Consider the following 57,671-nt stretch of genomic DNA (forward strand, 5'->3'; position numbering starts at 1 on the left):
TATGGAGACAACATAAAAAATAGAGAAATCCGAATTTGAATTCATTCAAATTCGGATTTCTCACTAATTGAAGCTAGTTATGTCCCAGCCTCTTTCTTTATTCTTTAAAAGAACCCATTGCGCATTTCGAAGATGTTGTAAAACAATCTAGCATCTCTAGCCATTTTACTATTAGCGTTCATTTGTGGTCGCAAACAGTTTTGGAACATTTCATCGCAATATCTTGATCTACCATATCGAGCATAACATTCGTCGTGTAATTTGCAGCATGAATCTACAGCGTTGATAGGTCTACCTGGTCCTGAACATCCTGGACCACAGTATTTATATCCAGGGTAGCAAAAACCAAATTTGCGTTGTCTGTACATCGTCTATTCTCCTTTTTTAAAAGAAATAATGGTTACTATAAAATATGAAATTTTTGCTTTTGGAAAGGGATTAAAAACTAATGTAAGAGAAAAAAGGCATTAACTTATGAGAAAAATCTATAAAATGTAAGGTTCCTGTAAGCTTATAAAAAAACTGCTGTAAGGATGGAAAGCTAAAATAGCTATAGTGCAGTAAAGTTTGAAAGATAAGGAGTTTTAAAGAATGAATTCATCCGTACCTCAAAAAGAAAGAATCGTTTCCTTAGACATTATTCGTGGGTTAGCGTTATTTGGCATTTTGTTTATTAATGTAGCGGCCTACCAGATAATAGTAGAGGGAGGTCCGATGCCTGACTATAGTGGAATTAATGGTATTATTAGTACGCTTATTGGTATTTTTATTGAGAAGAAATTCTTTTCGATTTTTTCATTCCTCTTTGGTGTAGGTTTTTATATTTTTGCTTCGCGTGCAGAAGCTCGTGGCGATAAGCCAAGATGGCGTTTTGCAAGACGTTTACTAGCTTTATTGTTAATTGGCATTGTTCATATTTTTGTTTTCTGGGGATCAATCCTTGCTATTTATGCAGTAATAGGTTTCTTACTGATACCTTTTTATCATGCAAAGATTTCAACAATTAGTAAATGGTTATTTGCGATTATTACTGTTCATATCCTGTGTATTCTTGGACAAATATTAATGCCAAATCAAGAAGCCTTTTCAACTGTTTTTGGTTTATTAGGAAATGATGCAATTACTATTTTTATCATGTTTTTAACTGGTTTTTTAGTAGCAAAAGCTGATTGGATTAGTCATGTAAGTGAATACTCAAAACAAATAAAGTGGCTACAATTTGTGACGTTCCCACTTTTTGTTGGCATTTCAATATGGATTTGGTTTGCAGCTCAAGATGGATACGAAAATCTAAATTCCGTTATTAGTTTAGGGGTAATTCCGACAACGTATTTTTACTTAGCTTGTCTATTTGTTTTGTTAGAAAATAAGAAAATTGCGAAGCTGCTTAAGCCAATTGGACGAGTTGGGCAAATGGCATTTACAAACTATTTAGCTCAAAGCTTTATTGGCCTAGCTCTTATGTCGTTAATGGGGCTTGAAGTTGTTTCACCTTCTGATGCGGTGATTATTGCAATCTTAATTTTTATCATTCAAATTATCTTTAGTGTCATCTGGTTCAAATTCTTTAAAATGGGGCCATTTGAAAAGCTATGGCGCTTTATGACATATGGAAGAAAAGCAGTACCGACTAAATAAATATTTTTGCGCGAAACTCCCTGGAGATGAATGATTCCAATCCACCAGGGGGTTTTTAGTGCTATGATAATATGTATGAATTTGTAAAAAATGAAACCTAAAGTAGGGGATATTCGTAAATTAGGTATCGACATAAAGGAGAAATACGAAATGGCAAAACAAATGAAAAAATATATAGCAGTCACAACAGCATCATTTATGGCTATGCAATTAGCCGCGTGTGGGAATACAGAAAGTCAAAATGTCGGGGAGTCCTCTGCCTCTTCAGCTGATACAAATAATGTAACGGAAGAAAACAATACGGCAACAGCTAGTGGTGATTTACAAAGTGTGTATGACAGCGACATGGCAAATGCATGTGATGAATGGGAAGAAAGTGATGATGGTTCGTTCGAGTGTTTAGATGAAAATTCGCCTCATTATGCACATCATTTCTTTAATGGACTTATGTATGCAACTGCCGGAGCAATGCTAGGAAGTGCCATTTATAAAAGCCGCAATCTAAAGGATGGTACAGATAGAGAGGATAGAGGTGGCGGTTCAGCAGTGCCACGTACGAATCATAGTAATGCTAGCGAAAGTAAAAATACAAATGGAATTACTACGAACGGCTCTCAAAATTCGTCTGGTACAACATCTAATAGTTCAAATAACTCAACAACAAATAGCTCTAATTCAAATACAAGCGGTTCCAACTCTTATTCGAGTGGCAAGCGTTCATTCTCAAATAGTTCAGATTCATCTTCGAATAGTTCTTATTCAAATCACTCATCGTCCAGCACTGGAAAATCAGGCTTTGGCTCAGGTGGTGCCTCTAGAGGCGGCTCTTCATCTTCTTAAAAGGAGAAATCAATATGGACAATTATTTTCAACAGCGCCAAGCGTTTTATTCTCAACTTCCTAATTTCTTTCCAGACTTTGAGGATCTAGAGTACGCCTTATACGATGTACTAGATTTACCCAAAGAGAAAATCGATGAAATTAACTATGCATCTACTATACTTTGGAAAATATTTTTAAAGGTTGGCAAACAATTTAAGCATTTATCGGATGAACAACTTTTAGCACTAGGCATTCGTTCTGAAATGCTGCCATATATCCAATTAGATTATTTACAGCAACAATCGATACTAGCTCGCTTCGATTTTATTTGTACAGAGAACGGAGAAATAAAATGTCTTGAATTAAATGGTGAAACGCCATTTCTTGTCCAAGAAACCTTTGAAATCAATGAAGCGCTTTGTCAGCATTTAGGATTTGATAGTCCGAATGATGTTTCGGCATTACATAAATCCTTGTCTGGTGCACTTTTTGCGGCTATGCATTATTTAAATGATGTGAAAAAACCTAAAATCATCATTACAGGGAAAACGGCTGCGGAAGATTATGAGGAATATTGTCAGGTACAGTTTTTAAAGAAATGTATACCTTTTGATGTGGAATATGTCCCTATACAAGAGCTAATCATTTTTTCAAGTAACACTGCTAATATAGCTCGAGGCCTTTATACGCCTGCTATGGAGAAAATTGATATTTTATATCGTCCTGCACACCCAGTAGAGTTTTTAATAGATGATATGTCTTCCGATGGTGATCGTATAGGTCTACAATTACTGGAACTTGTAAAAGACAGGCAGCTTGCTATTATTAACGCACCTGCTGCATATGTACTGCAATCGAAAATTTTATTATGGCTGATTTGGGAGCGAAAAGATGATCCGCTTCTTTTTAATGCAGAAGAGCGAGCTGCTATTCAGAAATATATGTTGCCAACGTACCTTTCGGCAGAGCCATTTGTTCAGGAAAACTTGCCGTTTGTCAAGAAACCTGTCTATTCGCGGGAAGGGAATACTGTAGAAATTTATGCAGGGGATGGTACGAAAACAAATGCCTCTGCGTATACCCATTATGATGATAATTTGTTTATTTATCAGCAGTACGTGGAAATGCCCTCTATAACGATAAAGCTAAAAGATGGATTACAAACAAAGAAATGGTTAATCGGCTCATTTATCGCTGATAATCGTGCATGTGGCTTATCATGTAGAGTAGGCAATCAAATAACAGAATGGGATTCTCACTGGTTAGCTGTTGGATATAGAGAAGAAAATTAAATAAAAAACGGCGAGACTTTTAACTTCTTTCAGCAAGTGTTTTGGTAGCGAAAACGAAGCGACAGTTACAGAAGTCACCCACCTCTATAGGTGGTGAGTATCCGCTGAAATAGAGGAACTCAGTCTAAGAACGCCACGTCCTGTGGCAATGACTGAATGACCAACTTCGTGCTGTTGCTGTCGCTTCGTTGCACTACGCTTTCGCGCAAAAAACATCTGTTGGCCTAAAGCCTCAGGCGGATGTCACGGAATCGGCTTTGTGCAAGTACAAAACCTCAGGCCGATTCCGTACGCAATTATGCCGAGACATAATTGCGCAGATAATTACGCCATGTTACTCGTTTCAGCCTTCGTCAATCCATACTTGATATGGAATATAGGTTTCTAGTTCAGAAAAAGTAAACTCAATGGAGGAGTGTTACTACCACATGCAGGGAACATTAGTCTCGTAAATCTTTATTTTCGTTTATAGTCTTGTCTAAAGAAAATAAGAGAAAGTATCAGTAAAATTATTGGAAGAAAAAAGAATCCAGAGTCATATTTAATTGAATGCTCCAGTTTTAGTCCAAACAAATAAATGAATAAAGTAAAAGAAACAGATAAAGAGATTGTTCCCGCTATAGTCTTCATTGCCAGCCCTCCAGTATATTTTCTTACACGCGATACTCTGTAATAAAAAGTAAAATATTTATTCTAATTTTTATACCCTCAATTCAAATTTAGTAAGGCTTTTTCTGTTATTAGAATGAAACAACTATATAAGCCTTGAACATTACTAAAGATATGCTTCGCTTTGAAAAACATTGCTTGATAAAATTGAAAATCGGCGAGGCTTTTTTATAAAGTTTCGCCGATTTTTATTTTACTCGTTCCAGCCTTTACAGACGTCAACCCATTCTTGAAAGGGTGTATAAGTTTCTAATTCAGAAATAGTAAGCTCAATAGCAGAGTTGCTACTACCACATGCAGGGAATACCGTTGTGAAGCGTTTAAGTGATTCATCCAAATAAATAGCAACGCCCTCATTCACGCCAAAAGGACAAACACCTCCTACCTCGTGTCCAATCTTTTCAAGTACTTCATCTTTTCCAAGCATTTTTGCCTTTGTACCAAAGGCTGCTTTAAATTTTGCATTGTCGACTTTGGCATCGCCTGCAGCAACAATTAGTATCGCGCCATCGTTCACGAGAAACGATAACGATTTTGCAATGCGCTCAGGCTCGCACCCGAGTGCCTGTGCTGCTAGTTCAACGGTCGCCGAGCTTTCGTTTAGCTCCTGTATTTTGTGTTGCACATTCCATTGTGCTAAATGTTCACGTACTTTTTCAATTGCCATATGTAATACCTCCTTACAATACTACGTTTTATTTTAACATAATTTTCTGAATAAACAGTTGTGTTATCTTCCGGAAATAACCTATTATAAAAATAGTAAGTATAAAATTACTCTTTTGGAGGTGGAGCCGTTGATTATGAAAGTGCTACAGTCTCTTTTTGTACTAATCGGATTATTATTTTTCACAGGAGTAGTTGGGTTGTATTTAATGATTAGTGGCGGGCTACATTTTAGTGGACTACTCTTAACTGTTCCGATATGTTTATTTGTCCTATTCGTTTGTTTAATTTTTGATTGGTTGACAACAACAAAACGGAAAATATGGTTAGCTGGAGTAATGGGCATTGCGTTGTTGATTGCCTCGATTAAGCCTATTCAATATTACTACAAAATGAGTATTCCAACTGTTGATGCAGAAATTGATGTGTCACTCTATCAACCGTTTACAGAGCAAAATAAAGTAGTAAAGTCAGATACAAAGGCTTCATTGCAATTAGTTGAGTCACTACCACGCTTAGATGGGGCGACGGCGATGTATCCACTGTATGCTGCCTTTGTAGAAGCAACCTATCCAAAGGATTACTATCCATATGATAAAAGTAGAGTGATGGTTAGTCGTACACCTGAAGCTTATCAAAATTTGATTTCAGGAGATGTTGACCTGATTTTTGTAGCAGCGCCATCTGAATCACAGAAGAGGCAAGCTGAGATGGAAGGTCTTACATTTGACATGACCCCCATTGGGCGAGAGGCATTTGTCTTTTTCGTCAATCAAAAGAACAGCGTAGAAAATTTATTACTGGGGCAGTTTAAACAAATATACGCTGGGAAAATTACGAATTGGCATGAAGTCGGTGGTGAAAATGCTGCGATTCGTGCCTTTCAACGCCCAGCTGATAGCGGAAGCCAAACAGCACTTGAAAGAATGATGGGAGATACACCAATCATGGAAGCACCTGCTGAAAATGTTGCGACAGGTATGGGTGGTATTATTCATGAGGTATCACAATATCGTAATTATAAAAATGCCATTGGCTACACGTTTAGATTTTACTCAACAGAAATGGTGAATAACAAAGAAATTAAATTATTGTCCATTGATGGGATTGAGCCCACAAAGGAAAATATTCGTAATGGCACATACCCACTCGTATCTGAATTTTATGCTGTAACAGCAGGAACAGATAATCCTAATGTAAAGAAGTTTATCGACTGGATTGTATCAGATGAGGGGCAAGCACTTGTTGAAAAAGTTGGTTATGTACGAGTAGAAAATGACTGAATAGTTTGCTATACTAGTAGTACAATCAAATATGATAGTTTTCTAGGGTTCCGTAGCAATGCTAGTCTGGTCCGAGAGAAAACCACAAATGATTTTGTGACACGGAAGGATAAAAGCCTGGGAGATACTGTTTACAGCAGTGTTTCTTAGGCTTTTTTTATTTGGCTACTATGGGAGGGAAGCTGAAGAAATGATCGGGTAGGTCAGTAATTTGATCGGGTAAGCCGAAGAAGTGATCGGGTAGGTCAGTAATTTGATCGGGTAAGCCGAAGAAGTGATCGGGTAGGTCAGGAAACTGCTCGGGTAAGGAAAAGAAGTGATCGGGTAGGTTAGTAATTTGATCAGGTATGCCGGAAAACCACGCACTTTGCTTAAAGGGAACTGCCCAATAATAGTATACATCCGTGTTTAACAATAAAATGGAGGAATTCGCAATGAACAAACAATGGTTAAGTGTCATAATTGCTGCTTTTTTTGAAGTCGGTTGGGTTATTGGCTTAAAGCATGCAGGGAATGCACTCGAATGGATTGGTACCGCAATTGCAATTTTTGTTAGCTTTTATTTATTGATTAAGGCTGGAGAATGCTTACCTGCTGGCACTGTTTATGCAGTATTCGTAGGTTTAGGGACAGCGGGTACTGTATGTTCTGGTAGCTTACTATTCGGAGAGCCATGGAAATTAGCTAAGATTTTATGTATTGCCGTTTTACTTGCAGGGGTCGTCGGTTTAAAGCTAGTGACAGGTGAGCCTAAAGAAAAAGAGGTGAACGAATAATGGCATGGATTGCATTAGTAGTCGCGGGACTATGTGAGATGATGGGTGTTTATATGATTAGTAAATATAATGATGCTAAAAGTATAAAAAATTTGGTGTTATTGATTTTCGCATTTACCTTGAGCTTTGCTGGCCTTGCATATGCTATGGAAACATTACCAATGGGGACAGCCTATGCAATTTGGACAGGAATTGGAGCGGCCGGTGGCGCTTTACTTGGAATGTTGTTTTTCAATGAATCCAAGGACTGGCGGCGAATTGTATGCATTATTCTTATTTTAGGTGCAGCTATATGTTTGAAACTATTATATTAAAAAACAATATCTTGTAAGATAAAATAAACCAACCAGTTGCTGATTTATAATGACAACTGGTTGGTTTATGATTTCCTGTTTATTCTATACTCTTAAGTGATTCAATCATATCAATTTTCTTTACAGTTTTTCTTAAAAATATGTTACATAAAATAGTAACAATAAAAGTGATGATTACTGGATACAGTAAAGATCCTATATCTAGTGTGATAGGAAACACCATATTATCAAGAGTGAATTTCTTTATAATGAGCATATATAAAGCAATCCCTATTGGAATTCCAATAATTACCCCAAAAATAGTAATAAAAATATTTTCCATAAAAATAAGCTTATTTATTTTATTTCTTTGGTAACCTAGTACCTTTAATGTTGCCAGTTCCCGTATCCTTTCAGTTATATTAATTACAGAAATGTTATATATTGCTGCAAAGGATAATACAATTGCACAAATAATTAATACCACAATCATATTATATAGATTTTGTAGACCGTCTTCAGTAAGCTTCTTTATTTCATTTTTAGACTTAACTTCTTTTAGATTCCCCATACTATTAAAGGTTTTATAAATTTCGTCCAATTTGGTTGGGTCTTTTCCTTGAATTAGAAGTGTGCTTGGTTCATAATAAACGCCCAAATTAGATAAGAGCTTCGGTGTAGCGAATATTTCTTGATTTAAATACTGTTCAGATATATTAGAGATTTTTACTTCTATAGATTTCCCTTTATACTTTGAATCTATTAATTTTAATTGAAGTGAATCCCCAATAGATAACTTATATCTTTCTGCAAATCTTTTAGCGACTATAACACCTTCATCATCTAGAGGTAATATGTTTCCTTCTTTATTAAAATTATTTATTAAATTATTTTCCTTATTTGTAATTAGTAGATTGCTATCTTTTTTATCTTCAATATTAGTAATAACTACACTAGTTTGAGCCAGTGTATTAAAATTAATATCATTATATGGGATATCGCTACTTAAATTTTTAATAGGTGTTTTATACACAACCCTAAGATCATAATTATATACTTCATTAAATTGCTTATCTATTAATAATTGTCTAGAGCCCTTATATCCAAAGGCAAGTATCAATAAGGTGACACAGCAGACAACCCCTAAAGAACTGTAAATAGCTCTTTTTTTGTTAATAAAAATATTTCTTAAAATAAGTTTATTACTGTAAGAAAGCTTTCTCCAAAAAGTTGTATTTCTTTCTATTAATATTTTTTTAACTTTTTTAGGGGGTTTGACTCTTAATGATTCAGTAGTTGTTTCTTTTAAAATTATTTTACAAGACATGAATGATGCTAAAACACCAAATGCAATGGAAAAAATTATAGCGATTAAAATAAAGATATAATATATACGAATTTCAAAGCCAGGAAGTGAAATTATTGCTCTTACTTGGTCCATAAATATTTTTGGAAAGAATATTGACCCTAACAATGATCCAACAAGCCCACCAATAAATCCAATTATTATTGCATAACCAAGATAATGAGTTACTATTTTTGAATTTTTAATACCCAATGCTTTCATGATTCCAATTTGAGTTCTTTGCGAATCCACAAGCCTGGACATTGTTAAAAAGGTAATGATAGCAGCAACTAGAAAGAATATAATAGGCAATATTTTTGCAAGTTCTTCTTGTTGCTTTATTTCACCAGTAAACTGTTTATAACTTAAATTTAAGTCTCTTTTTAATGTATAAAAATAATGTAAATTAGTTGAACTTTTTTCTATTTCATTTTCAACTAAATTTAAATCTAATCCATCCTCTACATCAATAACGACTTCATTATAAATATTTTCCCCTATAATATTACTCATTGTTTGTTCTGAAACGTATGCTATCCCGTATTCTTTATGGTTCGGGGGGAAATCTGAGGTATCCCTAGATTTTATAGTATATTCGGAACTTTCGCCGAATCCGCTTATTTTTAAAGTGATATCTTTATAAGCTGTGCTTAGGTTTATTTCATCACCAACAGAATAATTATGTTCTTTTGCATAATCTGTATCTAATACAATTGAATGAGAGTCTGTTGGTCTATTTCCTTCAATCATTACTATTTGATTAATACGATTATTTTGAGGGAGTGAATGTAGCTTTAAAGTCGTTTTTACATCATCAAACTTTTGATTTGCATCTAAAACATAACGTCCTTCAATATTTTTAATACCATCAATTTCCCCTAATTTTTGGACATCTATAGGAGTTATATTGTCATAGTAAACCCATAAATCAGCTAGGTTCGTCTTTTCGAAATATTCAGAGGAATATTCACTGAGATTTTTTGAGAAAGTTGAAAACCCTGCAAAGAAAAATGCTCCTACAATAATTACTAACGTAATTGCAATAAATTGCCCCTTATATAATTTCAGGTCTCTTATTAATTTTAAAAATAATTTATTCATTACCATTCAATATCCTTTATAGTTTTTTTATTTTCATTTATAGTAATATTCTCAATAATACCACTTTTCACTTTTATTACTTTGTCAGCCATAGGGGCAATAGCTGAATTATGTGTTATTAAGACGACACATTTATGTGTTTCTCTATTTATGTCTTCAAGAAGTTGCAATACTGATTTCCCTGTTTTATAATCTAAAGCTCCAGTTGGTTCATCACAAAGTAAAAGTAATGGATTTTTAGCAATCGCTCTAGCTATTGCAACTCTTTGCTGTTCCCCACCGGAAAGTTGAGAAGGGAAATTATTCATTCTGTCAATTAGACCAACTTGTTTTAGAGTTTCTTCAGGATCTAAATGATTTTTAGAAACTTCAACTGCAAACTCAACATTTTCTAAAGCAGTAAGATTAGGTATTAGATTATAAAATTGAAACACAAAGCCAATTTTTTTTGCTCTGTAGTCCGTTAGTTTTTTTTCATTAAACTCTGTAATATCCTTTTTTTCCACGATTACCTCTCCTAAAGTAGGAGTATCCATGCCACCTAAAATGTTCAAGATTGTACTTTTACCAGCACCACTTGCACCTAGAATGACAACAAACTCTCCCTCCTCAATAATGAAATTTACTCCATTTAACGCTTTTATTGGAACTTCACCTATGAAATATTCCTTGGTAATATTTCTGAATTCAATTAAATTATTAGTCACTAATTTTTTCCTCCTTAAGTAAAATGGAATAAACTACCTATCAATTTTGAGCCCATTGAAAGTGTTTTATCCCTCCCGTACCATGTAAATTAGGTACGTTAGCTTTTATTACATTATTTGTAAAAGCCTTTCTTCTTTAGTCAGTTCATATCAAACTGAAGATAAATTTTCTTAAAAGAGTGGTTTTGTAGAAGGTACCTTAGTTAATTCTTCTGAAGAATGTCTAATAAATAGAATAGATACAATTGGTAACTCAATAAAATTTGTGTGGTTGCATGAAGGATATGAAAAGAGAAGGTTAAAATTGATATATAAAAATTCTAATATTTCACAACAATAGGAATATATCATAATATTTTTTTATAATCAACCTATTTTGTAAAAAAATAGAAATTTTCAAAAACAACAGGATTTTGTTTAATTTGATAAAATTAACATTTTTGTTTGATTAACCAAAAAAGCTGTGATAACATTTTAAAAAATGGCAATAATAGTTATATTTATAGAATTACTGTAATTATTATCTGGGGCAAAAAGATGGTGGTGAGTGATATTTAAAATTTAATGTTTTTAAAAGTTATGCTAAGTGCTTAGAATTTTTTCTTCTTACAAAGTCGTAAAATAAAATTTTCATCTAAAAGGCAAAGGTAAGTTTAGATGACCTATTTTCTATATCGATCTTTAAGGAGGAAAATATATTCTTAGCCTTTTTTATTCTTAATAATAATCAGAATTATTTGAATGTAGAGGAAATCTTTGAAATTTCTGTTAAAAACAAAAATAAGGTATATCAAATTTATTTAAACAGTAAGTGAATTAGTCTTAGATAAAATATCTTAACTGAAGGGAATGTATTTAATGGAAAAAAATTTAAAATATTCAAAACAAAATATTTTAACGTATTTAGTAGATTTGATTGAGGATATATTAGATTTAAATATTTCTCACTCTGATGAGCCTTTTACTGATTTAGGTCTTGCCTCTATAGATATCCCATTATTTATTGAAAAAGTTTCGAAAAGATTTGGTATTAACATTCAAGTTTCCTCGTTATTTGAATATCCGAATATAAATGAATATACGGATTATTTATTTAATGAGTTAAATAAAGAAGAAACAACGGTTAAAAATTTTTTAGACAGTGATTTAAATGCTACTGACAAAGATTCTATAGCTATTGTTGGAGTTAGTTGCCGTTTCCCAGCAGGAGGAAATAGTCCGGAGGAATTTTGGGATATATTAATGAATGGAAAAGATGGTATATCCAATATGCCAGAAGAGAGATGGGATATAGAAAAATTCTATAGTCCGGATAAAGGCGAACCTGGAAAATTATATACAAAAAAAGGCGGTTTCCTAAATATTCCAATAGAACAATTTGACGCGAAATTTTTTAATATATCTCCAAAAGAAGCTTATGCTTTAGATCCTCAACAAAGAATGCTATTAGAGCTAACTTGGGAAGCTTTTGAAAATTCAGGGATAAATATAGGTAATTATTTTGGTAGTAATACTGGTGTATATGTAGGTATTGCGGGAGAAGAATACTCATTTGCACATTATAAATCAGGAGATTTACGTAAAATAGATGCATATTCTCTAACTGGAACAACTTTTAGTACAGCTTGTGGAAGAATATCCTATACTTTTGGCTTTGAGGGGCCTTCAATGGTCCTTGATACAGCATGTTCCTCTTCTTTAACAGCTTTACATGTTGCATGTAAAGCGTTGGAAGCTGGTGAAGTAGACACTGCAGTAGTAGCAGCAGCTAATTTGATGATTTCTCCAGCTGTTCATGTATGTTTTTCTAAATTAGAAGCTATTTCTGTAGATGGACGTAGTAAAAGCTTTGATGCATCTGCTAATGGATATGGCAGAGGAGAAGGTGCTGGCGTTATTATTTTAAAACGATTAAAAGATGCTGAAAAAAATGATGATAATATATTAGGTGTAGTTCGCGGTACCGCAGTAAACCAAGATGGTAAAAGTAATGGATTAACGGCACCAAATGGTTTAGCTCAGGAAAAAGTTATTAAAAAGGCATTAAATGATGCCAGATTAAATGAATCGGATATTGATTACATTGAAATGCATGGAACTGGTACAAAACTGGGAGATCCAATAGAGGTAAAAGCAGTTGTTGAAACATACGGTAAAAATAGAACGAAAGAAAACCCATTGAAAATCGGTTCAGTTAAATCAAATATTGGGCATTTAGAAGCAGCTGCGGGTATGGCTAGTATCATAAAAGTACTTTTATCATTTAAAAACGATGTAATTCCTGGAAACTTGTATTTTGAAAACCCAAATCCATTTATTCAATGGGATAAATCCCCGGTAAAAGTGGTGGAAAGTAACTCTGATTGGAAAAGTGAGGGGAAAATAAGAAGAGTGGGAATAAACGGTTTCGGTTTTGGGGGATCGAATGCTCATATTATTATTGAAGAGCCTCCAAAGATAAAAACAGTAATAAAAAACAGTAGTGACCCAATCTATATTTTAAAGCTATCAGCAAAGAGTGAGAGATCATTACAGGATAATATTCGAAATTATTTGAATTATATGAAGAGTGATAGTGTAAATATAAAAGATGTTGTTTATACAAATAATATATCTAGATTTGATTTTGATTATAGATTCACGGTTTCTGGAAGAACAAAGAAAGAAATAATGAATAGGATGGAAGCTTATTTAATTAACGGAAATAAAATAGGTATTTCTACCAATATAAATGAACCAATAAAATTCAAAAAAGAAACAGAGGTTGTATTTTTATTTACAGGTCAAGGTTCCCAATATGTAGGGATGGGAAAAGAATTATATGATAATAACCCAACATTTAGAGAAGTATTTGACGAATGTGATAAATTATTTAAACCATTTCTTTTAAAATCTTTAGTAGATCTTATTTATAGTGGAAAATGTACAAATGAAGAAGTGGAAAAGACTTTGTATGCACAACCACTAATATTCACAATTGAGTATTCTGTTTGTAAAATGTGGGAGAAAATAGGTGTTAAACCTAGTGTTGTTTTAGGGCATAGTATAGGAGAGTATGCTGCAGCTGTTGTAGCAGGAATAATGAATTTAAATGATGCAGTAAAGTTAGTTGCAATAAGAGGAAGACTAATGGATTCAGCACCTGGAGAAGGAGCTATGTTATCTATCTATGCAAATGAAAATACAGTGAATAAATTAATAGAAAAATATGATGATGCATTATCTCTAGCAATTTATAATGCTGAAAATAATATTGTTGTATCAGGTGAGAAAAATGCTATTGAAGAGCTTGCAAAAGAAGCTGAAAGACAAAAAATAAAGGTAGCTAGATTATATGTATCCCATGCATTCCATTCAAACTTGATGATACCTATCTTAGAGGATTTCAAAGAGATTGCTTCACAGGTGAAATTTAATCAATCAAGTGTGAACTATATTTCTTCTACCTTTGCAAGAGCAATAGGGGAAGAAGAGATTTTAGATGCTAATTATTGGACAAACCATATTAAAGAAAAGGTTGATTTTTATCATTCTATTACTTCAATAAAGGATGCAGAGGATAAAGTATTTTTAGAGGTTGGAGCAAATAAAACTTTATGTGCCTTGTCAAAATTATCTTTAAGGGGAGAAATAAAATTATTAAACTCTTTAGATATGAAGAAAAGTGACTGGGAACAAATCAGTTATAGTTTAGGGGAACTGTATTGTAGTGGTGTAAAGGTACTTTGGGATAAGTTCGAAACAAATATTAATAAAACATATAACCGAGTTCAATTACCTACGTATTCATTTGAACGAAAACCATATTGGATGGAACCGGTGTGTTCTCATGAAAAAAAATTACCAGATCAAATAAGGAATGATTATCATCCAATTATTGGGCAGAGATTTAGTACACCACAATTAAAAAATAGTTTAGTTTATCAGAACTCCTTTACAATGAATTCTCCATACTTTATGAAAGAGCATATTATTTTTGACACGGCAATATCTCCTGCTGCTGCGCATATGTCAATGCTTGTATCAATTATTGAAGATTATTATAAATCATCTGTATGTATTATTGAAAATGTTGAATTCCATTCACCTTTAATAGCAAGTAAGGGTGATGAAAGAACAGTGCAAATATTAATAGAAGATATCCATGAAGAAAGAAAGAAGTTTCAAATAATAAGTAAAGACAGTAAAGCGGAACATGGAGATTGGTCTACACATTGTCAAGGAAGTTTAACTGTAATAAAGGACGAGACCTCTGAGAAAAAGATAAATATAGACGATCTAAAAAATATGTTTCCGGAAGACTTATCAGGTTTCAATATCTATGATGTAATGAGCAAATTTGGCTTTAATTTAGGTGAAGGTTTTAAAAGAATTAAGAGAGTATGGAGGGGAGAAAGTGAAGGGGTCTGCTTAATTGATCCGAAGATAGAAATTCCAAATAAAGAATCATATACATTATATCCAGGCTTAATAGATTCTATATTCCAATCTGTGTTCGCTGTATCTGAACTAAGTAGGAAAATGAATTCTGAAAAGACAACAGATGTGCTTAAAACAACAATTCCCATCTCATTAGGGAAAATTAAGTATTACTATAAAGATGCAGAAAGTTATTGGTGCCATGTAAAGGTTAATAATGATCAAAAAGAAGGGGTTATTGGAGATATTGCTGTTTATAATGAAAAAGGTGAGATCGTATTTGAGATAGAAAACATTATGGCAAAACTCACAGATCGAAAAAGCCTACTAAAGGAACTAAACTATAGTGGCGATCAAATGCTTTATAACGTTGAATGGGTGGAAAAATCATTTGGAAATATTGAATTTGAAAATAATGAAAAATTCATTATTTTTTCAAATAATAACGAAATCTGCAATAAAATATATGACAAGTTGAGTTTACTTGGAATGGATTCTATTAAAGTCCTGTCTGGTAAAAATTTTATGGAACTGGATGATAATACCTATTGCATTTCCGATAACGAAAAAGAAGATTTTTACACACTATTTAAAGACATAGTATATAAATTTGATAATGAAAAGTTTAACATTTTATTTATTTCTGAATCTAATGAAGAAAGCATCAATCAAATAACTTTAGAGACATTGAAAGAAAAAACAGCTTGCAGTCAATTATTGCATCTTGTACAAGCCATAACTGACTTGAATTTAGTTGAAAAAATGAACTTAAAAGTAATAACTAATAACGTGCATGATTTAGACAATAGTCCAATTTCTATTTATCAATCAACTTTATGGGGCTTTTCACAAGTTATTAGACTAGAATTTAATCCATTATGGGGAGGAATCATTGACGTTGATAGTAGCATGATCAATAAGGAAATTGATGATGTAATTATAAAAGAAATAATAACAAACGATGAGAAACAAGTTTGTTTAAGAAACAATAATAAGAGATATGTTTCGAGATTGGTCAAAAATACCTATTCTAAGAAAAAACATAAAAATCTTGATATAGCAATAAAGTCTGAAGCAACGTATCTCATAACTGGGGGAACGGGTAGTATCGGAATGCTCTATTCAGAGTATTTAATAGAAAAAGGGGCACGTAATTTAGTTTTGTTAAGCAGAAATAAGCCCAAGGGGGATATTCTTGACAAGGTAAAGAGTTGGGAAGAAAGAGGTATAAAAGTACTTATATGTCAGGTTGATGTGAGTAAAGAATCAGATATTTCTGCTTTAATATCTGATATTACCATGAATTTCCCGGAGATAAAAGGCGTAGTTCATGCAGCTGGTATTTTAGATGATAGGCTTATAAGAGATCAAACATGGGAAAGTTTTGAGCAAATGTTTATGAGTAAGGTTTTTGGAACATACAATTTACATCATTCATTAAGGAATTGTGAGTTGGACTTTTTCGTTATGATGTCATCCATTGCTTCTGTAATAGGAAATATAGGTCAAGCAAATTATGCAACCGCGAATTATTTTATGAACATCTTTGCTCAATATAGAAGAAAATTAAACTTACCTGCAATATCGATTTGTTGGGGACCATGGTCTGAGATAGGTATGGCATCTAGAAATGAAGAGAATATGAAAAGAATAGAGAAACAAGGAATTTATAGCATTAGTACAGAATTAGGGATGAAAATGATTGATAAATTACTTAATGAAAATCATTCATCTATTCTGGTCGCTGACATGAACTGGGATTTATATAATGAAAACACTAAATTAGAAGAAATGACTACATTTTTATCAAAACTAATAAATTTAGATGATGTTACTAATAGAAAAAAAGACAAGACAAATAGTGAGGCTAATATCTTATCAGTTTTAAGGTCGTTGAAGTTTTCAGAAAGATATGATTATTTACAAGAAAAATTGAAAAATATTGCAGCGACTTTAATGGGGTTTGATGATGCATCCCTTTTAGTATTAGATCAGTCACTAACAGAACAGGGAGCGGACTCATTAATGATTTTCTCTATGAGAAATGAAATAAATAAATTAACAAGCAAAGAACTCGATATTTCTGTATTTTTCAATTATCCATCTTTAAAAGAGTTAAATGATTATCTGCTTATGGAAGTTTTATCTTTCGAAGAAGAGACTAGTGAAAATGACATAAATAATGACGGCTTAAATACTTCTGAAACTATAGATGACCTTTTAGCAGAAATAGAGTCTTTAGTAGACTAAAAAAGGGAGGAATGGTTGTGGAACAAGAAACGAATAAATACAAGGAAGCTTTGAGAAAAGCAGCTAGGAAAATCGAAGAATTATCTAAAAAAAAACAAGATGATGATATAGCTATAGTAGGACACGGTTGCAGATTTCCTGGAGGTGCAAATAATCCAGAGCAGTTTTGGCATATTCTTTCTAATGGGATTGATACTGTAACAAAAATTAAAAAGGATCGCTTTGATTATAAAGAATATTATAGTGATAATGTAGACGAAATTGGAAAGATGTATACGAAATACGGGGCATTTTTAAATGTCCCTGTTGATGAATTTGATAATCGACATTTTGAAATTTCTCCTGTAGAAGCAAGCTCTATAGATCCACAACAAAGATTATTGTTAGAGGTAAGTTGGGAGGCGCTTGAAGATTCTGGGGTAAATATAAAAAAGTTACGTGGGAGTAATACCGGAGTATTTGTAGGAATTAGTTCTAGTGATTATTTTAGGGCTCATATGTTCTCAGGTGATGAAAAAAAAATAACGCCTTATTCTGTTGGCGGTATAACCTATGGTGCTGCCAGTGGTAGATTATCCTATTTCTATGATTTTAAAGGACCTGCGGTAACATTTGACACAGCCTGTTCGTCCTCGTTAGTGGCTTTAAATGCTGCCGTAGAAAGTCTAAAAAAGGGCGAATGCTCATTAGCAATTGTTGGGGGAGCTAATATGTTATTAACTCCTGAGTCATTCATTGGTCTTTCAAAACAGCACGGATTAGCTGCAGACGGCAGATGTAAAACATTTACTGAGAATGCAGATGGTTTTGGTAGAGGTGAGGGATGTGGCGTCATAGTATTAAAAAAGTTATCCGAAGCTAAAGCAGATAACGATACAATTTATGCAATCGTAAAGGGAGTTTCGGTTGGACAAGATGGAAGAACAAATGGGATGACCGCTCCAAATGGAAGTGCACAGAAAAGAGTAATAAAACAAGCTTTAACTCAAGCTAAAATGACTATAAATGATATTGATTATATTGAAACGCATGGGACGGGCACCCCTTTAGGTGATACCATTGAGGTTCAAGCTCTAAATGAAATATTTAAAGATAAGAAAAATGACTTGTTAATAGGAGCAGTGAAAACCAATATTGCTCATCTAGAAGCCGCATCAGGAATGGCTGGTTTAATAAAAATAATCCAATCATTTAAACATAATCAGCTACCGCCTAATATCCATTTCAATAAAAAAAGTTCTAAAATCGATTGGGGAAATTTACAAGTAGTCAATAAACTTGTTGAGTGGAAACCTGGAGAAAAGATTAGGAGAGCGGGGATTAGTGCATTTGGATTCACAGGTACTTTAGCCCATGCAATTATTGAAGAACCACCATTAGTTAAAGTAAATATCGAAGAGAAGGAATTGCCTTATCACTTGTTAACTTTATCTGCTAAAAATGAAGAGGCATTGAAATATTCTATCATAAATATGAAAGAATATTTGTCTAAATCTAATGAGTCAATTGGTAATATATGTTACAGTTCTAATATTTGTAAGAGTCATATGGATTATCGTTTTGCTGCTAATGGATCAAGCAAAGCCGATATATTAAATATGTTTGATAAATTTGATCATTTTAAAAATGATTCTTCCAAGTTTAAAATGAATAATATTACGTTTTTATTTACTGGTCAAGGATCAATTTATAAGAATATAGGAAAAACATTATATGAAAAATCATCGGGTTTTAAAAAAACACTAGATTTATGTAATGAAAAATTTTATAAAATTTTAAATTTCAATATTTTAGATATTATTTATGGAGAAAATGATAATGATTTATTGAATAAAGCTATTTATTCGCAGCCGATTATATTTTCTATTGAATATGCACTAACCAAAATTTGGGAGTCTTTGGGCATTAAGGCAAACTCAGTAATTGGACATAGTATAGGTGAATTCACTGCAGCCTGCTATGCTGGAATTTTAAGTTTAGATGATGCAATTAAAATGATTGCTCATCGTGGTATGTTAATGGATACCCTAGATATTGATGGGAAAATGGTAGGTGTACTAACAAGTGTGGAAGTTGCAAGCGAGTCAATAAAAGAGAGTGGATGTAAAAATGTTTCAATTGCAGCTATAAATGCTTCTGAAAATGTAACAATATCAGGGCTTAGTGAAGAAGTAGATAAAGTTATTGAAATCATCCAAAAAAAACAAAGAGTGTTTATAGAAGAGTTAAATATTACACATCCATTTCATTCGGTTTTAATGAAGGAATTTATCGATAGTTATAAAGAAAAAATAAGTGATGTGAAATATTCGGAAAATAACGTAACTTTTATATCTTCTATAACTGGAAAGCAAGAAAATAAAGACACGTTTGGGAATGCAATCTATTGGTCCAATCATTTATCCAATACAGTTAATTTTTATAAAGCAATGGAAACGGCCAAGGAATTAGAAAGCGATATTTTTATTGAAATAGGTGGCGACGCAACACTTTGTGGATTAGCTAATCAATGTATTAATGGTGAAGCGCTATTTTTACCGTCATTAAGAAAAGGCTTAAATGAATATAAGCAACTATTTGATTCTATATCTCTATTATATTTAAATGGTGTACAGGTTGATTGGAAATCCTTTTACAAAGAATATAAAAAGGAGAAGGTAATACTCCCTAATTATTCTTTTCAAAGGAAAAAGTATTGGATTGATTTAAATAAGAATAAGAAGAACTACAAAGAATTCGTGTTGAATAAAAATTCAGAAAAATCGGGTGAATCGAATAGCTCCATTGGGAATAATACTCTTACAATAGAGAACTCTTCTTTAAGTTTATACGATATAGAGTTAGAGATAAAAAATATAATTAATATTATAGCTGGATTGAATATAGAGGAGATAAACCGTGAAGATAATTTATTTTCATTAGGTTTTGACTCTTTATTATTACTAAACTTTAAAAAACATATTGATAATAAATATAAATTAAATATTTCTATAAATGAATTCTTATTAAATTTGAACACAGTAGGTTTAATTGCTGAATATATAGAAAAACATTTACCTAAATCAGAAATGTTTAAACAGAGCACTGTGAAACAACAGTCAAATATTTCATGTGAAAATACTGATTACGAGAATGCGGAAAATGTTAATTATTTAAATAATATGGAAAACCGAATTAAGGATATCCATGCCCAGTTAGAAAATTTGATGGATATAAGTAGAAAGGAATTTTCTGCTAAACCAGCAAGCAATTCAAGGAGTGTTTTCCCTAAAATAAATAATAACTCCATGATTTTTGAAGAAGACTCATTAAATAATATGCAAAAAAAATTTGTAGATGATTTTATCTTAAAATATAATACTAAAACAAAAAGCTCAAAAAATCATGCAGAAAAGTATAATACTGTATTCTCGGATTGGATAAATTCACTTAATTTTAGGATGACATTAAAAAAATTACTTTATCCGATTATATCCAAACGATCCCAAGGAACAAGGTTTTGGGATATTGATGGAAATGAATATATAGATTTAGCAATAGGATATGGAGTCCATTATTTTGGGCACAATCCTCCATTTATTACGGATGCTATCAAAGCTCAATTAGAGAAGGGCTTTGAATTAGGACCGCAAAGTGATTTAGCAGGGAAAGTAGCTAAATTGATAAAAGATTTAACCGGAGTAGAAAGAGTTGCCTTCTGTAATACAGGTTCAGAAGCTGTAATGGTTGCTTTAAGAATTGCTAGAGCATGCAAAAGAAAAGAAAAGATTGTAAAATTTTCTGGATCCTATCATGGAACGTTTGATGGTATTCTAACAGATACAGATGAAGAAGGTCCGTATCCTACTTCATTAGGTTCAACATATGGAAATATTAAAGATACGGTAAGTTTACTCTACGGGTCTAAAGAGTCATTAGAATATATTAAAGAGAATAAAAATGATATTGCAGCTGTATTAGTAGAGCCTGTACAAAGTAGAAGACCTGGTTTTCAGCCGAAAGAATTCCTTAAAGAATTAAGAGTATTAACAGAAGAATTAGGTATTATTTTAATCTTTGATGAAATGCTAAATGGATTTAGAATTCAAACGGGTGGAGCACAAGCTTATTTCGGAATTGAAGCTGATATAGTTACTTATGGAAAAATAGTTGGTGGTGGACTTCCGATAGGTGTTGTAGCCGGCAAGCAGGTATATTTAGATAGCATAGACGGAGGAAGCTGGTCATTTGGAGATAACTCTATACCAGATAAAGAAACAGTAACTTTTGCTGGGACATTTTGTAAAAACCCTCTTAGTATGGCGGCTGCGTATGCGGTACTTTCTCTTTTGAAAGAAAAAGGCAATGATTTACAAATGGAAGTAAATGAAAAAACGAGGGTATTTGTAGAAGAAGTAAACGAGTTTTTTGGAAGAGAAAGAGTTCCTATGAGAATAAGTTACTTTGGTTCACAATTCAAATTTGAATCATATGGAAAATATGACTCATCATTGTTTCCAATAGAAATGGATTTATTCTTTTATTTATTAAATTATAAAGGTATTTATACGTGGGAAAGAAGAACATGTTGTTTCAATACAGAAATTTCCTATAAGGATATTGAAATAATAATAAGTAAAATAAAAGAAAGTATATATGAATTAAGAGAAAGTGGTTTTGAGTTTTCAGAAGAAACAAAATTAAAAAAAGTAAAAAATATTTTTCCGAATCATAAAGTAATTCCAATGACTTTAAATCAAAAAAGGCTTTTCTCAACTATTCTAATAAATGAGAATGATCCATATAATATAATAGGGACATTAGAAATAAAAGGTCGAATAAATATAAAAAAATTAGAGACTGTGTTCCAAATGATAATAGCTAGACATGAAAGCTTACGAACAAAATTATACATTGAAGAAGATCTATTTGTTCAAGAGGTTGTAGAGGAAATAGATTTTAAAATTAATGAAGTTGAAAAGCAAGAATCTCAGAGTTTAGATGATTTAATCAAGGAGAATATTAGTAAATTTGATTTATCAAAAGGACCATTGTTTAAAGTAACTCTAATTAAAGCTTCACAGGAAAAGGAAATATTGTTAATAGATCTACATCATACAATAGCTGATGGACGTTCATTAGATATATTAGGTCAAGAACTAATAAAATTATATTCAGGTGAAAATCTGGAGCCAATTTATAACCAATATTCAGATTATGTCTTATGGGAAGAAGAATTTTTAAATTCTGAGGAAATAAAGGAAAATGAAACATATTGGTTAAAAAAATTATCAGGTGAAAGAGAAAAGTTAAATCTTCCTTTTGATTACAACCATTATTCGATTAATCAATTTGCAGGTAATACTGTAAAAATGCCGATAGAATCAGATTTGGTTTTTGACCTTAAACAGTTTGCAAAAAAAACTGAATCTTCACTGTTTATGGTACTAGCTGCGGCATTTAAGGTATTACTTTACAAGCTTTCAAAAACGAAGGATATAATAATCGGCACACCTGTTACTAACAGAGGGAATAGTAAATTTGATAATAATATTGGTATGTTTACTAATACAATTATTTTGAGAAATCAAATTTCTAACGAAATGAAATTTACTGAATTTTTAAGTAGGTTAAAACAAAGTTCTCTAGAGGCTTATGCTCATATGAATTATCCATTTAATTTTCTTGTTAATAAACTAAATACAGAAAATAATGGTGAGCGAGACCCATTAATAAATGTCATGTTTATATACGAGAATATAGACGAGAGAATGTTTAGCATTGATAATGTTGAAATCAAAACATATGATTATAAATCAAAAATAGCCGAGTTTGATTTCACATTGGAAATTCTCGAGGACAATGGGGCATTTAACGTTAATTTGAATTATAAAACTAGTTTATTAAAAGAAGATAGTGTCACATTGTGGGGAAAATATTTTATAACAATATTAAAAAATATAATTAAAGATAGTGCTTTATCCATATCTGACATTCAACTTTTGACAGATAATGAAAAGGAAAAAATTATTAAAGATTTTAACAATACAGAGGTAATTTATCCTAAAAACAAAACAATTCAACAATTATTTGAAGAGCAAGTAAGAAAAGTTCCTAATGAAGTTGCAGTTGTATGTAAGGATGATAAATTAACTTATGATGAATTGAATAGAAAATCAAATCAAGTAGCAAGGATTCTTAGGGAAAAAGGGGTAAAAGCTGATTCGATAGTAGGGATATTTGTAGAAAGATCCATTCATATGATCATTGGTATTATGGGGGTTTTAAAGTCAGGTGGAGCGTATCTGCCAATTGATATAAATCTTCCTAGAAGTCGAATAGAGTATATGCTCGAGGATTCAGGTGTAGAAATTTTAATAACAGCCAAGGAATTAGAAGATGATTTACAGTTTGCTGGTAGTGTTATTAATATTAGTAAAGATTGTTATTCTTTGGATGATAATAATTTGAGTATAGTAAATAACTCACATGATTTAGCAAATGTGATATATACTTCAGGTTCAACAGGCAATCCAAAAGGAGTAATGGTTGAACATAAACAAGTAAATAATTTTATACATGGCATTGTAGCTGCAACAGGCCTAAATGAGTATAAAAATATATTATGTATTACAACAATTTCATTTGATATTTTTGGTTTAGAAACTTTAGTACCACTTGCTCAAGGAATGAAAATAGTAATTGTAAATGAGGAAGAAGTAATTGATGGAGATAAATTATCAAAAGTAATTGTTGCAAATAAAGTGGAGGTAATGCAATGTACGCCTTCCAGATTAAAATCCTTATTAGAAAGTAATAAGTTTAAAAAATCAATAAAAGAATTAAAAACAGTGCTAATTGGTGGAGAAGAAGTTCCTAAAAATTTAGTTGAAGAATTAGATAGAAACGATAATTTAAAAGTTTTTAATGTATATGGACCTACTGAAACAACTATTTGGTCAACAAGCAAACTTTATGTAAATGAAGACAACAACCTTACTATTGGAAAACCAATAAATAACACTCAAGTATATATTCTTGATGAAAATATGCAAATAGTGCCTATAGGAGTTCCGGGAGAATTATGTATAGGTGGAGATGGAGTAGCAAGAGGCTACTTAAATAAAGAAAATTTAACAGCGGAAAAGTTTGTTGAAAGTCCGTTTGAAAAAGGTTTGAAAATATATAAAACTGGAGATTTAACAAGATGGCTATCAAATGGAGAAATAGAATTTTTAGGGAGGATAGATAATCAGGTAAAAGTTAGAGGATATAGAATAGAACTTGAAGAAATAGAAAATAGATTATTGAGTCTTGAAAATATAAAACAAGCAGTAGTTGTAGGGAAAATTGATCAAAATACTCAAAAGTATCTTTGTGCATATGTAACCTGTTATAGAAAATTAAATACATCTGAAATTAAAGATTATTTATCAGCAACCTTGCCTGACTACATGATACCCTCATTCATTATCGAAGTTGCAGAAATGCCACTAAATTCAAATGGAAAAATAAATAGAAAAGCCTTACCTGATCCAAATAAAGAAGATCAAATTTCAAATAACTATGTTGCTCCACGAAATAAGATGGAAGAAAATTTAGTGGAAATTTGGTCAGAAATTTTAGGGGTAAAAAGAATAGGTATAAATGACAACTTTTTTGATTTGGGAGGACATTCATTAAATGCAACAATATTGGTAGGCAGAATTCACAAGTTATTAGATGTAAAAATACCAATAAAAGAATTATTTAAGGCTAAAAATATAAAAGAACTCACTAAATATATTAGCAAAGTGGAGAAGAATAAATACGAAGAGATAGAAAAATTTACAGCTAAACAACAATATTATAGAACTTCCTCTGCACAGAAAAGAATGTATCTGCTACAAGAGAGAAATAATGGAACGGTTTATAATATGCCAAAGGTTATAGAAGTAATAGGCAAACTCGATCTTAATATAATAAATAGAGTAATAAGACAGTTAATAGAAAGGCATGAATCATTAAGAACCAGTTTTGAAATTGTTGATGAAGACATAGTACAAAAAATTCAACCAATAGATGATTTAGTGTTTAAAATTGAAATGCTAACAGTCAAAAACGAAGATGAAATTTCAGAAAAGGTAGCAAATTTTATAAGGCCATTTAACTTAAAAATGCCTCCTCTTATTAGAGTTGGAGTAATAAATGTAGAGGAAGAGAGAAATATCATTATTTTTGATATTCATCATATTGTATCTGACGGCATTTCGGTTGCGATATTAACAAAAGAATTTAGTGATTTGTACTCAGACAAAAAGTTGAAATCATTAAAAATTCAATATAAGGAATTCTCTGCTTGGCAATTAAAGATATTAAAAAGTGAAGAACTAAAAAAACAAGAAAAATATTGGTTAGGAGAATATCAAGGGAGGTTACCTGAAACAAAATTCCCTACGGACTATCCTGTGCCAAGTAAACGAGACTTTAAAGGAAGTAACATCGAATTTAAAATAGATAAAACTATCACAGATAATTTAAAAGGAATAGGACGTAAGACTAGTAGCACGCTGTACATGGTTATATTAGCAAATTTAAATATTTTATTATCAAAATATTGCCAACAAGAAGATATAGTTGTTGGAACGCCTGTTTCTGGAAGAACATCAGAGGATTTGGAAAATGTTATTGGTTTGTTTGTAAACACTTTAGCAATTAGAACAAAAGTAGATAATGAATTAAATTTCATAGATTATTTAAACATTGTAAAAGAGAAGACACTAATGGCCTTTGATAATCAAGAATATCAATTTGATGTGTTGGTTCAAAAGGTAGGTGTGGTGGGAGATTTAAACAGAAATCCATTATTTGATGTTATGTTCGTTCTTCAAAATATGCAGGAAGATAGAATAGAACTAGATAATTTAAGAGTTACATCATATCCCTTCAAAGAAAATACAGAAAAATTCAACATTACAATTGCTTGTCAGGAAAAAGAAGGAGAATTATTGTTTAATTTAAGTTATGCAACGTCATTATTTAAAGAATCAACAATTGAGAAAATTATAGAATACTTTAAGAGCATTATACATTTAACATCAAAAAATCTGGATATAAAGATCGAAACTATTGACTTGATTACCGAGGGGGAATTATCGAATATTTACAATGGTGTAATATCTAATGATTTAAACGAAGAAGATTTAGAATTTACTTTTTAACTTCTTTCAGCAGCAGTCTCCCGCCTCTATAGGTAGTGGTTCTAAGACTGTTTACAGCGGATGTCCAAACATCCGCTGTAAGAAGTTAAAGCCTCCGGGCGATTCCCGACGCAATTATCGCGAGGCATACTTGATAAAGTAACTAAATTCACTTAATAAAATAATTCAAATTTATCCCTGTATAGGCGAAGATTTTCTCCCTATAAAGATCTATTTCTATTGATAGGTTTCACAAACTCAGAACAATTATAAAGAGGAGTGAGCTAGAATGAAAGAAGTAAAGTCTGATGTGATAAATAAATCTAAAAGTTTTTGGATTGAAATGTTAGCAACTGAATTTGATCGTTTAGTATTTCAGAAAAATCAAAAGGGCAATGAATCTTATTTCTTAAAAGTTGATATTGATAAAGAAATAACTAATAAAATAAAACAATTAACAAAAGACAAAAATATAATGATATATACATTAATATTAACAGTATTCAAAATTGCATTATCTAGAATGTGTTCATACTCACAATTTGCGATCGGAATTCCACCATATATTAAAGATAATAAAAGACAAGCAAATAATGAGTTTCTTTTATCCAAACAACTATTAACTAAAGAATTGGATTTTAAAAAAGTTCTTTCTAATGAAAAAAAAGTTCTTTTTAATTCTTTTTTATATGAATTTTATCCTTTAGAACAATTGTATAAAAGAAACTTTATTTACGAAAAAATAAATGTATTTTGTGTAATGGAAGAATTACATAGTGATCTTCAAATAAAAAATATTTTAAATCTACCAAATAATGATCTTACTTTAAATATTAGAGTAAAAGAAGATTCAATTTCCTTAATATTTAATAGCTTTGATTATGTCGAAGAGAATCAGATATTTATTCTAAAAGATATATTTGTAAATATATTACAAAAGGTAATAAATAACTTAACAATTAGAATAGATGATATTGATATTATAAGTGAAAAGGAAAAAAGTAAGTTGAAAGACATTAATAGTACAAGTATATCTTTTCCTAAAAATCTGTCATTAAGTGAAATTTTTGAAAAACAAGTAGAAAATAACCCAGATCATATTGCGATTGTTTTTAAAAATGAAAAGTTTTCATATAAAGAGCTTAATGAAAAATCAAATATCATCGCAAATAAACTAAAAGATAATAACGTGGAAAAAGGAGACGTAGTTGGATTAATTGCTGAGAAATCCCCAGAAATGATAATAGGAATTTTAGCAATATTAAAAGCCGGTGCAGCATATTTACCTATTGATTATAAATACCCAGAAGAAAGAGTTAAGTATATGTTAGAAGATTCAAATTGTAAAATATTATTAAAACAGGGAAATTCAAAGGATATAGTTAACCTGGGGTGTAAAATAATAAAAATTGATCTTAAAGAGAATGAAATATTAAATGCTGCTAACCTTAATATTCCATTTGAAGGGAATGAACTAGCGTATATCATTTATACATCCGGATCAACAGGTAGGCCAAAAGGAACATTAATAAACCAATCTTGTGTTATCAGTCGCCTAGTCGGCAATACAAATTATATTAATATCAATAAAAATGATATCTTCTTACAGTTATCAAGTTATGTATTTGATGGATCTATTTTCGAAATATTCGGTTCTTTATTAAATGGGGCAAGACTTGTAATTCCAGAAAAATATCATACCCTCGATTTGAAAGAATTAGGATCATTAATAGAAAAAGAAAAAATAAGTATATTGTTTATTACAACTGCTTTATTCCATTCATTAGTAGAATTAAATTTAAAATCCCTACAAAATGTTAAAAAAATACTAATAGGTGGGGAAAAATTATCTTTAAAGCATGCAAAGAAAGCATTCGATTTTTTGGGCCCTAATAGAATAATAAATCTATATGGCCCAACGGAAAGTACTATTTTCGCAACTTATTATCCAATAAATGATATAGATGAGGAAGATATATTTGTTCCGATTGGTGGACCAATTTCAAATACAAAATTATATGTTATCGGTAATAATAACAAATTACAGCCAATAGGGGTACCGGGCGAACTTTGTATATCGGGAGAGGGATTAGCATCAGGTTATATAAATAGAAACGATTTAACTGAGAAGAAATTTGTGGAAAATCCATATGAAACAGATGATAAAATGTATAAAACTGGGGATTTGGCAAGGTGGCTTCCAGATGGGAATATTGAATTTATCGAGAGAATAGATTATCAAGTTAAAATAAGAGGATATAGAATAGAACTTGGTGAGATAGAAAATGCATTATTAAAAATAAATGAAATAAATGAAGCAGTCGTATTGGTAAAAGAGATTGAAGATAATAAATATATATACGCATATTATGTAGCTAACTGTAATTATAGTAAAGATTTAATACGAGAGAAATTAAAAGAAACATTGCCAAGTTATATGATGCCTGCAAACTTCATTAAATTAGAGAAAATACCACTTACGATTAATGGTAAGGTTGATAGATTAAAGCTTAATAAATTAGAAGATGAAAGCAAATTAGGCATATACGAACATCCCAAAAATGATATAGAGGAAAAACTAATTCAAATATGGAAGGACATCTTAAAGATAAATTATACGATAAGTATTAACGATAGTTTTTTTGACGTAGGTGGGCATTCTTTAAATGCTATAAAGGTAGTTGGAAGAATTCATAAAGAACTAAATATAGATATTCCTATAAAAGATTTTTTTAGCCTAGAAAATATAAAAAATATTGCTTCCTATATATCTTCAGTGCGTAAAAAAGAGTATAGAAAAATTAAAAAGATTCAAGAAAAAAGATACTATGAGGCATCATCAGCTCAAAAAAGAATATACCTTACTCAAGAATTCGAAACAGCTAGTAATGTTTATAATATTACTGAAGCAATGGAAGTAATAGGCAAGTTGAATGTATCGAAAATAACAGATGGTTTAAAAAAAATAATTAAAAATAATGAGATACTAAGGACTAGCTTTGATGTAGTTGATGGAATAATAGTACAGAAAATTCATTATTTTGAAGAAATTGATTTTAAAATAGAAAGAATGCAAGTGGTAAATGAAATGGATATTGATAAAAAGATTAGAGAATTTTCAAAACCGTTTTTATTGCAGAAGGCTCCTTTATTAAGAGTAGGCGTCATTAGTATAGATAATAAACGACATATACTAATTTTTGATATTCATCACATTATTGCAGATGGTACGTCAATAAATATTTTATTAGAGCAATTAGCCAGTTACGTTAATGAAAAAGATTTAATTGTGAATGATATACAATATAAAGATTATTCTGCTTGGCAAAAGGGATTTTTCAATACAAAGAAGATAAAAAAACAAGAAAAATATTGGCTTGATGTATTTAAAAGTGAATTACCAATATTAAATTTACCTTCTGATTATAAAAGACCTAGTAAATTTAACTTTGAAGGGGATTCTCTCACATTTGAAATAGATTCTTTTATAACGAATAAACTAAAAAAGATTGCAAAGGAAAATGATAGCACTTTATATATGGTTTTACTTGCTGCATATTCAACTCTTTTATCAAAATATACAAATCAAGAAGATTTAATTATAGGGACACCGATGTCCGGTAGGAATCACATTGATTTACAAAATATTATGGGTATGTTTGTAAATACTGTTGCAATAAGGAATTATCCTGAGGCAAATAAGACATTTAAAGAATTTTTAAAAGAAACTAAAGAAACGGTTTTGAAGGCATTTGATAATCAAGATTATCAATTTGATGAGTTAATAGGAAAGCTAGAAATTAATCGAGATACAAGTAGGAATGCTTTATTCGATACAATGTTTGTCTATCAAAATTTAGATGAAGCTAATTTTGAAATTGAAGAATTGAAAATAAAAAAATACAATTATATAGGTAAAACATCGAAATTTGATTTGACTTTAAATATAACTGAAGAAAAAAATGAAATGAATTGTAGTTTTGAATATTGTACAAAAATTTATAAAAGAGAAACAATAGAATTGATGAGTGACTGCTTTAGCAATCTTTTATATTCAATTATTGAAAATATAGATCGAAAATTGAAAGATATTAATGTACTTTCTCAAAAGGAAAAAGATAAAATAAATCAATTTAATAATACATCTATGATATATGACAAGAATAAACCAATGCATCAATTGTTTGAAGAACAAGTTAAAAACACACCTGATCAAATTGCAGTTATATACGAAAATAATAAGGTGACATATAGTCAACTTAATGAGAAATCTAATCAACTTGCAAGAATATTGAGGGATAAGGGAGTAAAACGCGATACTGTAGTTGGTATCTTCGTCAATCAATCTATAGAGATGGTAGTAGGTATATTAGCAATATTAAAAGCTGGTGGTGCATATTTACCTATTGATCCAGAATACCCTGAAGAGAGAATTCAATATATTCTAGAAGATAGTAGAGTAGCAATTATCTTAACGCAGGGGAATATAAATACAGGTTTGTTGAAAGAAAAGGAAACAGTCAATGTTGCAAATGATAAAGTATATAAAAATAGTATTGAAAATTTGGAAAATGTAAATGAGATAAATGATTTAGCTTATATTATTTACACATCAGGATCCACTGGTAGACCTAAGGGAGTAATGGTTGAACATAAAGGTTTAGCTAATTTAAAATCCTATTTCGAAAATGAGTATAACATTTGCGAAAAAGATAACATAATTCAATTTGCAAATTGTACATTTGATGCAGCAGTTTGGGAAATGAGCATGGCACTGTTAACCGGGGCAACACTTTTTATTGTTCCTAGATATGTAATTAATGATGTAAACGCCTTTGAAGCGTTTTTAAATATCAATAGAATAACGGTAGCTACATTGCCTCCTGTCTATGCTTCAAATTTAAGTCCTCATAAAATAAACTATTTAAGATTATTAATAACAGCAGGTTCCGAATCAAATAGTGAGTTAGTAAAAAAATGGAATGGTAAAGTACAATATGTAAATGCCTATGGACCAACTGAAACTACTGTATGTGCAGCAGCTTGGACAGATTATAGAATAAACAAAGATAATAAAACAGTACCTATTGGAAAACCGATATATAACACAAAAATTTATATTTTAGATAAAAATCAAAAAATACAGCCTATAGGAGTTCATGGTGAACTTTGTATTGGTGGAATTGGCATAGCGCGAGGATACCTAAATAATCTAGAATTAACGAAACAAAAATTCATTCCAAATCCTTATATTGAATGCGAAAAAATTTATAGAACAGGTGACATAGCTCGATGGTTACCAGATGGAAATATTGAGTATGTTGGTAGAGAGGATTATCAGGTAAAAATAAGAGGATATAGAATAGAATTAGAAGAAATCGAGAGAAGATTACTTCTAAATAGACATATAAATGAAGCGGTGGTTGTTACAATAAAGGACCAGCATCATGAATACAATCTAGCATGTTATGTGGTAGCTGATAAAAAAATGATTCTATCAGAAATAAGAACTTTTTTATTGAATGAGTTACCCGAATACATGGTTCCATCTTATTATATGCAATTAGATTCCATACCCAAAAATCAAAGTGGTAAACCAGATAGAAGAATTTTAAAGGAATTAAAGGGAGATAAATATTTAAAAGAAGGTAATTATGAAAAGCCCTCAAACGAATACGAATGTTTACTTGTGGAAATTTGGGAGGAAATTTTTGTTCATAAAAAAGTTGGGATAAACGATGATTTTTTCCATTTGGGTGGAGATTCCATTAAAGCGATTAAATGTATTTATAAGTTAAATGAAAAGAATTTAACATTAAAGCTAAGTGATATTTTTAAATATAGAACCATAAAAAAAATCGTAGAAGTTATTAATTCACTTGAAAGAAATTCATTATTAATAGAACCTACAGTAGGTAAGTTTAAATTAACCCCTATTCAAAAATGGTTTTTTGAATCACATAAAATTGAACCAGAGTATTTTCATCAAGCAACTTTTTTAAAATGTAATGAAAAAATAAATGTGGATGTATTAAGGGATATATTAAAAGAAGTACAAATGCATCATGATTCATTAAGAATGGGCTTTACAACAGTAAATGATGAAGTAGTTGGGGAGATCTTAGGGTCTAATTATCCTTTTAATTATGAAGTTGTTTACCTTGATAATCTAGAACAGGACAAATCAATTTTTTTGAAAAAAGTAAAGGAATTACAAAAAAATGTAGATCTAAAATTAGGTCCAATGATGAGTACAGTTGTATTTAAAACAAACAATTTTGATTATATATACATCTTAATTCATCATTTGGCAGTCGATACTGTATCGTGGGGTATTTTAATAAATGATATCCAAAGTTTATATAAACAGTTTTTACGTAAGAAAGATATTAAACTAACTAACAAATCTAATTCAATCAAAGAATGGTCTAAAAAACTTTATTATTTTAGTAATAGTGAAGCGTTTTTAAAAGAAAAGTCCTATTGGAGAAATATCCAAAGAAAAATAAATAGCGTTCCTTTTGATTTTAGTCATGATACTAATACTATGAGAGATAGCGATACTTACGAAATATCTCTTAATCTAGAAGAAACTGAGGCTTTGTTGGAAAAATGTTCTGAATTATACAAAACAAGTGTTGTTAATATTTTACTATCTGCGTTATCGTTTGTTTTACAGAATTGGACTGGAAGTAAGGAAAATGCAATTATGTTTGAAGGGCATGGACGAGAAGATTTATTTAATGATGTAAGTATTCAAAGAACAGTAGGATGGTTTACATCTATCTATCCTATTATTTTAGAAGCTCCAGAAACTAATAATTTGATAGATTATTTAGATAGAACAATCTTGATAAGAAATGCTATCCCTAGAAATGGTATAGGTTATCATATCTTAAAATATTTAACTGAAGAAGAAAATAAAAAAGATATTGATAGGTTCATGACTCCTCAAATTTGTTTTAATTACCACGGAGAAACGGATTTAGAGAATAAAGGTAGAATATTCGAGATAATTGAAGAGGAACATGGAAGTAATATTAGTATCAATAGTGAAAGACATTTTGAATTGGAGTTTAATGGGAACATAAGCAATGGAAAATTAAAAATATTATTAACGTTCAATACAAAAGCATATAAATCTGATACTATAGCTAATTTAGCAAAAAAATATAAAGAAATTTTATTAGGATTTATTTCTTTAAATAAAAAGCAATTAAATATAGCTAGTTTAGAAAACAATTTATCGTTTTTTTTAAATAAATACAAGGCTCCAGGATTGATATTGGGAATAAAAGCTCCTGATGGACAAAATACTGTTATTTCAAAAGGGCTTGCGGATATAAAGAATAATATAAATATGAAGTCTACTACTAATTTTAAAATAGGAAGCATTACTAAGACATTTGTGGCAACTATAATATTACAATTGATGGAGGAAGGGTTATTAAATTTAGATGATTCTGTTATACATTTTCTTCCAGAATTATTAGAACAATATAAAGCGGATTATTTTAATAATATAACAATAAAAAGTTTATTAAATCACACTAGTGGAATACATGACTTTGTAAAACATCCTAGTTTTATTAAAGGTTTAGAAAGTAATAGAGAATGGACTAAGGAAGAATTATTATACTATGGTTTATCTTTACCATATGATCAGACATTTAATAATAACATTTGGATTTACTCTAGTACCGGATATATATTATTAGGATTAATTATCGAAAAAATTACACATGTAAGTTTAGAAGAAAATATACAAAATAGAATATGCAATAAGTTGGGTCTTGAACAAACGAGGTTAGTAGATGAGTTACCTAATTTATATAATTTTAGTCGTTGTTATACTAATCCTGAAAAAAAAGATGTGACAAATAATGCTTTAAGTGCAAGTTGGGCATCAGGAGGTATGATATCTAATGCTAGTGATTTACTTATATGGCTTGATGCATTTGTAGATGGAGTGTTACTAAAAAACAAAGATATAATCAATGACTATATTGATATTTCAATGAATTATCCAACTGACTACAAAGTGAATATGGGATTAGGTATCTTTAATGTGAACGATATGTTAGGACATGAGGGGCATGGACTAGGGTTTCAGAATATTCTTTATAAATATAATGGATATAGTTTTGTCATTCATTTAAATCAAGAGGCAGCTGATAAAAGTAATGTTATAAGTGAACCTTTTAAAATATTTAATGAACTTATAACACTTTTAAGGTGATTCAATCAACAGATCTTTAAAAATACTAAATATGTTAAACATAAAAGGGGAGCTCATGATGCTTTTATTTTGTTTGCCATATGCCGGTGGTTCAGAGCTGATATATCATAATTGGAATAAATTTATAAATCAACGTATAGAAATACATGCTATTACACTAAAAGGAAGAGGAAAAAGGTTTTGTGAAGGTTTTTATCAAAATCTAAATGAAGCAGTGGAGGATATTTATTGTCAAATACATGATAAAATCCAACAAGAAGAATATGCAATTTATGGGCATAGTATGGGAGCACTTTTGACATATGAGCTATATTATAAAATCATTAATACCAGTAATAGAAAGCCAAAGCATTTATTTTTTTCTGGCAGATTTTCTCCCAATGTAAAAGGTAATATTATTATTAGTCATAAAATGCCTGATAAAGAATTTATGGATAGGATCGTAGCGTTAGGCGGAATTGCTGATGAGGTACTAGAATCGAAAGAATTACTAGAGTTTATTTTACCTATTCTAAAAAATGATATAAGGATAGTAGAAAATTATGTTTACAAAGAAAGGGATGTAAAGATTCAGTGTAATATATCTGTTTTAAATGGGACAGAAGATAATATAGATTTCTATCAAAAAAATAGCTGGAAATATTTGTGTGATAGAGATTGTAAATTATACGATTTAAACGGCAACCATTTTTTTATTAACAATAATATTAATGTTGAAAAGATAGCCCGAATAATGGAAGAAAACTTATTAAACTCTTAAGCTTTTGGAGAATAAGTATTCATAGTATTGATTACATTTATTATCAATACTATGAATACTCCAATATTAGAACAATGGTGTCTAAAATTATATTATAGGAGGGAAAAGGTGGATTATTTTGATGGTGGAAATGCGTTTCTTTTTCAAGGAGTTGGATCAGAATATCAAAGTTTATTATATTTACTGGATGAAGAGCAATTAGAATTATTACGTAAATATTGCGCCATTGTGGAAAAGGAATTAGATTTAGATTTGTGGAACTATCTATTTTATTCCAAAAAAACGAAATATGATGACTTTTTCAATGATTGGATTGCTATCTACACCTGTGATAATATAGTATTTAATACATATATTTCCATTGGTGTAAACCCTAAAATATTTCTAGGTTACAGTATGGGCTTGATTACTGCAATGTCATGTGGAAAATCTATTTCTTTTGAAACAGGATTGCACATGCTACTAACTATATATGAATATCCTAAAGGTATTTCAAGGCAAGAGGAGTCTATGGCAACTATAATAGGCTTGAATTACCAACAAGTTGTAAACTTAATTGAAAAAAACAATTTTTTCGAAACTGTTAAGATTGCTAGTGAAAATAGTAAGTACTGCATTGTAATAGCTGGAAAGAAAAATGATATAAATCAAATTTTGGATAAAGCGGAAGAGGAGGGCGCTATAAAGGTTGTAAAAATAAATGTCCCCTATGCATTCCATACTCCATTTGCTGAAAAAGGGATTGATAAATTAATAAATCTTGTTGAAAAAATAAAGGTTGATGATAGTAGAATACCGATAGTTTCAGTATTTAACCAAAATGTTCTTCAAAGTGCTTCTGACTTAAAGAAAGAACTAGTGAAAAATATGCCAAGCTCAATGAATTGGAAAATCTCAATAGAAAAAATGATTGATTTTGGTATAACTACTTTTATTGAAGTTAGCCTAGATGACTCCCTTACTAAAATATCAAGAGTGATAAATACAGATTATAAGTTTTTATCATACAAAAAAATAGTAAGGTTAAAAAATAAGCATTAAAATGGTTATATTTATAAAAAAATGATAATACAGGAGGTTGTTGAATGAATGCTCGATAATGATATGAAGTGAATTTTTATATAATTATTAAAATTATGTAAATAAAAAGGGGTAATTTAGTATGAGAAAAATAGCCGTCGTTGGAGCAGGAGTAATGGGAAGAGGAGTAGCTCAAAATTTTGCTCAGGAGGGGTTAAATGTCATATTATTAGACATTTCTGAGGGGAAATTAGAGCATGCAAAAGAAGAAATACGCCAAAATATTCGTTTTCACGCTTTATTTAACAAAAACAAGATAGATGATGACTCGGAAGAAATTTTATCAAGAGTCAACTTCTCAACGGATTACCAGCTATTAGAACAAGTAGATTTTGTTGTTGAAAATGTCCCTGAAAAATGGGAGGTTAAAAAATCAGTTTATGAAAAAATAGATAAAATTTGTACAGAAAACTGTATTTTTTTAGTTAATACTTCTTGTATTCCTATTACAAAAATAGCAGCATTAACCAATAGGCCGGAGAAGTGTATTGGAACACATTTTATGAATCCTGTACCGCTTATGACTACTATTGAGGTTATTAAAGGATATCATACATCGGAGGAAACTATTTTTCTAACAAAAGAACTTCTTAAACATATTGGGAAAGAGTGCATTATTGTTAATGATTTACCTGGTTTTGTATCGAACAGAATCTCTCATCTTTTTATGAATGAGGCAGCCTATGTTGTACAGGATCAAGTAGCAGCACCTAAAGATGTAGATAACATTTTTAAAAAGTGTTACGGACATAAGATGGGGCCACTTGAAACAGCTGACTTAATTGGACTCGATACTGTTGTAAATTCACTAGATGTTTTATATGAAAGCTTCCAAGATTCGAAATATCGTTGCTGTCCTTTACTACGTAAAATGGTTGATGCAGGATTGTACGGTAAGAAAGTTGGTCAAGGATTTTATACTTATTAAAAAAATGTCCAAAGGAGTATGAATAAATGTCTGAAACTAAAATGAAAATAAAAACGTATCTTTCTAAGTTTTTTAAAAGCCATGAATTAATGGATAATGAAGATATATTTTCAACAGGGTTTGTCAATTCACTCTTCGCAATGCAGTTAGTTATGTTTATTGAAAAGGAATTTAACATAAAGGTTGAAAATAAAGATTTAGACTTTGCTAATTTCAGAACGATTGATTCAATTGTCTCTTTTATTAGTAAAAAGCACAATGAAACAACTACCGAAAATCAAGTAAATAATAATTGAATGATGGTGAAAATATGAATATAGAATTTACAAAAGAACAATTAAAATATCAAGAAAGTTTTAGAGCTTTTGTTCAATCTGAAATAATTCCTTACGCAGGGGAAAATGATCGAGCTGAATATTTGCCTACCGAACTTATAGAAAAGGTTTCTAAAAGTGGGTTCTTAGGAGCAACTATTTCTAAGAAGTATGGTGGATTAGGCTACGACATGATTACTTTGGGATTACTAAATGAAGAAGTGGGAAGAGGATGTTCTTCAACTAGAGCATTGTTGACAGTACATGGTATGGTAGCCATTGCGATTGAAAAGTGGGGGACAGATGAGCAAAAGGAATATTGGCTTCCAAAAATGGCGAAAGGTGAAAGCATAGGAGCTTTTGGTTTAACTGAACCTAAAATAGGTAGTGACGCTAAAAGTATAGAAACATCTGCTGCACTTTTAAATGGCAACTTTATTATAAACGGTAGCAAAAAATGGATTACTATGGGCCAAATAGCTGATATTTTCATTATTTTTGCAAAATTAGATGGTAAACCAACTGCATTTTTAGTTGAAAAAAATAGCCAAGGTTTTTCAACGAAAGGAATTCATGGAATGATGGGTTTGAAGGCATCAATGGTAGCAGAAATATTCATGGATGATTGCCATATTCCTGAGACAAATATGATTGGTAGACCTGGTATAGGATTATCCCATGTCGCATTCTCTTGTTTAGACTACGGTAGATATACAATTGCTTGGGGGTGTGTTGGCATTGGACAGGCGTGTATTGAAGAAAGTGTACATTATGCAAAGAAAAGAGAACAATTTGGATATACATTAAGTCAAAATCAATTAATTCAGAAAATGATAACGGAAATGGTTGTTAATGTAAAGGCTGCAAGATTAATGTGTTTAAATGCTGGCTATCTGAAGGAAACTGGAGACCCCGAAACCATTATGGAGACATGGAATGCAAAGTACTTTGCTTCTACAATGATAAATAAGGTTGCAGGGGATTCCGTGCAGATTCATGGCGCTAATGGATTAAGCCAAGAATATTCAGTAGAAAGATATTATAGAGATGCAAAGATTAATGAAATCATTGAAGGAACTACACAGATGCATGAAATTTTAATTGCTAAAAATATTATTGGAAACAACTAGAAGAATGGTTCTTATCGGAGGTGTAACATGTTAGAGATTAGTTCACAAGAACGAAAAGTGAAGTGTGTTGTTTGGGATCTTGATCATACAATATGGCAAGGCGTTTTACTTGAAGATAAGAATGTTATATTACGTGAAGGTGTAAAAAAAATTTTAGAGGAATTAGATAAGCGTGGCATATTACAATCTATTGCAAGTAAAAATGAACATCATTTAGCAATTGAGAAGCTTAAAGAATTCGGTATTGAGGAGTATTTTATTTATCCTCAAATTAACTGGAATTCAAAGGGGGAAGCTATTAAAAAGATAGCCCAGTCTATTAATATTGGACTTGATACTTTGGCATTTATAGATGATCAGCCTTTCGAAAGAGAGGAAGTCAGTTTTTCAGTCCCAGAAGTAATGTGTCTAGATGCGACTGATCTAAATGGCTTACTTAGTCTGCCTGAAATGAATCCGAATTTTATAACAGAAGATTCGAAAATGAGAAGAAAAATGTATTTAAGTGATATAGAACGCAATAAAGAAGAAAAAAGCTATGAGGGTACAAAAGCGGAATTTTTAGAAACCCTTAATATGGAACTTACCATATCTCCAGTCAGTGGTGGTGATTTACAGCGAGCAGAGGAGTTAACGGTAAGAACTCATCAGTTAAATGCAACTGGATATACTTATTCTTATGAAGAACTGGATAATTTCAGTAAATCGGATAGACATAAATTATTAATAGCTGATTTAAAAGATAAATATGGAGCATACGGGAAAATAGGAGTAGTACTAATTGAATGCGATAAATATGTATGGACTATAAAGCTGTTACTTATGTCGTGCAGAGTTATGTCCAGGGGAATTGGTACGATTATGCTCAATTATGTTATGCATCTAGCTAAGAATGCAAATGTACGTCTACGTGCAGAATTCGTTCCAACTAATAAAAATCGAATGATGTATATGACTTATAGATTTTCAGGATTTGGAGAGATTGAAGAGAATGAAAATTTAGTATTGCTAGAAAATAATTTAATGGACATTCAGCCTTTACCAAACTATATAAAATTGAACTCGTTTATTATTTTATAAAAGATTTAAACTCTCTAATTGTAAAAATTAACCTTTTTGATATTGAGTGAATAAAAAATATGGGGTGGATTATTTGGAACAACATTTTCCAATAAGAAGAGTGGTGTGTGAAGAAGGAAAACTTTTAAATAAGGATTATGAATCTCTCATCACAAAAGAATTGGTAGAAACATTTTATTATCATTTATTAAGGATTAGAGAGTTCGATAGAAAAGCAGTAAGTTTACAGAGGCAGGGCAGGATTGGAACGTATGCACCATTTGAGGGGCAAGAGGCATCACAAATGGTGCATTAGCATTAAATGAAAATGATTGGTTAGTTCCATCATATCGCGACCATGGAGCATCAATGACATTTGGCCAATCTTTATTAAAATATAAAGAAATATTAATTTGAGTTATAGCCTACATAACTCCAACATCTTAAAATCGAAATTTCACTCATTGGCGCCAACTTCAAAGAATCTGAAATGGCGCCTTATTTTATTACATAAAAATGAATGTAAAGAAATTTTATAATTCAGGGAAGTAGTTTGTTTTTCAAAAGCAACATCATACTCGGCACCGTATATAATTAATTAACTAGTGTTCTACTAATAGGTTTAAGTGTTTACAATCCGAATAATGGCTTAAAAGAATGATTTGTGAGGACAGTATATAGAATTTTATAAAAAACTATGTTTAATTTAAAGTATTTTAGTAGTTAAAGTTACATTATTTATATTTAAGTGAGCTATTATTTAAAGCTTCTATCACCAAATCTTCAGGATCAACATATTTTATATCAGAAGGAAAATCATAATTACGTGCGCAAACTGCGATTTGATAGGTTGAATCTATTAAATAATTTTTTAAATAAAACTTTCTGTCCTGGAATTGTGACTCAATTATAAAATTTTGATCAATGCTATCTTTTATAATTGAGAAAGAGTTTAGAGGAAGAGATAGACCAATTCCGATTGCTTTGATATAGCTTTCTTTTAAAGTCCATATTTCAAAAAATCTATTCAATTGATAGTTTTCTAATGAAAAAATGTAATCACATTCTTTTTCTGTAAAGAACTGTTTTGCTAGCGTAATATCAATAAACTTTTCTTTTTCTATATCAATGCCAATGTGATTACTATTTATTGCACATATTACCCAATCTTCTGAATGGCTTAAATTAAAATAAAAGTTTTCTACATCAGATAAATATGGTTTTCCATAAGGATTAGTTGCAAACTCAAATTGAAAATTATTTTTAAGTTTTTGTTGTATAATAATATTTCGTATTAATATTTCTGCAAAAAGACCTCTTATCGAATCTTCTATTCTAGTAAATTTTTTTAATTTGTCTTGCTTTTTTTGTGGTAAGAATTGCATTAGTTGTTTGTACGTTGAAAAACAAATGGAATTATTGATATTCATAGCAAATAATTCGATCATCTTACGTTCAAATCCTTTACAATTTATATAATGTGAGACAAAATTCTAAATTAAGTTTCTGTTTGCATTTAACTCAAACAATAGATTTTCTAAACAATAAGACCAATAGTTTCTCTTATTGGACCTACATTTAGCTTTATAATACTTGAAATACTAATAATTTTCTTTTTATAAACCATAAATTTATTTTAACACAATATGTATTTTATCGTAATCAATATATATATGAGGTGTCCATATCATGGTAAATATAAAAAGGTGCCTAAAAGCAGCAGTTGAAAACTGCTTTTTAGACACGCATTTTTAATAATTATTTAACATCCTTTGTCCATTCAGCAACTTTGTCTGCATTGGCTTCTACCCAATCTTTAGCGGCTTGTTTTGGGTCTTTGCCATCCATAATTTCTAGCATAACGTTCTCTAAGTCTTCTGATGTCCAGTGGAAGTTATCTAGTACAGAATAAACATCTGGTTGATCTTCTTTTAAACCTTTACGAGCGAATGTGTTAATCGTTTCTTCGCCACCATAAACGCCTTTTGGATCATCTAAATATTTAAGATCGTATTTAGCGAATTTCCAGTGAGGGGACCAGCCAGTCACGACGATGTCTTCTTTGTTTTTAATCGCTTTAGCAAGAGAAGTTGTCATAGCACCAGATGAAGATGTTAATAGATTCCAATCTGCTAAGTTATCATATTCATCTAAAGCTTTTTCAGTAGCAGCTGTAATCCCAGCACCAGGCTCAATACCTGTAATTGTGCGATCTGCTTGCTTTTTTAAATCCTCAATCGAATTAACGTCCATATAGCTTGGTACTACTAAACCTATTTTGGCACCAGCAAGGTTTTCACCTAGCTCATCAAGATCAGCCTTATATTTTTCGTACTGTGGGGCATGTGTATTTGGCAACCATGCGGCAACCATACCATCTGCTTCACCTTTTGAAACAGCCTCCCACATAATTGCATTATCGAGTGGTGTTAATGTTACATTGTAACCTAAATCCTCAAGCACCTGCCCAACTACATTAGTGGAAGCAATTTCTGTATCCCATTCAACGTAGGCTAGATTGACGTCCTTTGAGTTACCATCGCTCTTACTTGAATCGTCACCACTACATGCAGCTAGCAAAAAGCCAAGCCCTAAAGCCATCCCTAATTTAGTTAATGTTTTCAGTTTCATCGAATCTTCCTTTCTTTATTCAACTACAACACGTAAATCTAAAGCTAGAACTAAGACTTTCACTAAAAAATTGTCTCTTTATCTAAACGGCTTTCTTCTTATTAAAACTTTGCGTTAAGCGGTCTATTACAATGGCAAAAATTACTAGACCTAAACCTGCAACAAAGCCATTTCCAACCTGTGTACGTTGTAGTGCAGTTAATACTTCGCGACCTAGACCAGGTGCACCAATCATTGAGGCAGTTACAACCATTGACAGTGATAGCATAACAGTTTGGTTAATTCCTGCCATTATAGTTGATTTGGCAAGAGGGATTTCTACTTTAAATAGTTTTTGATTTGAAGTACTACCATATGAATCAGCAGCTTCTACTAATTCTTTTGGTACTTGGCGAATTCCAAGGTTCGTCATACGTACAGTTGGTGGTAAGGCAAAAATAACGGATGCAAATACACCAGGGACTATTCCAATACCAAAGAAGGCAACGGCAGGAATCAAGTACACGAAGCCAGGCATTGTTTGCATGAAATCGAGTATCGGCTTAATTACATTTTCTGCTACAGTTGACTTAGACATTAGAATGCCAAGAGGAATACCTAAAATGATTGAGATGATACTTGAAAATAGCACGAGCGTGGTTGTTTCCATAAGATGCGTCCATAAGCCTTGATTATAAATAAATAACAAACCAAGTAATGAAAACGTAGCGAGCCCGAATTTTTTGCCGGTAACGAAAAAGGCAAAAATGACAACAAGTAAAATTAGAATAATCGGGGGAATGCTCACTAATAAATCAGTGACCTGATTCATGAGTAGTTTTCCATTTTTTTGAATCAAGTTAAAAAACACTGAAAAATTACTCGTCAACCAGTCCATAACTGATTCTACCCATGGTCCCAGTGGTATAACTGGAATATTGTCTAAAAAATTATTCATTTGCAACTGCCTCCTCATCGCTAGTTGAAAGTGCTTCGATGACAACGCCCCGGATAAGAACACCAAGCAAACGCTCATCTTTTACAACTGCAATAGGAGTAGGACAATTATGAATCAAACCTAATATATCCTGTAAAAGCATATCTGGTGGAACGGTCAACATATCTGATTGAACAATTGAATGTACCGTTTGTTCTTGTCTTTTTGCTGCAGCCCGTGCGTCGTCAGCAGTAATATAGCCTTTTAAATGTCGATTTTTGTCAACGGCCATTAGTAAACTAACCGTTTCTTCGCGCATTCTTTTAAGTGCTACGGTCGGCCCATCTACATCTACATTGACAGATACAGGTCGAACCATGGCATTTTCAGCAGTTAGTACTTTAGAGCGATCGACGTCTTCTACGAAGGTTTTAACATAATCATTTGCAGGGTTTGTTAAAATTTCTTCTCCAGTACCAATTTGGATGATTGAGCCATCTTTCATAATGGCGATACGATCACCAATACGTAATGCTTCATTCAAATCGTGAGTGATAAATAAAATTGTTTTTTTCAATGTGCTTTGTAAATCGAGTAACTCATCTTGCATTTCTTTTCGAATTAATGGATCGAGTGCAGAAAAAGCCTCATCCATTAGTAATATTTCAGGGTCATTTGCAAGTGCTCGTGCTAATCCAACACGCTGTTGCATACCACCTGATAATTGACTAGGATATTGGTCCTTATAAGCAAGTAAGCCTGCATTGTCGAGAGCCTGCTCTGCTTTTGCTTGCCGTTCTTCTTTTGAGATGCCTCTGATTTCAAGGCCGTATTCTGTGTTTTGAAGAAGTGTACGATGGGGGAATAAACCGAAGTTTTGAAAGACCATACTCATTTTGTTTCTTCTTACATTACGTAAACTCTCTTTGCCCATTTTAGAAATATTTTCTCCATCGATGTAAATATTTCCACTTGTAGGTTCTATGAGACGGTTTAAAAGCCGAATCAGTGTCGACTTTCCACTTCCTGATAATCCCATGATAACGAAGATTTCACCTTCATTTACGGTAAAACTTGCATCGTATACACCAACTGTTGCACCTGTTTCTTTTAAGATATCAGTCTTGCTTTTTTGTTGCTTGACGAGTTCTAAGGCTTGGGGAATATGTTTACCGAAAACTTTAGAAACATGTTCCACTTTAATTTTTTCCAATAGAACCACTCCTTTCGTAGATCAATTTCGCCTTGGCGTAATGGGTGTTGCTTCACTTACGCACATATAAATCGCCACTAGACGAGGCGTTTTTAGGCTGAGTCCCTCTATTTCAGTAGGTGTTTGAACACTCACTGAATGAAGATATATACTATTTGAGGATAATGATACCCAAATATAAACAAGTAACAACTTAACCCTAACAAAAAGTTGTTACTTCTGTCAAATCGACAAAATAGAAAAAATCCGCATAAACGCTGTTATATCAGCGTTTATGCGGATTTTAATTTGGATATAAAAAACTCTGAACTCGAGCGAAACTTTCATCATTGCCGATAAAGTAAATGATATCTCCTTCTTCCAAGGACACATATGGACCAGGTGATAGTAATAATTCATTTTTACGACGAATTCCGACAATCGTGCTAGATGTATTTTGCCAAAAATTCAATTCCTGTACGGTTTGGTGGATACAAGGGCTTTCAACTGTCATCTCTAATTGATAAGGAATGAACGGATTGACGGATCTGAAATGTTCAGTTCGACTAATAAGTTGTTTGGTTTTTTCCTGTAGATTTATTAATTCTTGGTGCTGCTTCTGAATGCTAGACATAAGCTCATGTTGTAGTTCATGGACTGATTGAACATCATGGAATTGGCGGACAAAATGTGCAGCCTTTTCATATGAGATGATTATAACCCCACTACCTTTAGTGGCCTCTACAATTTCCAAGTCTTGCAAAACAGCAATCGCTCTTCTTGCAGTTTCCGAAGAGACATTGTATTGACTAGCTAGAGATGATCTTGCGTAAATTTTATCGCCAATTCGATATTTTCTTTCCACGATTTTTGAGGCTAGATCGACAGCAATTTGCTGATATTTTGGCTGTTTCACCTGCACATTTTTTTCTAATTGCATTCTAAACTTCCTTTCGTCATTACAGTTCCTTCAGCTTATTATAGACTAGCCTGCACAGAAAAAATAGCATCTCCATAAGCTATTAGTATATGATAAAAACGTAATATAGCAGTTTTTGTTTCTAATACATTTTTAAAATAGAATAGGAGCTATAGTTTGACAGGTGTTAGTTATTATTATAAACTAAGTTACGTTATGTAAGTGATGTGAAAATACAAGTGCTCAGCTAGTATGTTTAGCTAGCTGTTTAACAATAGAAGGTTGGAGAAAAATATGACAATTACTACTAAAGTTTTGGATATAGTGAAAGACAAAATGACGATCGTGAAGCATTCAGAAACTGAAAGTATTTGCCTAGTTGGTCCAGTGAAATTACCGGTAAAACAGGGTGGATTTTCAGCGACATTTCAATGGTATAACTGGTTAAAAGTAGGCGCTAATCAGTCAAAAGAGGAAATTATTGATGGGTTATCATCTGCAAACTTAGCTTTTTTACAACAGTCATCAGTGCTTGTTTATGGAGATTTTACACATGCAGAGGATGCTTTAATTCGCATGCATAGCATTTGTCATACAGGTGATATTTTTGGAAGCCAGCGCTGTGACTGTGGTTATCAATTACATGAATCGATGAAAATGATTGTGGAGCATGGCTGTGGTGCCATTTTCTACTTAGCTGATCATGAAGGTCGTGGGATCGGGTTATTCTCGAAATCTCTTGCTTATTTATTACAAGAAGAGGGATTAGATACGGTTGAAGCAAATCATGCTCTTGGCTTCCCAGATGATACTCGTTCTTACGAAGATGCCATTAATGTGTTAGCTGCACTTCGTTCAAAACCAGTTACACTGATTACCAATAATCCTAAGAAGCTTGCCGCATTACAGGCACATGGTTTAGCAGCAGAAGGACATGTCCCATTATGGGGAGGATTAACGGAGACAAATCGATTTTATTTAGACACAAAAGTAGAGAAATCTGGACATTTGCGCGAAGAGAAGTGAGTGGAGGAACGAAGATGACAACAGATGAAAAATATATGCAATTGGCACTTGATTTAGCCGCTAGTGCAAAAGGAAATACGAATCCAAATCCACTAGTAGGGGCTGTAATCGTCAAAGACGGTGTCATTGTTGGAACAGGTTTACACAGAAAAGCAGGGGAACCACATGCAGAGGTGCATGCATTCCGTATGGCTGGAGAACATGCTAAAGGTGCGACACTTTATGTAACTCTTGAGCCGTGTTCGCATTTTGGAAAAACACCTCCTTGTGCAAATTTAGTGAAGGAATCAGCAGTTAGTCGTGTGGTTGTAGCTATGCAAGATCCAAATCCTGCTGTTGCTGGACGTGGTATTCAACTGTTACGAGATGCAGGCATTGAGGTAGAGGTGGGTGTTTTAGAAGCTCAAGCTCGCCGTTTAAATGAACGTTTTATTCACAATATGCTAACAAAACGACCATTTATTATTTCAAAATATGCGATGACTTTAGATGGGAAAATAGCTGCCCATACAGGACATTCCAAGTGGGTAACGGGTGAGGCAGCGCGTGAGGATGTTCACCGTATTCGTCATGAGGTTGATGGTATTTTAGTTGGTGTTGGTACTGTTTTAGCTGACAATCCATCCTTAACGACAAGATTAAAAGAAGATTACGGAAAAAATCCAGTGCGCATTATTATGGATAGTTCCCTTCGTACACCAGCTCATGCCAATGTTCTGAATGTAGAAGAAGCGAAAACAATTATTGTATGTAGTGAGAATGCCAGCCAAGAAAAAATAACAGCATTTGAGAAAAAAGGCGTGACTGTATTGCCAGTTCGACATGACTCTGAGGGGCTTGTTATTGATGATATGCTTGAAAAACTCTATCAAAATGGCATTACGGATATTTTAGTAGAGGGTGGAAGTACGATCAACTCTTCATTTTTACAGCAAGGTGCTATTAACAAATATGTGATTTACATAGCGCCAAAGATTCTCGGTGGTCGTTTATCATTAACACCTTTTGCTGGTCAAAATCCATCTACTATGGATGAAGCATGGGATGTAGAATTTGCTTCGTTTGAGCAGGTTGGGCAAGATTTACGTATTATTGCTTATCCAAAGATAGGTGAAGGAAAGTGAATTATCAAGCAGATGTTTGTATCGTAGGGGCTGGACCAGGTGGAGCACTTCTTTCGCACTTACTAGCGAAAAAAGGTCTTTCTGTAATTCTACTGGAACAAAACGCAGCACTTGGGCAGGCATTTCGCGGTGAACATTTAAATGAGGAGGGTGAGGCTGTTTTAAAAAGTCATCAGCTTTTTGAAGCAGTCGAGGCGCTCGGCTTATTACGTATGGGAAAGCTTGAATATTACGCAGACGGTAGAGTAATAAAAACTATTTTCCCTGATGAAGCTGTTGGACATTTAGGAATTCATGTACCGCAAGCCAATCTATTAAAGGGGATTTTACAAGAAACACAGCATTTTCCTCACTTTTCTTGTTTCCTGAATACGAAGGTAACGAAGCTCATAGTTGATTCTTTGGGCAGATATACGGGTGTCATTGCATCAAGGGATGGGGAAACCATTGAAATTAGTAGTCAGTTAATAATCGGAGCTGACGGCCGTTACTCTACTATTCGTAAGCAAGCGCACATTGAGATTCAAAAGCATAAGCATGGCTTTGATTTATTGTGGGCAAAAATTCCTGCCCCTCAGGGATGGGAGCCATCGATTAAAATGGCATTAATAGGTGATAAACAGCTATCCTTATTTACGCAAGTAGGCGGGTTCATTCAAATCGGCTGGAATATTGAACAAGGAAGTTTTCCTCAGCTCAGAAAAAAAGCATTTACACCATTTATCCAACAGCTTTTAGAACAATTCCCGGAACTATCTGATACTGTAAATGAACATATCAGATCCTGGCAAGATTTTGTCTTACTTGATGTATTCAGTAGTCATTGTGACTGCTGGGGAACAAAGGGGCTTGCGCTATTAGGGGATGCTGTTCACACGATGACACCAACTGGAGCATTTGGACTCAATAGTGCACTCAAGGACGCAGAGTGTCTTGCGTCATTATTAAATAAAGATACGCTTGTTCATTTTAACGTACACGATTTTCAACAAATGCGCGAGCAAGCCATAGAAGAAGTATTAGCGATGCAAATTAAAAAAGAGCAAACATTCGCGACTAACTTCATCAACAAGGCTTCTTGAAGGGAAGAAAAACAACATGAAATTTGGCTTTGATATAGATGACACACTCATCGATTTACGAGCACACGCCTTTGCGCTCTATAATAAAAAACTTGGTAAAAATGTTGCGCTAGAAGTATTTCAAGCTTTGCAAAGAGTTGAAATTCACGAACCTTTTGGATTAACAGATGCTGAAGGGGCGGCGATGTGGAATCGTTCATTAGAGGACATTTATTTTACGGATTGTCCTTCTTTTGAGGGAGCACTAGAGACGCTTCAAGCCTTGGCACAGCAGGGACATGACATTTATTATATTACTTCACGTCCTAAACAGTATTGTGAGCAAACACAAGCATGGATGAAAGCACAAGGATTTCCAATCACAGAAGGTCACTTTTTCTGCGGAATGCAGGATACAGAGAAAGTGGCAATCATCAAAGAACTAGCTTTAGATGTTTATGTAGATGATAAACCAGCTGTATTAGAAACACTGCAAGATGTGAATACAAAAGTGATTTTAAAAAATCAATCCTATAACAAGCATGTTGAACTGCCACGCTTAAATCATTGGGATGATTTCTTGAGATTAGTAAATAATTAAAGCAATAAACCCGAATAGCAAGCACTTAAAAAGTGATTCTATTCGGGTTTATTCTTTGTTTAAATCAATACAATTGCTTTTCGATTTCTAATGCAACGCTTTGAATAGTTTCAATTAATAAATTTTCATCGTAGTCACTAAAGCGTACTTCTGGTATAACGAGTGACACTGATGCAATTATTTGGTTGGAAGCATTTAAAATCGGTGCAGATATAGAGCATGCGCCACGCACACGTTCGCTATTACTTTTTGCAAACCGTTGTAAACGGGTATGCTTTAATTCCTTTAACAGCTGCTCTTTTGAAAGTATCGTTCTATCAGTGATAGCTTCAAGACTTATATTCTCCACATATTCTTCAACATTCGGCATAAATGCGAGCAATATTTTAGATGATGCACCTGCATAAAGGGGAGAGGTGTCACCTACAAACATTTTCGTTGAAAGCGGATATGTTGAATCGTAGTTTAAAATACATCGTCTTTCCAATCCATCAATAATATTCATGGAAACACTTTCGCCGATTTCTTCGTTTAGCTTTTTTAAAATAGGCTCTGCGACAATAATAAGACTTGATTCTTCTTTTACTAAATTGCCTAAATACAGAAGTGAATGACCTAATTGATAGCGCTTAGTTTGCTCGTCTTTGTGAAGAAAGCCTTCGTATACAAAGGTAGAAACGAAGCGCTGTAAACTGGAAATGCTGATCCCTGTTTTTTTACTTAACTCAGTTAGGGAAAGGCTAGGTTCATCTTTTGAAAAAGCTTTTAACACTTTAATAGCTTTGTGCAGCGATGACATTGTATAGTTTTTTTCGAAAATCTCCTGATTCATCCCGTCACCTACAGTAATAAAATTTTCTTCGACATCTGCCGGAGGATTTATCTTCAGATATATATGCCGTTATGCTTTTGCCAATAAAAGCATTTATAATATGAAGATAAACTGGCTAATCACCATAACGTGGGGTTGATTTCCGTTCCGACTGGGCGCTTTGTAGTTGCCGCTTCGCTTTCGCGCAGAGCAGAGCTTCCTGGGCGCGTCCGATGAGCCGCTTCACTCGCGTTGCTCGCTCTAGGGTTTCGGGGCAACAGGATGTTGGTCACGAAGGCGTTATCACAGGACGTGATGCTTTTAGCCTTTGTTCCTCTATATCGCTAATCCCCAAGGAGTCGCCCAGTCTTAACTCCAATCAACTTATCCACATGACAGACTTTTTAATAAAATGTCATGCCAAACTATCAGTGATGAACCATTAAAGTACCTCTATTATAGCGCAATTTTATTTTTGTAGAGAGGACTTTTGGAATTGGTTTGTATGTTCTCCAAGTACAGGTGGTGCTAATTTATATTGAATATCTAAATCAGAGAACTTTAACGGGCTTTTGATGAATCTGATTGTACCATATTGTTCGTGCTCTATTTCACCAATCATGTCGCGTGCCATAAATTGCGGTTGTTCTAGTGCTTCTGCAATTGTGTTCACACGTCCGCCGGGAATTTTGTATTGTTGTAATAAGGTAATCCATTCATCCCGTGTTTTTGTCATGGTAAGGTCAGTAATCATCCGAACTAGCTCCGCTTCATGTTGCTTGCGCAATGTATTCGTTAAAAAGCGCGGATCATTGGCCCATTCCTCACGTTGCAACATCGTGCAAAACTTTTTAAATTGTCCATCTGTCCCAACGCAAATCATTAGGGGGCCATCCGCACAGTTAAATACTTGATACGGCGCAACATTATTATGACGATTACCGAGACGTTCTGAGATAAAGCCTGTATTTAAATAAGCACTCGCTACATTCGCTAAGCTACTCATTTGAACGTCTAATAAAGCTAAGTCAATAAATTGCCCTGTATTTGTTTGATCACGCATTCGTAAAGCGGCTAAAATACTAATGACGACATAGTTAGAGGTTAAAATATCTGCAATAGGAACACCAACTTTTGTCGCTTCCCCTTCAGGTGAGCCAGTGACATGCATTAAACCACTCATCGCTTGAATTACTGGATCGAAGCCTGGTTCGTGTGAAAGAGGACCAGTTTGACCGAATCCTGTAACTGCACAATAAATGATTCTAGGATTCACTTTGCTTAATTCCTCATAGCTGAGCCCCATTCGCTCCATGTCACCCGTTTTAAAATTTTCGAGGACGACATCAGCATCTTTGACAAGTTCTTTAAATTTTTCTCTGTCCTCAATTTTCTTTAAATCTAATGTGATTGATTTTTTATTGCGATTGGCACATAAATAATACGTACTTTGACCATTCACAAATGGCCCCCAATCACGCATACTATCAGAGCCATCTGGATGTTCTATGCGAATTACTTCTGCTCCTAAATCTGCCAACATCATGGAGCCAGCAGGAGCAGCATAAACACGAGATAAATCTAATACTCGAATATTTTCAAGAGGTTGCATTGTTCTTCCTCCTAAATACGTCATTTATAAACGGGCTTACGTTTTTCTACAACTGCGTTTACACCCTCTTTGAAATCATCTAGCTCTGTTACAATAGCCATTTGTGATGAAATGTAATCAAGGGCACTACGTAAATCCATTCGTTGACTTTGATAAACAGCACGCTTTATGAATTGCAATGTGGTAGTTGGACGACTTGCTAATTCTTTTGCATAATTCAATGTGTATTCTTCAAGCTCATGGTCTTCTACAACAAATGTCACAACACCTTTGTCTTTTGCTTCATCAGCAGTTAATACACGAGCCGTCCAGAACATGTCCAACGCTTGATCGACGCCGATTAATTTCGGTAAATAATAAGCACCACCGTCGCCAGGAACGATCGCCACGTTAATGTAGCTTTCTGAAATTTTTGTGGATTTTGCAGCAATCCGTATATCGCACATTAAGGCCATATCAAGCCCTGCGCCCATTGCAAACCCATGTACCTGAGCAATAACGGGCTTATCAATTTCTTCAAGGAGAAGGGGGATACGTTGAATCTTTTTCCACAGAGAATTTTTTCGTGCTAATCCTGTAGAAGAGATATCGTCCTCACTTTGGAAAAATCCTTCACCAGCTTGCATCGCCTTAATATCCCCGCCAGCGCAAAATGATTTTCCATTACCTTTTACGATCACAACACGAATGTCCTCTGAATCACGAACAGTTTCAAGGGCTTCAATCCATTTAGCGATCATCTCTTCACTAAAAGCATTGTACGCCTCAGGTCTATTTAATGTAATTGTGGCTACATGGTCTTGCACTTCAAAAAGTAAATCAGTCATTGATAACACTCCTTATCATGTCATTAGTAGTTTGTCACAAATTAATTACTTATCCTTCCACTTTGAGAAGTGGAGAGCTTGCGCTACTTGAAGTTAAATATTCCCATAGACTATCTCCACTATTTTCTAGCAGTTGTGTTGCGACCAAATTAGTCCAATAAGAGGTGCTGGCTCCTTCATCGCGCCATGACCAAAGTCTGCGTGTAAATTGGTGCAAACTATGCTCGTGTGTCGTACCAATTGCAGCGTGTACTTGATGTGCAATTGTTGTCACTGCTTGAATAATTTCTTCGAAACGAATGCTGGCGTAAGCAACCTCACTATTTTGACTGTTCATCTGAAGGGCTTCTGTAACATTATTAAATGCTGCTAAGGCGATCGCTGTTTCACCTGCTAACTGTACAATATGCTGTTGTACGAGCTGGAAGCGATGAATCGGTCGACCGAATTGCTCACGTTCTTTCGTATATTGAACAGTTAAATCATTTATTTTATCGACGGCACCAGTCATCAGTGCTAATTGAAAAGCAGTATTGAGTGTTGTTATAGCGTGTATCTTGTCAGGAGATAACACAGCAGATACTTGTGAAACCTTAGTATGATGGCATTTCACGGTATCACGCGGTTCGCCTGCTAAATTCGACCCTAGCTTAATTTCAGCTTGGCTTAAATCGATTTCTACAAGATGAGTACCCTCCGTGCTATAGGCAAGTGTCACTAGATGTTTTGTATGACGTGCCCAAGGGATTTGGATCGCCTCTCCGGTTAATTTGCCATTCTCTAACGTAAAGGCTTGGTTAGGGCAGAGCATATACGTCGCCAGGTCTTCAATTACTTGTAAACTAGTAAACTCTAATAAATAATTTGCGAATGTGGTTTCGGCAAATGGAATCGGTGCCGCGTATTTTCCAGTTAAACGAACAATATTCAATAAATCCTCTATGTCGCCACCTGCACCGCCATTTTCTTCTGAAATGGCTACAGCTGTCATCCCGTTTTCTTTAAACAGATCCCATAGTTCTGGTGCCCAATGACCTTGTTCCACTGTATCGACTAACTCTTTATCGACTTTTTCTTTTAACATGCGCTCTACAACATCAAGAATCATATCTTTCATTTCGCTCATTGTGCTACAACCCCTTTCGCTACAACGCCATACAGTACTTCTGAAGTTCCTCCTCGGATAGTGAAACCTGGTGCATGTAAAATGGATTCAGCCATAAAGCGATCAATTTTACGATGCGCGTCAAGAGTAGGATAAGTCTGTACGATTAAGCGTGTAATTTCAGGAATACTTTGCTCAAATTTCGTACCGAGTGCTTTCACAAGTGCTGCAGGAATAGATACGTCTTCACCATTACCGGATTCTAAAAGCTGGGCTACTCCAATTGACAAATTACGTAGACCCCAAAGACGAGCTATTATTTTAGACGCTTGCTGTAACCCTTCTAAATTGTTTTGGCGCTTTAACTCTTGAATTAGTTCATCGATTAATGGGAAAGTACTCAATATTCGCTCTGGACCACTGCGCTCAAAGGCAAGCTCTGCTAATCCTTGAGCCCAGCCATTACCGATCTCTCCAACAACCATATTGTCAGGTACAAAAACATTGTCAAAGAATACTTCGTTGTAATGATGCTCACCAGTTAGAAACTTGATCGGAACAACCGTTACCCCTTCCGCATGTAAATCAACAATCAACTGACTGAGCCCTGCATGTTTACTTTTTCCATCAAAAGGACTAGTCCGTACTAAAGTCACCATATAGTGGCAAAGGTGTGCATTACTCGTCCATATTTTTTGACCGTTGACAATCCATCCGCCCTCTACTTTTTCAGCACGTGTGCTAACCGAAGCGAGGTCAGAGCCACTATTTGGTTCACTTAAACCTATGCCGAAGTAGCATTCGCCTTTCACGATTTTCGGTAAGAAATATTCTCGCTGCTCTTCTGTTCCATACCGTAAAAGAAGTGGTCCTGTTTGGCGATCAGCAAACCAATGTGCAGCAACCGGAGCACCAACAGCTAAAAATTCTTCCGTTAAAATGTATCGATCAATAGTACTCCTCTCTTGACCGCCATATTTTTTAGGCCAAGTTAAGCCAATCCAACCTTTTTGACCAATTAATTTAGAGAATTCAGGATCATCTCCACTTAGCCAAGAGTCACATTTAGGCGTGAAAGTTCCTTTTGCTAATTCATCCTGTAGAAACGTTCGAACATCTAAGCGGAATTGCTCTTGCTCTTGTGTAAATTGCACAGTTGGTACATGAAACATTTGATCACTCCTTAAATTTTACCGTAATGTGGTAACTGTTATTGTATATGTGTATTTTATGATGACTTATAACTGTAGTCAATTACTTTTTGGAATTATTTGAAAATTTTACGAGAATAGTGAGGAAGGTTCGTTGCTTATCACCAAAACTTGAGGTTGATTTCCGTTCCGCCTGAGGGGCGTCCGATGAGCTGCTCGCCCAAAAAGATGTTGGCTACACTATAATTTAAAAATAATATTCGATGAAAAAATGGAAAAACAGAGAATAAACATGTTACTATGTAGAAAATTACGTAATGGAGGTGTGGGATATGCAAATGGCTATCAAAACTTCCCAAAAAATAATGCAAGTGTTATCACCACAATTAGTACAGCATTTAGAAATTCTGCAATATTCAACAAATGAACTAGAAAAGTATATTTATGATAAGGCTAACGAAAATCCACTGTTAGTTGTCACGGATTCGACGGTGAAAATGCAATATGAGGAAATTATGCAATTAGCAAGTTATTCCGATAAGAGTTATTCTGCGCAATATTATGCACCACAACATCATTCATTTAATCCCATTGAGATGAAGTTTGCAGTAAAAGAAAGCTATGAGCAGTTTTTATTGGAACAAGTACCTATGCATAAAAATCTTTCTTCTGTAGATTTAAAAATCTTAACGTTTTTAATTCAATCGTTAGATGAACGTCTATTTTTAGATGTTGATGTAGAAATTGTCGCTGATAGATGTAATACAAATGTTTTGCATGTAGAGGCACTATTGGACTTACTTCAAACTTTTGAGCCAGTAGGAGTAGGGGCGCGTAATTACAAGGAATTTTTACTCATTCAGGTAGACAGTGATGCGCTTGCACCGAAATTAGCTTCTCGGTTTATCGAAGCGGATTTAGAGCTAGTGGCAGCACAAGCTATTAAACAATTAAGTAAAAAGTATAAGACGTCTCTACATGACGTGAAGAAAACTGTCAACTATATAAAAAATTTAAAACCAGTGATGACAGGAGATAAATTGGAAGCGATTCCATATGTCATTCCAGAAGTCGAAGTAGAAAAATTAGGAGAGGAATGGCTGATTAAATTAAATCGTGGATATTTACCAAGCGTCACTATCGATAAACATTATGTTGAAATGCTAAAGAATGATCCGAACTGTAAAACCTATTTTAAAGACACAATGAAAGATGCTCTTTTATTATTACAAGGAATCGAACAACGTGATAAAACACTGTACGAATTAGCTAGATTGCTAGTGGAATTGCAAGAAGATTTTTTCCATAAAGGCATTGAGGCATTAAAGCCTATGCGATTAAAAGATATAGCGGACATTTTAAGTCTACATGTATCAACGATTAGTCGGGCAGTGCGTGGAAAATATATAAAAACTTCCCATGGCGTATATGCTTTACAATCGTTATTTACAAAAGGAGTAATGAATATTTCTGGAAAAATGGATTCTCTTATGTATATTAAAAAGCGTCTCAAACAATTGATTGAGACAGAGGATAAACAAAAACCATTAACTGATCAGCAGCTTACAAATACTTTATGTGCTGAAGGTATCCAAATATCCAGACGGACAGTAGCGAAGTACAGGGAAGAGATGAATATTATGAGTTCATTTAATCGTGTATATGGATAGATGATGTAAATAAATTTTAATGATGTATTTTTGCATCAAAATTTGAAAAACGCATATGAAAAGATTCATAGATTTTTGTAAAGGCTCCTCACCTAACGTGAAGTTGATTTCCGTTCCGGCTGGGCGCTTTGTTGCTGTCGCTTCGCTTTCGCACAGATAAAACATTTGCCGCTGACGCTTCGCTTTCGCGCAGAGCAGAGCTTCCTGGAGGCGTCCGATGAGCCGCTTCGCTTCGCTGCAGGGTCTCGGGCCAACAACAGATGTCTTTTGCGCGAAAGCGTAGTGCTAACGAAGCGTCAGCAGCACCGATGTTGGTCACGAAGGCGTTATCACAGGATGTGATGCTTTTAGCTTTCGTTCCTCTATCGCTAATCCCCAAGGAGTCGCCCAGCCTCCACTCCAATCAACAAAAATAACTATGTTTTATAAAATGTTATCAACAATTTTGGGTGATAAGACAATTTTTAAATAACAACAAAAGATGTACAGATTGATAATTTTTTGAAATTTTTAATAATTGAATAGGTTTGGCATCATAATTGCTCATTAAACGATAGACATTGAAATAGAAGAAAGGGGCTAGTAAATGTCTACATAACACAAAGGGGTGGTTTAATGGGGGCTTTGCAAAAATCATTGAAAACACGGCATATTACAATGATCTCCATTGGAGGGGTTATTGGTACAGGACTCTTCGTAGGGACAGGGAAAAATATTTTAAGTACCGGTCCTGCGGCGGTGATTTCATATGCGATTGCATGCATGCTCATAGTTCTGATCATGCAAATGGTTGGGGAAATGGCATCAGGAGAAATAGTATTAGGAAAGAAATCAGGAGGTTCGGCAGAGCTAGGCTCATTTGCTTCCTATGCTGGGAAATATATTGGCCCATGGGCAGGGTTTACAGTAGGGTGGCTTTATTGGGCAAGCTGGGTATTTATTGTGGGGTTAGAAGCGGCACTCATAGGGGGAATGCTGCATAATTGGTTCCCGATGATACCAACATGGCTCGGAAGCGTAGGTATAACATTATTGATGACAATTGTTAATATTTATTCAGTAAAATCATTTGGTGAATTTGAATATTGGTTGTCCT

At 33.0% G+C, this 57,671-nt stretch carries 35 protein-coding genes, 1 pseudogene and 1 riboswitch (1 of these 37 running past the window's edge); of the genes and pseudogenes, 22 read left to right on the top strand and 14 right to left on the bottom strand.

Going from position 1 to position 57,671, the window contains the following annotated elements; genetic code table 11:
* Nucleotides 1-104 precede the first annotated feature (104 nt).
* Nucleotides 105-368 carry a Parvovirus coat protein VP1-like protein gene (locus ACQKOG_RS20815; RefSeq protein ID WP_370076253.1) on the bottom strand — a complete coding sequence of 88 codons (264 nt, stop codon included), beginning with the start codon at nucleotides 366-368 and terminating at the stop codon, nucleotides 105-107.
* A 223-nt stretch (nucleotides 369-591) separates the two neighbouring features.
* Between ACQKOG_RS20815 and ACQKOG_RS20820 the strand changes: the two genes are divergently transcribed.
* The 3 genes from ACQKOG_RS20820 to ACQKOG_RS20830 all read left to right on the top strand — a co-directional run bounded on the left by ACQKOG_RS20820 (nucleotide 592) and on the right by ACQKOG_RS20830 (nucleotide 3,752).
* Nucleotides 592-1,638: a DUF418 domain-containing protein gene (locus ACQKOG_RS20820; protein WP_427448194.1), complete on the top strand. Its 1,047-nt coding sequence runs from the start codon at nucleotides 592-594 to the stop codon at nucleotides 1,636-1,638.
* 150 nt (nucleotides 1,639-1,788) lie between these two features.
* Complete coding sequence (locus ACQKOG_RS20825; protein ID WP_370076249.1) at nucleotides 1,789-2,478, top strand: hypothetical protein; 690 nt, start codon at nucleotides 1,789-1,791, stop codon at nucleotides 2,476-2,478.
* Nucleotides 2,479-2,492: 14 nt separating this feature from the next.
* Nucleotides 2,493-3,752 carry a glutathionylspermidine synthase family protein gene (locus ACQKOG_RS20830; protein WP_427448195.1) on the top strand — a complete coding sequence of 420 codons (1,260 nt, stop codon included), beginning with the start codon at nucleotides 2,493-2,495 and terminating at the stop codon, nucleotides 3,750-3,752.
* 862 nt (nucleotides 3,753-4,614) lie between these two features.
* Here ACQKOG_RS20830 and ACQKOG_RS20835 read toward each other — a convergent pair.
* The gene (locus ACQKOG_RS20835) at nucleotides 4,615-5,088 is read right to left on the bottom strand and encodes a YbaK/EbsC family protein (protein WP_370076247.1); all 474 of its coding nucleotides are present in this window, start codon (nucleotides 5,086-5,088) and stop codon (nucleotides 4,615-4,617) included.
* Between the two features lie 136 nt (nucleotides 5,089-5,224).
* Here ACQKOG_RS20835 and ACQKOG_RS20840 point away from each other — a divergent pair, with 136 nt between their 5' ends.
* From ACQKOG_RS20840 to ACQKOG_RS20850, 3 genes are all read left to right on the top strand, one after another.
* Complete coding sequence (locus tag ACQKOG_RS20840) at nucleotides 5,225-6,370, top strand: PstS family phosphate ABC transporter substrate-binding protein (protein ID WP_427448207.1); 1,146 nt, start codon at nucleotides 5,225-5,227, stop codon at nucleotides 6,368-6,370.
* 31 nt (nucleotides 6,371-6,401) lie between these two features.
* Nucleotides 6,402-6,496: riboswitch (guanidine-I (ykkC/yxkD leader) on the top strand.
* A 308-nt stretch (nucleotides 6,497-6,804) separates the two neighbouring features.
* Complete coding sequence (locus tag ACQKOG_RS20845; protein ID WP_370076246.1) at nucleotides 6,805-7,146, top strand: DMT family transporter; 342 nt, start codon at nucleotides 6,805-6,807, stop codon at nucleotides 7,144-7,146.
* Entirely contained in the window at nucleotides 7,146-7,460 is a 315-nt protein-coding gene (locus tag ACQKOG_RS20850; RefSeq protein ID WP_370076245.1) for a DMT family transporter, read from the top strand. The genes ACQKOG_RS20845 and ACQKOG_RS20850 overlap by 1 nt, the downstream gene beginning before the upstream one ends.
* Nucleotides 7,461-7,539: 79 nt before the next feature.
* On the opposite strand, the gene ACQKOG_RS20855 is transcribed toward ACQKOG_RS20850, so the two are convergent.
* Both ACQKOG_RS20855 and ACQKOG_RS20860 read right to left on the bottom strand, forming a co-directional pair.
* On the bottom strand, nucleotides 7,540-9,885 hold the full coding sequence (locus ACQKOG_RS20855) for an ABC transporter permease (RefSeq protein ID WP_370076244.1): 2,346 nt from the start codon (nucleotides 9,883-9,885) through the stop codon (nucleotides 7,540-7,542).
* Entirely contained in the window at nucleotides 9,885-10,592 is a 708-nt protein-coding gene (locus ACQKOG_RS20860; RefSeq protein WP_427448196.1) for an ABC transporter ATP-binding protein, read from the bottom strand. The genes ACQKOG_RS20855 and ACQKOG_RS20860 overlap by 1 nt, the downstream gene beginning before the upstream one ends.
* Before the next feature lie 858 nt (nucleotides 10,593-11,450).
* On the opposite strand from ACQKOG_RS20860, the gene ACQKOG_RS20865 reads away from it, so the two are divergent.
* From ACQKOG_RS20865 to ACQKOG_RS20910, 10 genes and pseudogenes are all read left to right on the top strand, one after another.
* Nucleotides 11,451-17,261, top strand: a complete 5,811-nt coding sequence (locus ACQKOG_RS20865) for a type I polyketide synthase (protein WP_427448197.1) — start codon at nucleotides 11,451-11,453, stop codon at nucleotides 17,259-17,261.
* Between the two features lie 17 nt (nucleotides 17,262-17,278).
* Nucleotides 17,279-26,440, top strand: a complete 9,162-nt coding sequence (locus ACQKOG_RS20870; protein ID WP_427448198.1) for an amino acid adenylation domain-containing protein — start codon at nucleotides 17,279-17,281, stop codon at nucleotides 26,438-26,440.
* A 268-nt stretch (nucleotides 26,441-26,708) separates the two neighbouring features.
* The gene (locus tag ACQKOG_RS20875) at nucleotides 26,709-34,658 is read left to right on the top strand and encodes an amino acid adenylation domain-containing protein (protein ID WP_427448199.1); all 7,950 of its coding nucleotides are present in this window, start codon (nucleotides 26,709-26,711) and stop codon (nucleotides 34,656-34,658) included.
* A 55-nt stretch (nucleotides 34,659-34,713) separates the two neighbouring features.
* Nucleotides 34,714-35,418 carry a thioesterase II family protein gene (locus tag ACQKOG_RS20880; RefSeq protein ID WP_370076235.1) on the top strand — a complete coding sequence of 235 codons (705 nt, stop codon included), beginning with the start codon at nucleotides 34,714-34,716 and terminating at the stop codon, nucleotides 35,416-35,418.
* A 108-nt stretch (nucleotides 35,419-35,526) separates the two neighbouring features.
* Entirely contained in the window at nucleotides 35,527-36,459 is a 933-nt protein-coding gene (locus tag ACQKOG_RS20885) for an acyltransferase domain-containing protein (RefSeq protein ID WP_370076233.1), read from the top strand.
* 121 nt (nucleotides 36,460-36,580) lie between these two features.
* On the top strand, nucleotides 36,581-37,426 hold the full coding sequence (locus ACQKOG_RS20890) for a 3-hydroxyacyl-CoA dehydrogenase family protein (RefSeq protein WP_427448200.1): 846 nt from the start codon (nucleotides 36,581-36,583) through the stop codon (nucleotides 37,424-37,426).
* 26 nt (nucleotides 37,427-37,452) lie between these two features.
* Nucleotides 37,453-37,722: an acyl carrier protein gene (locus tag ACQKOG_RS20895; RefSeq protein ID WP_370076229.1), complete on the top strand. Its 270-nt coding sequence runs from the start codon at nucleotides 37,453-37,455 to the stop codon at nucleotides 37,720-37,722.
* A 14-nt stretch (nucleotides 37,723-37,736) separates the two neighbouring features.
* Nucleotides 37,737-38,870: an acyl-CoA dehydrogenase family protein gene (locus ACQKOG_RS20900; RefSeq protein ID WP_370076227.1), complete on the top strand. Its 1,134-nt coding sequence runs from the start codon at nucleotides 37,737-37,739 to the stop codon at nucleotides 38,868-38,870.
* A 27-nt stretch (nucleotides 38,871-38,897) separates the two neighbouring features.
* Complete coding sequence (locus ACQKOG_RS20905; protein WP_370076225.1) at nucleotides 38,898-39,950, top strand: HAD-IIIC family phosphatase; 1,053 nt, start codon at nucleotides 38,898-38,900, stop codon at nucleotides 39,948-39,950.
* 73 nt (nucleotides 39,951-40,023) lie between these two features.
* Nucleotides 40,024-40,319, top strand: a pseudogene (locus ACQKOG_RS20910) (thiamine pyrophosphate-dependent enzyme); the annotation flags it as partial.
* Nucleotides 40,320-40,663: 344 nt separating this feature from the next.
* On the opposite strand, the gene ACQKOG_RS20915 reads toward ACQKOG_RS20910, so the two are convergent.
* The 5 genes from ACQKOG_RS20915 to ACQKOG_RS20935 all read right to left on the bottom strand — a co-directional run bounded on the left by ACQKOG_RS20915 (nucleotide 40,664) and on the right by ACQKOG_RS20935 (nucleotide 45,608).
* Nucleotides 40,664-41,377, bottom strand: a complete 714-nt coding sequence (locus ACQKOG_RS20915) for a 4'-phosphopantetheinyl transferase family protein (RefSeq protein ID WP_370076223.1) — start codon at nucleotides 41,375-41,377, stop codon at nucleotides 40,664-40,666.
* Nucleotides 41,378-41,687: 310 nt separating this feature from the next.
* Nucleotides 41,688-42,560 carry a glycine betaine ABC transporter substrate-binding protein gene (locus ACQKOG_RS20920; protein WP_370076221.1) on the bottom strand — a complete coding sequence of 291 codons (873 nt, stop codon included), beginning with the start codon at nucleotides 42,558-42,560 and terminating at the stop codon, nucleotides 41,688-41,690.
* Between the two features lie 82 nt (nucleotides 42,561-42,642).
* Entirely contained in the window at nucleotides 42,643-43,497 is an 855-nt protein-coding gene (locus ACQKOG_RS20925) for an ABC transporter permease (protein WP_402871916.1), read from the bottom strand.
* Entirely contained in the window at nucleotides 43,490-44,689 is a 1,200-nt protein-coding gene (locus ACQKOG_RS20930; RefSeq protein WP_370076217.1) for a quaternary amine ABC transporter ATP-binding protein, read from the bottom strand. Before ACQKOG_RS20930 ends, ACQKOG_RS20925 begins: the two co-directional genes overlap by 8 nt.
* A gap of 283 nt (nucleotides 44,690-44,972) precedes the next feature.
* A complete protein-coding gene (locus tag ACQKOG_RS20935; RefSeq protein WP_370076215.1) occupies nucleotides 44,973-45,608 on the bottom strand; it encodes a TrkA C-terminal domain-containing protein in 636 nt (211 codons plus the stop codon).
* A 273-nt stretch (nucleotides 45,609-45,881) separates the two neighbouring features.
* Here ACQKOG_RS20935 and ACQKOG_RS20940 point away from each other — a divergent pair, with 273 nt between their 5' ends.
* From ACQKOG_RS20940 to ACQKOG_RS20955, 4 genes are read left to right on the top strand one after another with little or no spacing between them, the layout of a single operon-like run.
* Entirely contained in the window at nucleotides 45,882-46,613 is a 732-nt protein-coding gene (locus ACQKOG_RS20940; protein WP_427448201.1) for a GTP cyclohydrolase II, read from the top strand.
* 14 nt (nucleotides 46,614-46,627) lie between these two features.
* Complete coding sequence (gene ribD / locus ACQKOG_RS20945; protein WP_415731716.1) at nucleotides 46,628-47,737, top strand: bifunctional diaminohydroxyphosphoribosylaminopyrimidine deaminase/5-amino-6-(5-phosphoribosylamino)uracil reductase RibD; 1,110 nt, start codon at nucleotides 46,628-46,630, stop codon at nucleotides 47,735-47,737.
* Nucleotides 47,734-48,819, top strand: a complete 1,086-nt coding sequence (locus tag ACQKOG_RS20950) for an FAD-dependent monooxygenase (RefSeq protein WP_415731717.1) — start codon at nucleotides 47,734-47,736, stop codon at nucleotides 48,817-48,819. Before ribD ends, ACQKOG_RS20950 begins: the two co-directional genes overlap by 4 nt.
* Nucleotides 48,820-48,835: 16 nt before the next feature.
* The gene (locus ACQKOG_RS20955) at nucleotides 48,836-49,399 is read left to right on the top strand and encodes a 5' nucleotidase, NT5C type (RefSeq protein WP_415731718.1); all 564 of its coding nucleotides are present in this window, start codon (nucleotides 48,836-48,838) and stop codon (nucleotides 49,397-49,399) included.
* Nucleotides 49,400-49,463: 64 nt separating this feature from the next.
* Here the strand turns inward: ACQKOG_RS20955 and ACQKOG_RS20960 are convergent, their stop codons facing one another.
* The 5 genes from ACQKOG_RS20960 to ACQKOG_RS20980 all read right to left on the bottom strand — a co-directional run bounded on the left by ACQKOG_RS20960 (nucleotide 49,464) and on the right by ACQKOG_RS20980 (nucleotide 54,926).
* Nucleotides 49,464-50,231, bottom strand: coding sequence for an IclR family transcriptional regulator (locus ACQKOG_RS20960; RefSeq protein ID WP_402871911.1), 768 nt, complete (start codon nucleotides 50,229-50,231; stop codon nucleotides 49,464-49,466).
* A gap of 448 nt (nucleotides 50,232-50,679) precedes the next feature.
* On the bottom strand, nucleotides 50,680-51,822 hold the full coding sequence (locus tag ACQKOG_RS20965) for a CaiB/BaiF CoA transferase family protein (RefSeq protein ID WP_402871908.1): 1,143 nt from the start codon (nucleotides 51,820-51,822) through the stop codon (nucleotides 50,680-50,682).
* 20 nt (nucleotides 51,823-51,842) lie between these two features.
* Entirely contained in the window at nucleotides 51,843-52,649 is an 807-nt protein-coding gene (locus ACQKOG_RS20970) for an enoyl-CoA hydratase/isomerase family protein (protein ID WP_402871906.1), read from the bottom strand.
* A gap of 49 nt (nucleotides 52,650-52,698) precedes the next feature.
* A complete protein-coding gene (locus tag ACQKOG_RS20975; protein ID WP_370076199.1) occupies nucleotides 52,699-53,775 on the bottom strand; it encodes an acyl-CoA dehydrogenase family protein in 1,077 nt (358 codons plus the stop codon).
* A complete protein-coding gene (locus ACQKOG_RS20980) occupies nucleotides 53,772-54,926 on the bottom strand; it encodes an acyl-CoA dehydrogenase family protein (RefSeq protein WP_370076197.1) in 1,155 nt (384 codons plus the stop codon). Before ACQKOG_RS20980 ends, ACQKOG_RS20975 begins: the two co-directional genes overlap by 4 nt.
* Before the next feature lie 311 nt (nucleotides 54,927-55,237).
* Here ACQKOG_RS20980 and rpoN point away from each other — a divergent pair, with 311 nt between their 5' ends.
* Nucleotides 55,238-56,575: an RNA polymerase factor sigma-54 gene (gene rpoN / locus ACQKOG_RS20985; RefSeq protein ID WP_402868650.1), complete on the top strand. Its 1,338-nt coding sequence runs from the start codon at nucleotides 55,238-55,240 to the stop codon at nucleotides 56,573-56,575.
* 615 nt (nucleotides 56,576-57,190) lie between these two features.
* Nucleotides 57,191-57,671: the beginning of an amino acid permease gene (locus tag ACQKOG_RS20990; protein WP_370076191.1), read on the top strand. The gene runs 935 nt beyond the window's last position; the window shows 481 of its 1,416 coding nt (coding positions 1-481); it begins with the start codon at nucleotides 57,191-57,193; the stop codon falls past the right edge of the window.

Source organism: Lysinibacillus sp. NPDC093216 (assembly GCF_050280325.1).
In the GTDB taxonomy this organism is placed as follows: domain Bacteria; phylum Bacillota; class Bacilli; order Bacillales_A; family Planococcaceae; genus Lysinibacillus.

Excerpts from the sequence above, each read along its gene's own strand:
- ACQKOG_RS20815 (WP_370076253.1), bottom strand. The coding sequence starts at position 368 with ATGTACAGACAACGCAAATTTGGTTTTTGCTACCCTGGATATAAATAC.
- ACQKOG_RS20820 (WP_427448194.1), top strand. The coding sequence starts at position 592 with ATGAATTCATCCGTACCTCAAAAAGAAAGAATCGTTTCCTTAGACATT.
- ACQKOG_RS20825 (WP_370076249.1), top strand. The coding sequence starts at position 1,789 with ATGGCAAAACAAATGAAAAAATATATAGCAGTCACAACAGCATCATTT.
- ACQKOG_RS20830 (WP_427448195.1), top strand. The coding sequence starts at position 2,493 with ATGGACAATTATTTTCAACAGCGCCAAGCGTTTTATTCTCAACTTCCT.
- ACQKOG_RS20835 (WP_370076247.1), bottom strand. The coding sequence starts at position 5,088 with ATGGCAATTGAAAAAGTACGTGAACATTTAGCACAATGGAATGTGCAA.
- ACQKOG_RS20840 (WP_427448207.1), top strand. The coding sequence starts at position 5,225 with ATGAAAGTGCTACAGTCTCTTTTTGTACTAATCGGATTATTATTTTTC.
- ACQKOG_RS20845 (WP_370076246.1), top strand. The coding sequence starts at position 6,805 with ATGAACAAACAATGGTTAAGTGTCATAATTGCTGCTTTTTTTGAAGTC.
- ACQKOG_RS20850 (WP_370076245.1), top strand. The coding sequence starts at position 7,146 with ATGGCATGGATTGCATTAGTAGTCGCGGGACTATGTGAGATGATGGGT.
- ACQKOG_RS20855 (WP_370076244.1), bottom strand. The coding sequence starts at position 9,885 with ATGAATAAATTATTTTTAAAATTAATAAGAGACCTGAAATTATATAAG.
- ACQKOG_RS20865 (WP_427448197.1), top strand. The coding sequence starts at position 11,451 with ATGGAAAAAAATTTAAAATATTCAAAACAAAATATTTTAACGTATTTA.
- ACQKOG_RS20875 (WP_427448199.1), top strand. The coding sequence starts at position 26,709 with ATGAAAGAAGTAAAGTCTGATGTGATAAATAAATCTAAAAGTTTTTGG.
- ACQKOG_RS20880 (WP_370076235.1), top strand. The coding sequence starts at position 34,714 with ATGATGCTTTTATTTTGTTTGCCATATGCCGGTGGTTCAGAGCTGATA.
- ACQKOG_RS20890 (WP_427448200.1), top strand. The coding sequence starts at position 36,581 with ATGAGAAAAATAGCCGTCGTTGGAGCAGGAGTAATGGGAAGAGGAGTA.
- ACQKOG_RS20895 (WP_370076229.1), top strand. The coding sequence starts at position 37,453 with ATGTCTGAAACTAAAATGAAAATAAAAACGTATCTTTCTAAGTTTTTT.
- ACQKOG_RS20900 (WP_370076227.1), top strand. The coding sequence starts at position 37,737 with ATGAATATAGAATTTACAAAAGAACAATTAAAATATCAAGAAAGTTTT.
- ACQKOG_RS20905 (WP_370076225.1), top strand. The coding sequence starts at position 38,898 with ATGTTAGAGATTAGTTCACAAGAACGAAAAGTGAAGTGTGTTGTTTGG.
- ACQKOG_RS20915 (WP_370076223.1), bottom strand. The coding sequence starts at position 41,377 with ATGATCGAATTATTTGCTATGAATATCAATAATTCCATTTGTTTTTCA.
- ACQKOG_RS20920 (WP_370076221.1), bottom strand. The coding sequence starts at position 42,560 with ATGAAACTGAAAACATTAACTAAATTAGGGATGGCTTTAGGGCTTGGC.
- ACQKOG_RS20925 (WP_402871916.1), bottom strand. The coding sequence starts at position 43,497 with ATGAATAATTTTTTAGACAATATTCCAGTTATACCACTGGGACCATGG.
- ACQKOG_RS20935 (WP_370076215.1), bottom strand. The coding sequence starts at position 45,608 with ATGCAATTAGAAAAAAATGTGCAGGTGAAACAGCCAAAATATCAGCAA.
- ACQKOG_RS20940 (WP_427448201.1), top strand. The coding sequence starts at position 45,882 with ATGACAATTACTACTAAAGTTTTGGATATAGTGAAAGACAAAATGACG.
- ribD (WP_415731716.1), top strand. The coding sequence starts at position 46,628 with ATGACAACAGATGAAAAATATATGCAATTGGCACTTGATTTAGCCGCT.
- ACQKOG_RS20955 (WP_415731718.1), top strand. The coding sequence starts at position 48,836 with ATGAAATTTGGCTTTGATATAGATGACACACTCATCGATTTACGAGCA.
- ACQKOG_RS20960 (WP_402871911.1), bottom strand. The coding sequence starts at position 50,231 with ATGAATCAGGAGATTTTCGAAAAAAACTATACAATGTCATCGCTGCAC.
- ACQKOG_RS20965 (WP_402871908.1), bottom strand. The coding sequence starts at position 51,822 with ATGCAACCTCTTGAAAATATTCGAGTATTAGATTTATCTCGTGTTTAT.
- ACQKOG_RS20970 (WP_402871906.1), bottom strand. The coding sequence starts at position 52,649 with ATGACTGATTTACTTTTTGAAGTGCAAGACCATGTAGCCACAATTACA.
- ACQKOG_RS20975 (WP_370076199.1), bottom strand. The coding sequence starts at position 53,775 with ATGAGCGAAATGAAAGATATGATTCTTGATGTTGTAGAGCGCATGTTA.
- ACQKOG_RS20980 (WP_370076197.1), bottom strand. The coding sequence starts at position 54,926 with ATGTTTCATGTACCAACTGTGCAATTTACACAAGAGCAAGAGCAATTC.
- rpoN (WP_402868650.1), top strand. The coding sequence starts at position 55,238 with ATGCAAATGGCTATCAAAACTTCCCAAAAAATAATGCAAGTGTTATCA.